This window comes from Tunturiibacter gelidiferens (assembly GCF_051013345.1).
Taxonomy (GTDB): Bacteria; Acidobacteriota; Terriglobia; order Terriglobales; family Acidobacteriaceae; genus Edaphobacter; species Edaphobacter gelidiferens_A.
Genome location: NZ_CP132939.1, coordinates 805,273 through 862,943, shown reverse-complemented (window position 1 = coordinate 862,943; position 57,671 = coordinate 805,273). Strand labels below are relative to the sequence as shown.

The following is a 57,671-nucleotide window of genomic DNA, read 5'->3' as shown; positions in this document are numbered from 1 at the left end:
GCAGACGAGAGTGGCAGGCGATCTTGAGTATCTGAGTTCGTATGCCTATCGCGAGGCATTTGCCGAGAACTTCAGCGTGGCCGTGTCGAGCGACATCCTTTCGGTCCTGTATGGCGTGCATGAGTGGGACGGATATGCGGCCTCGGCGCGCGTGGATCGCTACCAGGGGTTGAAACAGACGGCTGTGGCAGCGACCTCGACGACTCCAGCGATTCCAGAAGAACAGGTGAAGATCTTTCATGCGCCATCGGTGGACTTCAGCAGTACCGAGCATGAGATCGGCAGGACCGGATTGCTGTGGAGTGTCGATGCCTCCGAGGCCGGGCTGTCGCGGGTGGAGCCAAACTTTTCCACTGGCGGTTTGACGCAGCGCTTCGATGTGCATCCGGAGCTCTCATATCGGATGGGCTTTGATGGATGGCGCGTGTTGTCGTCGGTTGGGGTGCGCGAGACGGCGTACAGCAGAAGCAGGCAGGTTCCCTACTCTGAAACGTTTGTGCCGGTCGAGCTTCCGAGTCCGTTGAATCGGTCGGATGTAGAGATCGAGGCTGACCTGCGCGCTCCTGTGGTGGAGCGGACCTTCGATTCGCCGCGCGTGGAGAAGCTGTTCGACGGAAACGACGTGAAGCACACGATCGAGCCGGAGCTGACCTACAGGTATGTGACCGGCGTGAATAACTTTTTGAGCGTGCTGCGCTTCGACGATGTCGATATTGTGAGCGATACGAATGAGCTGGAGTATGGGGTGACGCAGCGGCTGTTTTTGCGGCCCGTGAAGGATCGGCCCTGCAAGGAGAGGCCGGTGAGCACGGCGCAGACACAGTACTGGGACGACGACAGCGGTAAGGTTCAGACCAGGGGAGCAAGTGTTGAGGCAAACGATAAGCTGCCCAGCTGCGGCAGTCATCCGCTGATCAGCTGGCGGTTGACGCAGAAGTATTTCTTCAACGAGAACTTTGGCGGTGCCGTAATCAATGGTCGCCGAAATATCTTCGACACCACGTTGAACTTCTCCGGAATTGCGTTTCTGACCGAGCCGCGGGCGATCTCGCCGCTGATCTCGCGTCTGCGTCTGCGGACCTCGTCGCATATGGATGTGGAGTGGGACTTCGACCTCGATACCGGAGCGAAGAAGTTTACGTCTAACAACGTGTTCGTGGACGTGCATCAGAACAACGTCTTTGCCGGGTTGAGCTACGCGCGGCTGAACGCTCCGGGGCGTTTCTACACGGAGGGCGTGAGCTCTCCCGTCTCGAACTTCGATCAATTGCGGCTGCTGCTGGGGTACGGGTCGCCGACCAAGCCTGGGCTGGGCGTTGCAGGCAATGTGGGACTGGATCTGAACTCGAACAACACCGGCCTGGTGCAGTATGGGGCAGTGCAGGGGTCGTACAACTGGGACTGCTGCGGGTTCAGCGTGGAGGTTCGGAAGTACGAGCTGGGCTCGGTGCGAAATGAGACCACGGAGAGATTCAACTTTACGCTGTTGAACATCGGGACTGCGGGCAATCTGCGGCGGGCGGCGAGTCTGTTCTGAGGCTTGGCCGTGCGGGTGTTTCTGGAGTCGCTCAGAGAGGTCCGCGACCTTGTAAAACGCCTCTGCGTGAGATAATCGAGGTATTGTGCTGATTGCTGTGAAGCCGTTCCGAACCCTGATCTTTGCCCTCACGCTGGCTGCCCTTGGTTGCCATGCCCAGACACCGACCCCAACGGCGAGTGACACTTCGGGGAAGCTCTCTCCCGAACTCGTGCGACGGGTGGAGGTGCTGATCCGTTCACGTGCGTCGATTCCAGCCGGTTACGTGATTCAGGTTGGACCACGCACCAGGAGCGAGGTGCCGGGCTTCGATAAGATCAGCGTCTCGTTTCTTGCGGATGGCAAGTCGAGCAAACCGTCGGATTTTCTGATCTCGATGGATGGCAAGACGCTGGCGCAGTTCAGCAAGTTCGATATCAGCAAGGACCCGAAGCTGCTGGTCAGTGGCGATGGAAGGCCGTCGCGGGGCGGTCCGGCGAATGCGCCGGTGCTGATCGTCGGGTTCGACGACCTGGAGTGCCCATACTGCGCGAAGATGCATGAACAACTGTTTCCTGCGCTGACGGAGCGTTACAAGAACCAGGTTCACATCGTCTATCGCGACTTCCCGTTGGATCAGCATCCATGGGCGATGCGCGCGGCGATCGATACGAACTGCGTGGGCGCCCACAGCCCGGTGGGCTACTGGAATCTGGTGGATTACATCCATGCTCACGCCGGAGACCTGGGCGGTACGGAGAAGAGTCTCGCAAAGGCCAACGAGACCCTCGATGGGCTGGCGCGCGATGAGGGCAAGAAGCAGAATCTTAACGCGGACGCGTTGAACGCGTGCCTCGCCAAGCAGGATGACACGGCGATCAAGGAGTCGATCAAGCTGGGCGAAAGCCTCGGTGTGGACTCGACCCCGGCGCTATTCATTAATGGAGAAAAGGTGGAGGGGGCGCAGCCGTTGGAGGATGTATATCGTATGATCGATAGCGCGCTGATTGCCTCCGGGCAGACGCCGCCACCGCCACCGACACCAATTCAGGCCCAGCCTCAAACCCCGCCGGCGACCAAACCCGGCAACTAGCAGAAGAATGCAGGAGATTTGGATGCCGAACACGGACGTGCCGAGCTTGTCGACCGATACCGAACGTACCTTTACTACGCGCTCCTTTCGTACCGTCTCTCTTCCGGCAGTGCTGATTCTGGCTTCTGGTCTGTTGCCTGTTGCCGGATGCAATCGCGGGCATAGCGCGGATGTCGTCGCGACGGTGAATGGCCATGCCATTATGCAGGCTGATCTGGACAAGGCCTACAAGTCGCAGCTCGGAGATGCCGGCCAGCAGCAACAGCAGCCGTCACAGGAGCAGGTCGACTCGATGCGTTTGAATGTTCTGCGCGAGCTGATCGACGAAGAGATTGTCGAGCAGCGCGCCACGAAGATGAATCTGACAGCCACCAACGAAGAGGTCGATGCGAAGCTCGCCGAGATGAAGGCTCCCTATACCGAGGAGCAGTTTCAGCAGCGGTTGAAGGCGAGCAATCAGACTGTCGATGATCTGAAGCACGCGCTGCGGCGAAATCTCACGATCAATAAGCTGCTGAACAAAGAGATCAACTCGAAGATCACCGTGACCGACGCGGATGTAGCGAACTACTACAACCAGCACAAGGCCGAGTTCAACCTGCTTGAGACGAAGTACCACCTGGCGACGATTCAAGTAACCGCCATGCCGTCGCCTCAGCCCGGAAATCTGCAAGGTAGCAAAGCGACCAACGACGTCGAGGCGAAGAAGAAGATTCAGGCGTTGAAGAACCGGCTGGACAGCGGTGAGGACTTCGGCACCATCGCGAGCAACTGGTCGGAGCAGCCGGAGACCGCTCCCAATGGGGGAGATATGGGCTTCGTCGGCGAATCCCAGCTGCATTCAGATCCGTCGGTCTTCACCTCGGTGATGAAGCTGAAGGCCGGGCAGATCACCGAGATCCTTCCACTGCTCGATGCACAGACCAAGCGGCCGGCCGGGTATGCGATCTACAAGCTGATCTCGCGCGACCCGGCAGGGCAGCGCGATGTGAACGATCCCCGGGTGCAGCAGGCCATCCGCCAGCAGTTGCGCGATGTACGCTCGCAGCTGTTGAAGAGCGCCTACCTGGAGATGGTGCACGATCAGGCCAAGGTGGAGAACTTCTTCGCCGAGCAGATCTTCAAGACGGACGCTCACTAACTCTTCAACTGAATATCGCCAATCATCTCTCTCTGGGAGGTCTCATGACGCAGTCGCCTGTGCGGTACGCGATTCTTGGCTTTGGTCACCATGCGGTGCGGCGATTGTTGCCGGCGTTTCCGACGTGCGAGCATTCGACCTTGAGCGGGATGTGGCGGAGGGACCACGCTGCTGCACTCACGAACTGCGCGGAGTACAAGATTCCCCACTGCTTTGCCACGCGGGAGGAACTCTGCTCTTCGCCCGACGTGGATGTTGTGTTCATCACATCGCCGGACGCGATGCACCGGGACGATACGCTGCTGGCGCTGAAACACGGCAAAGCGGTGCTGTGCGAGAAGCCACTGGCGATGAGCGCGGCGGAGGCTGAGGAGATGAACGCCGCGGCTCTGGCCGCTGGGTTGTTGTTTGGGGTGGCACAAAACTTTCGCTATAACCGGAGCCTGGAGTGGATGCGAGATCAGATCGTCGCGGGCACGATCGGGAAGCCACAGCTTGCGCGCGCGGAGTACTGCTACCCGGCTACGAACTCTGCGAGAAAGTGGATTATCGACGCGAAGCTCGCTTACGGCGGCCCGATCGGGGATGTTGGCGTGCACTGCATCGATGCGCTGCGCTTCGTCCTCGGCGAGGATGTGGTGAGTGTCGACACTTTGGCTCGGAAGGATGCTTCGTCAGGTGAGGTCGAGGCTGTCGCTTCGCTGCAGATGGAGATGACGGGCGACGTCTTTGCCACTGTGACAACGAGTGCGCGTGCGCCCTATCGATCGCTGGTTGAGGTGAACGGCAGCAACGGGGTGATGACCTCTGAAGGAGGTCTGACGGTTGACCGGCCCGTCCAGATCGTAGTGCGTCGGGCGGGCGAGGTGGTGGAGACCGTCACTGTCGACAACGGGGACGGCTACACACGGATGCTGGATAGCTTTGCCGTGGCGCTGCGCGGTGGTGGCAACTTCGCGGCTACTGGGGGAGATGGCGTTCACAACATGCAGGCGCTCGACGCGGCGATCAAGAGTTGGCGAAGCGGAACTCGCGAGAGCTTGTAGTCCTCTTCTTATGGACGAACTGCGCCACTCTGTCCTGCCGGACGGGCCTCCTGCGCGGAGGGCGGCTATTCCATGGCTTTTCTCCCTGATTGCCCGATCGCTCGGCTGCGGTCCTCCCGTTGGTCGGAAAGTGCACTCTAGCGCAGGGCCGTAGCCAGGGCGGACGTTCCGCCGTGATGCAGGATGGCGAGGTCGCGCTCAGGCGCAGGCGGCAGATACTTTTTGTACACGCTGACGTGGAAGCAGGACTGTTGGAACTCCTCTTCGACATCAACTTTTCCCTCTTGTACAAGTGGGAGAAGATATCCACGGAGCCACGCAATCTCCGCCAGCGAGAGGCCGTGTTTCGCAATGTCGATCGCCTGCCCGGTAAGGTGGGGGACGCGGTGTCGCCTTCCGCGGGAGCGGCGTTGCCGTTGATGTGCATCAGGTGCTGCTGAAATTCGACCGTGCGTACGGCGGAGTTGACCTGCAGTGGCGTGTGGAAACGAGCGTAGTGTGCACGCGCCAAAGTCGCGAGAAACTGCGCAGTCCAGGGACGGCAGTACCGCCGGTTTGTGGGCAGACGGTCGTCCACCTGGAGACCTTCGTTATCGGGGAGCGCTACAAGGAGCTTCTTGTAGCGCATGTCGAGAAGGTCCCCGTCATCCTGAATGCGAGAGAGTCCATCGCGATCCGCCACCTCGTTCTGGTGGATGAGGATCTCGTGAGAGCCCTTCAGCGGCGGCGGGACGATGAGGCGCCCACGCTTGTTGTAGAGATTGGGCAGGATGACCGGAGTCGAGGCGACCTCTTCGACGCTGGCCAGCTGTGGACTCTCTGCAGCCGGGCGGACGACGCTGATGACAGGAACTGGCTTGGCCACGGAGACCGGCTTGGAGGTGGGTTTGCGCGAAGGCGCCACCGGAGCATCCCGCATCTCGTTGAGCTCTTCAGGGCGAGAGGTTCCGTGGATCGCCACGGCAGCCTGCGTCTCCACCTGGGTGGACGCGGCGGCTTTGAGGAAGTCCTCCGACGTCGCCTTCTGCGGTGCGGCTGCGGAGGCTGTCAGCTCAGGCTGCGTGCTCCTCGGCACCGGGGCGCTGACGACGTGGCGCAGGCGGCGGTGCGCCGTCGAGGCCCGCGCATGAACGCGCGCAGTCACGGGAGGATCGACTTTCGGCGTGCTGTGATGTTTGGAGCCGTGGGCCCGCGTCGGCTTGGCAGCGGCCTTGCGCTTGTCTTCATGCTTTGCAGCCGCAGCGGCAACGGTCTTTTTATGGGCCGAGGGGTGATGCGTCGGTTTGGCGAGGCTGCTTGCAGAAGAAAAAGACAGGGCTGCAAGCGCCAGAAGGGCCGGTATGGGGGCGTTCAAACGCATCATGTTTTCGGAGGCGCGAAGACGCCAGAGCAATTTCTAAGTTAATCCTCGATGAGAAAGCATGTAAGTGACGAGGTGGGTTCCGTATACTTGTCGATTAACAGGGAGGAATGGATGAAGAGAAGGTCGGCGGGCTTGGGGCTGGTCGCTATCGGGTTGCTGGGGTGGGGGGCACGAGTCGGCGCGGTACAGGCTGCGGGGCCCGATGAGGCAGCAAAGCCCGAGTTCTACACCACGAAGGTCCACCCGATCCTTCAGGCAAACTGCTACCGGTGTCATGGCGGAATGAACCATCGCGGCGGGTTGAGTCTTCAGACGCGGGCGGGGATGTTGAAGGGTGGACATGAAGGGCCGGTGCTGATTCCGGGAGATCCGGCAAACAGTTTGCTTGTGCGGCTGATCCGTCATGAGGGCCCAGCGAAGGATCCGATGCCGATGCCGCCGAAGCAGCCAAAGCTCTCCGATGCGGATATCGCGACCGTGGAGCGATGGGTGAAGGCAGGGGCGATTATGTCGGAAGATCCGCAGCAATAAGTCTTCGTCGGACTATTCCACTACGAGGTGAACGGTGTTGTTCCGGGCTCCGACTTTGGGTGCGCTTTCACGAAGAGGTTCTTGAGGCGGCGGCGAAAGTAGAAGAGAGCTCCTGAGATCGCCGCGCTGATGCCTTGAAAAAGAAGCAGGCCTGATCCGGGATCGACGTAGGCATGTGCCTGGCGCTCGAAGGTAAAGCTGAGCGCTATAAGAAGCATCAGCGTAATCGCAAACCGCTTAAAACCGTGAGTCATTCTTGTTTCCTCTGTGGAAGTGTGCCTCGAGGGGCGCAATCTCACTTGTAGTGAAGACGCAAAACGCAAACAAAAGTTTCGATGCGATGAATACTTTCGCTTCTTGAAGATTAGAGCTTCTTTTGCCTTGCGTTTCATCCTGAAGCTCTATACAGAATTCTAGTTCGCGGTCTTGACTACGAGCTGTTTTTTACCAAATAAAGCCGTCGATAAATCCGGGCTCGTACCATATCGGGATATCCGCAGTCTGTTCCGACGGGACTGATAAGCACGACGAAGAAAGGCAGTTTGCCTCGCGAGGAGAAACTCGCACCGCAATCCAACATGCGCCTTCGTTGTCCGGACTATCCCAGGAGGCGAAACCGCTATTCGGTCTTTGTTGCGACGCTACACCGACACGCCGGCCGCAGTGACCACGGACTTGGCCGCCGCTGCAATCTGGCCCATGTCCTTCGTGGAGATGGCCATCGCCAGAACGATCACAGAAGAGGCTATCTTGACTGCTTTGTCGATATCCTGAAGCTTATCGAGCGCTTTGTCCGCCGCTTGCGTGGCCAGGGAGATCTCGCTGACTGCCTGATCGGCGTTCGCGAGAGTCAGGTTAGCGGCCTGAAGAGCGAAGTTCCCGGCGGTCATCATCAGGGTATAAACGTTGCCTTGCATTTGAACGATCGCGGCATCGGTAAGCTTGCTGCCTGCGCTGATCGCGTTCAGGCGAACCTGTCCTATCTCCATGGCGATGTCGTGAAAAGACTGGGCAAGCGCCTGCATCTGATCGTCACTCAAGGTTGTAGCGGACGCCGCAGGGACCGCCTTTGGGGTGATGTTTGCCGCTGCTTTAGCAGATTTCTTCATGGCTGATTCGACCTCGACTGGATATCTGAGAGTGCTGTCTTGAGCGATTCGACGACAGGCGCGACTTGTTTCGAAACCTCCACCATGTTTGCCCTCTTGCCCGCCTCCTGCTTCAGCTTTGTGTGCAAGGCGGCTAAGTCGTCCATTACTTTGCCGTAGCTGACAATGCCGGCCTTGCGAGATTGCAGTGCAGTCTTATCGTGGGCATACTGCCTCTGCACAAGGATGAGAGCAAGTCGCTCATTCGGCCGAGCGCTGGCCATCGGACCCTGGTAAAAGGTGTCGAGGCTGAGCTCTTCGTTGGCCAGAAGCACAGCATAATCGGCGGTGATGACTTTCTTGAGCGACTGTGTGAGAGATTGAACAGCCGCATCGTTGGCGCTGATAAGTTGTCCAAGCTGCTTTTCGCGATAGCCGCTGGTGGCTGCGTCCGCCAAAGACTTCAAAATGTTTTGTGCGTCGTTGCCTGCGGTTATCGCGCTGGCAGAGAAGGCTGTGTTTGTGCCGGAGATGGTTACATTCTGATCAATGTCCGCATCGTACCCCATTGGCTTGTTCGAGGAGAGCTTGCCGAGCGCGTCAAAGTAGGCGATCAGGACGTTCTGATCCTTCGCCAGATGATCGGCCAGCTCCTGATACGGCTTGCAGTCCTGCGCCTGTCCCTCCTTAGGGCGCTCTGCGGCCGGAGTGTTCTCAAAGAGTGTGTTCTGCCGTGCACAGGTTGCCGCGACATCGTTAGAGACCTTAGGGAGAGCGACTCGTGCTTCGTCGGAGAGTTTTGAAAGACCCGCTGCGTCATCAAGGTTGACGCACCCATTCAACGACGCGCACAACACTGCAACGGCGAACATCTGAAAGCAGAAATTGCGACTACTCCTGAATACGGGCACGAACACCTCTTTTCTCAGGCAGATCGAATGTATGCCAAGTCTCCAGTTTTTGCATCCCGGTTCATCAGACCAGACGCTGCCGCGACCGACCAACGGGAGGACCCTGGTCCTTACCCAATCAAGACCGGTACACAAGTCACGAAGTGACCGCATCCCGCGCAGGGAGCCCGTCCGGCAGGACACACCCGTGCTTATCCCGCTCACAGTTAGGGTTTCGCAGGTGTCTCCGTGTGGACCTGGGCAAGCCATCTCCCGTTCTTAGGCTGTCGAACCCAGACGGTGACGGAGTTATTGTCATTGTTCATCAGAGAGGGTTTGTCTGCGGTGCCACAGTTGAACGCATTTACCACGTGATAAGCGGTGAGCGCAGAGTCGGGGCTCAGAATGCGAACCTGGAGATCGCGTAGTTCGTAGAACTCCAGTTTGCAGTGCTTCAGGGTGATCAGAAGTGTGTCCAGAGCCTGAATATGTTCGTCGACCTGGATGAAGTCCGGCGTAAAAAGGCTGTGGACGGACGCGAAGTCGCCTTCAGCCATGGTGGTCCAGAGATTCTGTTCCAGCTTGACGATATCGACAGGAGCAGGAAGCGGCGACGGAGCTGAAGGTGTCTGAGCAAGTGCTCTGGACGCAAGGAGCGAAGCGGTAACCAGCAGGAGAAGACGCATGAATCATCTTAGCGTCCGCCTCCCCTTGTTGAAGCTGAGGTCAAAGCCGAAGTTAGTTCGCCGGAGGGGTTGAAGGCCTGGTGCCTACCCGTCGAACGGAGGCGTCGACGATGGCATAGAGGAGCTGCCGATGATCGGACTTAGCCTTTGCCTTGATATACTCGCCGGCGCGCCTGCCAGCCTCGGCGTTATCTGGAAGGGTCAGGCCCCGAGCCTGCGCGGAGATCGCGGCAAGCTGCTGGATGATGTCGAAGAATGTGGCTTCGTTCTTGCCTGCGAGCTGCCAGCAATCGGACACGGGGCAGGTCAGGATCTGCTCGGTCGTCCAGTTGTGGGCAGCGGTGGAGTCCGCCGAAGGTGTGATGGTAACGGCTGAGGGTTGCTGAGCCGAAGCACTGAGGGCTACGGTGGCGAGAGCGAAGCAGAGTGCGAGGCGATGGATGGGGCGCATGGGATCGTTCCTTTACGTTCGTTGGTTAGAAAGCGCTAGTAGTAGCGGCGATCGTCGCGTTTGTTCTGGGCGGCCTGGCCTACTACGGCTCCGATCCCCGCGCCGGCTGCTCCGCCAATAAGGGTACCCTTGAGGCCGCCACCGAAGACTGCTCCGAGGACCGCCCCGCCGCCTGCACCGATCAGCGCGCCCTTGCCGGGTCCGATGCCGCCCTGGTCCCGGCGATGATCGTCGTGGTAGCGCCGATCGCGATCGTTATAGTAGTCGCCGCCACGTCCGCCGCTACGCATGCCACTGTAATAGGCACTGTCGTTATCGTGACGTTGCGCGAACGCCGGAGTTAGTCCGGTCGCGATGAGGAGAGGAGTAAGAAGGACCGCGTTTCGTAGCTTGGTCATTCCCGGTTAGATGCGGGATTTCCGTCCGGCGCGGAGTCAAATCGAGTGTGGTCTTAGCTCCAACATAATCTAAGGTACCGAACGGCCTCTTTCGAAAGGGGTTATGCAACTGATGGCAGCCAAAAATCGTCATCATCCGTGCGGCCCTGGCGGGAATTCGTCCATCTATTCAGAAGTACGGCCCCGGTCGCGTAGACGATAAACAGGCCGATTTCGTCTATTTGGCGTGCAGTATCGTCTCTTCTTGCAGTAGCTTTCAAAGAAGGGGATTGGAGGGTCTGTGAAGGATCTGATTTATGGCATCTCTGGTGGGCTGGTCGTGGGGCTCATGGGGCTGGCGATTGCCGGTTCCATCGCGATGGCGCAAACGGCTCCATCGCCTGCTCCCCACAAGCCCAGGACTTCGGCCAAGGCAGCCATGGCAGTCTGGTCGCCGGACGTGCAGAAGACACTCGGCATCTCTTCAGACGACTTCAAGGCTGACGGGCTCAACAAGTTGACGCAGGCCCAGCTGGCCAGCCTGATGAGTTCGGCCAAGCCCGATCCGAAGAAGCACTGGCTCGTATGTCCCGCGAGCGGAACCGCACCTTCCGGGCAGATTCACGTCCTCCTCACCGTGGCGGGCGATGATTCCACAGGCGCAATCGCGGGCCAGATTCACCAGGCCGTCAGTTCGCTCACCGGCGTCACAGTAGTCGACAGCGCCGCCAACGCAGACCGCACGCTCCACGTCGTCATCCAGGAGCAGACAACGGCCAAGCGCACCATCGGCTTCACCGCCTCCTACCTCACCGGAACTCCCTGCACCGAAGACGTTGCCGGCAAGATGACGGACGTGGAGTTGAAGGGCACACTAGGCACCTACACCGACGCGAAGGGTTCCGGCCTGGCGATGGATCTAGCCGGAATGCTAGATCAGGATCTGCAGCCGCTCCGTAGCGCCGCATCAACACGCTAAGCCCCATAGACGCCGCGTTGCCCCACACATTTGCCCGCGACGGCAAGGTGCGCGCCAGAGAAGTTTCGTCTTCCCGACGATTCCCCGAAACGCCAAAACTGCATCCTACACAGTGGAGGTTTTGCTATGAGGGTTCCCTGGATCCTTGCCGGTATCGGAGTCGGCGTCGCAGTAACGTACCTGCTTTTCGTCAACGAATTAGAGCCGGCCTACGACACCAGTCACGACGGATTCACAGATGCAGCCCGGAGAACCTTCGCCTGGGGCAGCAAGAAACAGGCCGAGGGAAAGCTGGGTTCAGTCGCCGGCGCCATCAAAGAAGGCGTAGGCAATCTCACCGGCAACCAAAACCTGGCCGATGAGGGCACCGCGGATCGCGTCGTTGGAGATGTGAAGGATGCCGCAGGGCGCGTAGGACAGGCCGTGGGGCAGACCATTCACGATTTGAACAAATAGAAACAAACCTGATGTATTAGCAGGGCCCGTTTGGTTCTCATGCAACAAAAAGCTGCCCATCTTCGCAAAGTTTCAACCTGCGAAGATGGGCAGTTTTCTATGCGCCATCAGAACGCCAGCAGCCGATCAAAGAACGAACGATACCGCCGCAGAGCCTGTCGCAGGTCTTCGGTCGACACGTTATCCCCGCGATCCCACTGATGTTCCATCTCCGACCGCTCCGCCGCGAACTGCTCCGAGATCCGCTTCACCACGGTCGCAACCAGCTCGTCGGCCTGTTTCACAGCGGTCCTCGGCTCATCCACAAACCCGATCTGAGCCTTGTCCCAGCGCGCGCGAAGATCGTTCAACTCGTTGCTCGGAAACAGTTGTCCAGGTTGATCGGATCCAGGCGATGGATCCACTCTCTGATCCGCAACCGCCCTGCCGTCTACTCTTCGCTCATCCCCTGCTCTCTGCTCCACCGCCCTCTGCGCCGAACTCTCGCGATCGACATCCACATCCCGCACAACATCGCGCGAGCCGTTCCGCGGATCATCGATCATCTCCGTGCTTGTTGGATAGTTCGTACGTTCATACTGAGATCCCGGTACTCGATTTGCGATCGAGTCTGCAGTCAGTCGTGCGTCATCGCGAACTTCGCCTATCATGCTACCTCCTTGTGGGTCGTGGCTGTCACACCAAGCAATTCGTCAAACAGGGAACGGAAGTGCACCATCGCTTTGCGAAGTTCTTCCGTCGTGGACTGTCCCTTGGCATGGCGCAGAACAATATCGTGCGCCGCCCTGTAGTTGCCCACCGTCTCGGGATAGTGAACCGAGATGTCATCGGCCCGCTGGGCAAACTCACTCATCGGATAGCCGCGCGAGTTCATCACATCGGTCACCAGCCGGTCCGCTTCATTCACGGCACCCCGAGGATCGTCCACAAACTGCTTCTGGACGAAGGTCCACTGATGCATATAACGATCACGCTCCGGCGCAGGCAGCGTGCGCAGCTTCAGGTTGGAGACGCGCCGTTCCCTTTCAGCCAGAACGTTTTCGGCGAGCTTCGGATCTCCGTGTTGACTCACAACCCGGTCATACTCCGGGCCGAACTTCTGTTTCAGCTGCGCCGATCGGTTGCCTCTGGTATATAAAATCACCCCGACAATAATCAGCACAGCAGCTGCAATCACAATAGCGGTTACGATCTTTGGGTCCATAGCCTACCCCCTTGCATCCCTTGATGCCGCCCACAAGCCGCCGCGTTGTGCAAAAAGCAGAGAGAGCAGCCACAACGATTTCAATCCCGCGAAAGCGATCCCCACTGCCACGCAAACACCGTTGATAACACACGTCGCATAAGCACGCCGCATAACGCAAGACGAGCGACCCACGGCCCAGCCGCAAAGTCGCTCGTCTTCCCGTGCCAACATCTCTATCTGCCCAAACGTCTCTCTCCGCCGAAACGTGTCCATCGTGCGAAGTCTCTATCCGCGCGAAAGTCTTCCCCCGCGAACGCCTGTGCAAACACCGCCTGCCTAGCCTTTGTGATGATTCAACACAGCGCGAACCTTATCGACATGCGTCCCATGCACGCGAATCGCCTCATGCAGCGCGTCGCCGGTCACCCCAAACTCCTTCGCCCAGTAGTGAATATCGGACGACATCTTCGGATTAATCTCTTTCGGGTCATGCGGGCCTTTCTCTGGCTCAACATGCTCCGCATGAGGCGTACGAGCTTTGGACTTCTCAACTTCTTCGTGTTCGTGCGGCCTTGCCGGATCTGGATGAGACATCGATTCATTCCTCTTTTCGCCTTCACCCAGTTAGATGCAAATCCCAGCCATCCGCCCGCTGCGTAATCGCTGCGTAATCGTAGACACGGCGCAAACTCGGAATCCCCGCCGTGCCCCAGTCTCATAAACGAGTTCCTTTGCATCAGCAGACAGGGCAACCCCGCCGGTACAGACAGAGTCGTACTTTTCAGGTGAGTAGTGCTCTAATGCTGCCCGTCTGGAGGGTTCCTATGATTTTTCGCAAAGACACTTGGGCCTGCGTAGCGCTTGCGTGTGCGCTCTCTTTCAGCGTTGTACCGGCTGGCCTGGCACAAGCGCCGCAAGACAACGATGCTGCTAGCTGGTCTGCGCCCCGCGGCTACGATATGGCTTATCCCGAGAACGGCACTCCCAACATGGTAGCTCGTCAAGGCTATGCTGCAGGCTACAACCAGGGCCAGGCCGACCTGGCGCGTGGTCAGGCGTTCAAACCTACCGAGAACAAGGCCTACGCTCACGCGAAGATCCCCAAGGGAATGGACAAAGACACGTTCAAGACCGAGTTTCGTGAGTCATTCGTAAAGGGCTACACAAACGCATACAAGGGCCAGTAGCAATCGCGAAACAACGACAACTCAGAGAAACAAAACAATGCCCGCTTCTCGTGACTCGCAGCAGTCACGAAAGCGGGCTTCTCTCTACTAGCTACTATTTGTGATGACTCACGTCCACACCCACGGGAATCGTCTGCCACTTTCGTAGCAAAGTTACGAATGTGACTTGTCTAATGGATAAAGACAAGATACCTTTCGTCTTGACTTCAAAACTTGTTGAGATCAGGTCGTACGAAAAAACATGCGTTACCCTCTTGCTTCACTTTTCTTGGTTCTCTCTGGATTCGGCAATCTCGCCCAAGCGCAACAAGCTCTGACCAGTACACCCGCTCCTGCATCATCCCCACTTGCTGCCGCAACCGCCCCCACAGCTCCTACCAACCCCGATGCTCCCGACGCCTCAGGCAGGTACATGCTGCGTGACGGCACGGACGTAAATCTCCAGTTCGCGCAGGATCTCAGCTCAAAGACCGCATCCGAAGGCGATCCAGTAACGTTGACGCTGGTCGATGACCTGAAGGTCGGAAACATCGTAGTCGCGAAAGCAGGAGACAAGGCAATCGGCGAGGTCACCAAGGCCGAGAAGTCAGGAATGATGGGCAAAGCTGGCGAGCTGAACATCCGCCTCAACTACCTCAAGGCAGGCGACACCAAGATCAAGCTACGCGGCACAAAAGGCAAAGAGGGCGAAAGCGGAACCACCGGCGCCGTAGTCCTGACAGTGCTGTTCGGACCCATCGGCCTGATCAAACACGGCAAAAACGTAGAGATCAAACAAGGCCAATCCCTCCACGCCTTCGTCGGCGACGATATCGCGCTAGTGCCTGCGACTTAGCCTTAACCTATTGATTAGGTGAAGAACGTCACCGTGCCCTTGACTGTTCTCCTTGCCAAATAGGTGAGTTAGACTTTACCAAGGAAATTGATGGGGTACTGGAGCAAAAGTGAAAGTTTCTTCCGTTTTGTATGACGGTCGTATAAAGGCACATAACGTTCTTTTGGACTTTACAGTCGGTGAATATCTCGATTCTGTTCGAGATGTTATAGATAGAAATCAATATCAACGTAAGAGAGTGTCTTCATCAAAGACCATCTATTCGCTTTTGCGTCAAGATATTTTGCGGGGCTGCGTCATTCCACCTATAGTGCTGGCACTTGGAAGTATCGATGTCAAGGACGAGCTTTTCGAAAATCATCATGATCAAATCCTCGATCTGATCAAAAATAATTCGTCTCGCCTTCTCATCCTGGATGGCTTACAGAGGACGTATACACTCCTTGATCTTGAGGGAGAGGCCGATCGTTTCGAGCACCAAAAACTAAGAGACAAGCAATTGCGAGTCGAGGTCTACATCGGCATTGATCGCCTCGGTATCCTTTATCGCATGCTGACCCTCAACACAGGTCAGACTCCCATGTCGCTTCGGCAACAGATTGAAATGCTCTACTTGGATTATCTTGATGACGGTTTGCCCGGCGTACGTTTCGTAAGGGAAGTAAGCCAGGAACGAGCCACTGATAAATTAGAGCTAAATTTCAAGGACACAATAGAAGGCTTCAATTCGTACATCGACCGTGATGAAGCTCCCCTTGAAAGGGGAGATCTTCTTGAGAATATTAAGAGTTTGCAAAATCTTTCGCATGAGAACTCTTCTCGCGATCTTTTCAAAGAATACGTCCTCGCGTGGGTAGCATTTCTTACTTGCGTAACTGGATTGTGTGGGGAATCGCAGGTCAGTCAGGAAGACTACCCTGAGAACGAATCTGTTTGGGGACGAACGGCGTCACAAGTTTTTAAGAAAAGTCAGGCTATGACGGGGTTTGGTGCAGCGCTAGGTAAGCTCAAGGATTTTGGCCTCGTGCTAGAGCTTAGTGACGTCGAAGGTCTAGCTAAAAAAATTAGGCTCGGGTCGGGGGATGCGAATGATTTTTTACTCTCGATCAATAAGTCTCTGGCGTGGATAAAGCTCAACACAAAGAAAATCGGAAGCGCGCAGCGGGCATTTTTCTTTATTTCTTTAGGGAACTTCTCAATTCACAGACCGATTCATATCTGGATTTGAATGCGAGTGCAGTCACCGCCCTCCATAAGGTAAAGACACAAATCTAATGGACTTGTTGATCAACGACGAGATTAGACATGTAGATGGGATTAGGTTGGATGACGACGCCACAGCCTTCGCCCTTTTTTCACGGGATGATTCGAATTTCATCGAGTTAGCGAAGGTCGTTAACTATCTCGACATTCCTAGTGACGACTGGGAAATCGCAAATTACAAGGTGGCATTGTTCATCCACTCGTCTTGGCCCGAATCTCAGACGTTGGTGTTAAGGGAGAATGACACTAGAATCGGATTTTTATTTTCGCTGGAAGCACTTGCATCTGAAGAGTCCATCTTAAAGAGAAAAAACAACACAACGCGTTTGGCTTTATCGCATTACAAAAGCTTTGTCTGGGACAACAAATCACTGGAGTACGATCAGCCGAAATTGAACAAGGGATTACAGTCAGAATCACAGAGCTTTTTCCGCCAGATACGGTCGTAGCTGTGTTCAACGAGAAGATTTTCTATGATGCGACGGGTTGGACAGTGAACTCCGATTTCGTAGAAGATAGGCTGGCGACGTTCGCGAAACATGGGCTCTACTTGCTCGGGTCAGGTTCTGTAAACGGAAGACTACATGACTTTAAAGCTATTGGAATCGCATTGGCAAGCGACAGAAGTAACCTAGAACTGCGTCGCTTTAGCTCGTCGCTCCCACGCAGTTCGAGAGATTTTCTCATTTCGATCTTCCTCACGACAGCTCCCCATGAGCGAAACGCTGGGTTTCGTTTTTTCTTGCTTATCAGGTTTTTGAATCGCTTATCCAAGATTTATATGCCGAGATCCTCAAGGTGTTTGTGGAACAAGCGCAAGGTAAGAATTCGAATGATCTGAAAAATCTCGTCAGTAAGTTCGAGTCGTCCCTCAGAGAAAAACATAGGCTTAAGGAAATCATCAATGCAAATCTGGGTATCAAAGACGATTGCAAGCAACTGATGATTGCTTGCAATGGTCTACTTACCAAAACGGGCGCAAAAAAAGAGGTTGCAGTAGACGAAGCGCTCTATGGAGTGAGAAATATTCTTTTTCATCGGTTTGGAGACACCCAAAAATTAGCCGCCGAGCTTGATGAAGTATCTCAGGCGCTATTTGTTACCGTTTGTGAACTCGCTATTTGTTATCAATCGCCGACCGTTTCCCTTTGAAATGGGTTGGCTCACTTAGTATCCCAAAATGGGAATCAGCAAAAAAATAAATCCGGATTTGTGGCGCATTTTTCGAGTCCCACAAACTGACTGTCCAGAAACCAACGTTTGCCACGCGTCCCACCACACCTACACCACCAAAACATCAGGTAGAAACGCCCGTTTTTTGCCCAAAAATCCCAGCAAAAATGGGCTTCACCACGTTAGATCGCCTACGCCATTCTGCGCTCAGCAACAGCTAGCGGCCGACAGGAGACTCCGGAGCGTCGGCGACCCCTCGCCCGCGCAACAGGGCGTAGAGCTTCTCCTGGCCCAGCACCCGGCGAAGTTCCCTGAACGCAAACAGCGGAATAAACGCGCAGAAGATGACGAGCGCCCGCCCCACCAGATCCTCCACATGCAGATTGTGCCAGACCGTCCCAAACGGCTTCCCCGCAATCACCCGCTTCACGGTCTCTTCGAGGATATGGAACACCAGAACAAGCACCGCGAAGACAATCGACTTCAACAGGACAGACTGGTACAGCGGCCTCTTCTCGTAGCCTCTGCCCACGCGCATCATCTCCCCTATCAGAATCACCTTGCCGATCACCAGCGCATTCACCACCGCAAAGCCGTAGTTCAGCGCGTCGTCGTTGACGTCATACTTCTTCAGCAACAGCGTCGTATACGCCACCAGCGCACAGAAGAAGAACATCAGGTAAAAGGCGATGATCCAGAACTCAATAAGCTCGTGCTTGACCTTCTGCGCGAAGCTGCCCTGCTTCTTCTCATTGCTGCTCATGGTCGGTTCTCCTACGCAGCCAGCCCGATCACTCCAGGTCGCTGACAGGGAAGCCAGAAAAGAATAGCAGCCTCCAACCCACCCGCATTCCCAAAACGGGAAACCTCAAAAATAAACCCCAAAAACGTGGCGCATCTTCCAAGCCCAAAAAACACGCTGCTAAAACACCACGTCTACCACGCATCCCACCACGTTCCCACCACCAATTCACCACGCGAAAACGCCCGTTTTTGCCAAAACCCCAGCAAAAACGGGCGTCACCACGTCCGAAAAAATTACTGCAACAAAGTTCCTTCTTCAGGCTGTGTCTTGGCCTCATCGGGCGGTATGACGACGGCCGCGGCTACCTTGTCCTGATCCTCCAGGTCCAGCAGCTTCACCCCTGGGTACTCCGCCCAGCCGACCTAACACTCTTCGTATCAATGCGAATGATCTTCCCAAACTGGCTGATCACCATCATCTCGGTCGTGTCATCCACCAACTGAATGCTCGTAACCTTGCCAATCTTAGGCGTAGTCTTCATGTTGATCACGCCTTTACCGCCACGCGATTGCAGGCGATATTGATCCACATCCGTGCGCTTGCCAAACCCATTCTCACTCACCGTAAGCACCAGGCAAGGCGTCAAACCCAGCTGTTTATCAAGCTTTTCAAGCTTCGCCGCAACCTCCGCCGAAGCCACCGGTGCTGCAAGTTCCCCAGGCTCAGCAAGTTCCAGCGGCTGCGCCTCAGACGACTCGGTAGCCTCGTCAATCGCCGCTTCCACCTGATCCGTAAGCCCTTTCTGAGCAGCACGTTCCAGCCGTTGCTTGTTGCGCGCCTCGTTGGAAGGCGTCACCGCCGCCCCGATCACATAGTCGCCCTTCTTCAACGTAATGCCGCGATTTCCCGTAGCCGGCCGCCCCATCGGGCGTAAGTCCTGCTCATTGAAGCGGATAGCCATCCCATCATGCGTAGCCAGGAAGATCACCTGCTGCCCATCCGTGATCCGCGCAATAATCAGCTCATCATCCTTGTCAATATTGATAGCGATAATCCCACGCGCCATCACATTCGAGAAGTCCTTCAGCGCCGTCTTCTTCACCGTTCCATTGCGCGTAGCAAACAGAATGTACTTCGAATCCTCTTCAAGATCGCGAACCGGGAGAATCGTAACCACCTTCTCGCCAGGCTGCAGCGCGACCAGCGAGGCCATCGCCTTGCCTTTCCCAGCCGCGCCGACATCGGGAACCTCATACACCTTGAGCCAGTAGACGCGGCCCGTATTCGTGAAGCAGAGAAGATACGCATGGGTCGAGTCGATGATGAGCTGCGCGACAAAGTCCTCTTCGCGAGTCTTCATGCCGAGCCGCCCAGTGCCGCCGCGACGCTGCTGCCGGTAGATCGAGATAGGCGTGCGCTTGAGATAACCAGTGTTCGACACCGTGACCGCCACCTGCTCATCGGTGATCAGATCTTCCAGCTGCAGCTCAGCCGTCTCATCAATGATGGTCGTGCGGCGAGCATCGCCATACTTGTCGCGAATCTCGGTAAGCTCCTTGACGATGACCTTGCGCAACTTCGCCGGCGAAGCGAGGATCGACTCGAACTCCGTGATGTTGTCGCGAACCTCAGCCAGTTCCTTGAGCAGCTCATCGATAGAAAGCTGCGTGAGGCGGTATAACTGCAGTTCGAGAATCGCGTCGATCTGCTTGTAGGAGAGAATCAACGTACCAGTCGTGCTGAACGTCATATCGACGCCATATTTAGCGGGGTCCAACGTGACGCCGCTGAGCTCCGTGCCACGCAGGTTGATGCGTTTGTTTGAGAAGTAGGAGAAGAGGTTCTCGCGGGCATCGGCGCGGCTGGACGACTGTCGGATGATCTTGATTACGTTGTCCAGATGATCTAGCGCAATCTGGTATCCAAGCAGAATGTGTTCGCGGTCGCGAGCCTTCGCGAGGAGGAAGGCGGTGCGACGGCGAACCACTTCCGTGCGGTGATCGAGGAACGCTCGGATGGCTTGGTCGAGCGGAAGCTCCTTCGGCTGACCATTGTGGACGGCCAGGAAGATCATCGAGAACGACTCCTGCATCTGGGTGTGCTTATGGAGTTGGTTGAGAACGATCTGGTGCTCGGCGCCGCGCTTCAGTCCGATGACGATGCGCATGCCATCGCGATCGGACTCGTCGCGAAACTCATCGCGGGCGATGTCGGTGATGACGCCCTCATTGACAAGTTCGGCGATACGCTCAATCAGCTTGGATTTGTTGACTTGGTAAGGAATCTCGGTGACGATGATGGCCTGACGCCCGCCGGAGATATTCTCAATGGATGCCTTGGCGCGCATCATGAAGCGACCCCGGCCAGTGCGATAGGCCTGGGGGATATTCGTCTTGCCGAAGAGATAGCCGCCCGTCGGGAAGTCCGGTCCGAGCACATGCTCGAGAACGAGGTCGAGGTCTGGTCGATGATCCTGCGGGGACTTCTGCAGCAGCGAGATGCACGCGTTCACGATCTCGGTCAGATTGTGAGGCGGGATGTTGGTCGCCATCCCGACGGCGATACCCGAACTGCCGTTCACGATAAGGTTCGGAATTCGCGCCGGAAGAACAGTAGGCTCGAGCGAGGACTCGTCGTAGTTAGGCGAAAAGTCGACAGTATCGTAGTCGATGTCCGCCAGCATCTCACCGGCAAGCCGGGTGAGGCGGGATTCGGTGTACCGCATGGCCGCGGCAGAGTCACCGTCGACGGAGCCGAAGTTTCCCTGGCCATCTACTAATAGATAGCGGAGAGAAAACGGCTGGGCGAGCCGGACCATGGTGTCGTAAATGGCCGAGTCGCCGTGGGGATGGTAGTTGCCCATGACGTGGCCGACGACCTTGGCGGACTTGGTGTACTTCTTGTTGAACTGGAGGCCCATCTCCTGCATGCCGTAGAGGATACGGCGATGAACAGGCTTGAGGCCGTCGCGGACATCGGGCAGAGCTCGGCCGATGATGACCGACATGGAGTAGTCGAGATACGACCTCCGCATCTCCTCCTCAATATTGATGGAGAGCATAAACGCAGCCCCGCGACCCTGGACGGTCGAGCCGTCTGGAGGAGATCCTGCGGGGGAGGGTTGTTGGAGTTCGCGTCCTGCGGGGAGGGTGCGTTAGGGTTCTTCGGGTCTTGCGGAAACAGATCGTCAGCCATGGTGTACTTCCATGATAAATGCTTGATTTGGCGGGGTAAAGGCGCGCACTAAGGGCAATTCTGACCGGAAGAAGTATTTACAGAAAACGCGGCACTTACAAGGAATCAAGCGAGGAACAGGTCGCGCAAAAAGAAAGGGACAGGCTTTCGGCCCGTCCCTCAAGAAATGTACTGCAGGTTGGTTAGAAGTTGATCTTGCCGGCAAACTGCAGGAAGCGACGCTCGTCGTTGGCTCCACCGGTCACACCGCCCTTGGACGCTTTGATCGGATAGGTCGTTCCTGCGGCGTATGGGTCCCCGTCCGTGCCTGACTGGGCCACGTCGAGGGTCGCACCTTGAATGTACAGGTTGTGGTGGTTCGTCACGTCGTAGCCCTCAGCCCTGAGCTCAAAATTGATGCCCTCGCGGATGGGGAACTGCTTCGAGATCGAAACGTTGACGTTATAGGCGCCGGGTCCACGGAAGGCGTTACGGGCCGTCATCTCTGCGGGGTAGGGGCCGAAGTCCGAGATTCCGGTAAGGGCCGCGTTAGAGATTGGAACGGCCGTCGGAAGCGCGCCGATCACATAGTTGTCTGCTCCACCGCCGGTTACGCCGTTCGGAATCGACTTGAAGGTGTGTTGGGTGAGAGGTGTGCTCGGGACGTAGCGAGGAATGCTGTAGCCCGAGGCGTCGTTAGTGGAGTCGTAAAGGGTAAACGGGGTTCCGGTCCGAACGGTATAGATACCGGTCAGCTCGTAGCCTCCGAGGAGTTCGCCGAGAAGAGTGGTCTTCTTGGCGAAGTAGGGAGTGCGCCAGATCGGTGCGATCACAAGGCGATGACGAATGTCGAAGTCGCTGTTGCCGTGATCGAGCGCTGGATTGTAAGGGTTGGTGTACCCCAGCGAGAAGTTGCCGGCAGAGGTCTCAGAGAACGTTGTACTCAAATCGTCCGTGGCGTGTGCGATGGTGTAATTCGCAATCAGAGACAAACCGGTGCGATGGATGTTCTGTGTCGAGAATTGAAGGTTGACTGCCTGATAGTAGGAGTCGCCGTTCGATCCGCGGTTGTTATCGTTCGTGAAATGCGGATTGGCGTAGGTGAGCGAGGAGTTGCCGCTGACAGGATCCACAATAGGATCGCCGAGATAGAAGTTTCCACTGCCCTGAATGTTGTAGTTCTTGATGTCGTAGAGGTGAAGTCCACGAGCACCGTTGTAGGTCAGTTCGACGACGCTTCCGTGACCAACCTGCTGATCGACCGAGAGCGAGTAGAACTGAGTCTGCGCAGTGCGGATGTTCTGGTCCACATGCCGCAGACTGGTTGGGGGCAGAGGAACGGAGGCTCCAGAACCTGCGAGCGGACCAGCGTTGGAGTTGGTGACCACAGGGTTCAGCCCGTTCCCCTGCTTGATCACAACAACGGCGTAGTTGGGTGGGTTCTGAATCACGTTGAAGGTGACGTTGCCGAAGTTGCGCTCATAAGAGATACCGTAACCGCCTCGAACCGAAGTCTTGCCGTCGCCGAAGACGTCGTAGGCGAAGCCGATGCGTGGAGATGCAGTACCGTACTGTGGATTCCAGAGTCCGCCAATGGGGCTGTTAGGCGTTGTGAGAACGGATCCATTGCGGACCTGCTCCGGAATGCTGCTGCCGGCGCCGTAGTAGAAGTTCGCGTCCAGGTTTCTGTTGTTGTTGTGCTGAACCCCGTAGTACTCGTACCGCAGACCGTAGTTGAAGGTGAACTTGGGAGTTACCTTCCACTGATCCTGAACGTAGGCTGCCCAGTCGTGGAAACGGTCAGAGCGTGCAAACTGGGGTTGAGTGGTTGGGAGGTTGATGGTGCAGCTCGGATTTTGCGAAAGCTGGCCGGTGTAAGCGTTGCGAGCGCAGGGAGTGGCTCCCTGAGGGTTGACTGCCGCCTGAAACTGGAACAGGTCACCGGTCAAAAAGTTGGCGAGCCCGACCGTCGTGTTCTTTCCAAGTTGCTCGCTGGCCTGAGCATAGGCGCCGTAAGCACTGTTCTCCTGGATGTAGAGAATCTGAGCGCCGCCCTGAATCTGGTGGCGTCCCTTGGTTAGGTTCATATCCTGATTGATCTGAACGGTGTTCTGCGGTCCGCCAAAAGGCAAGCCTCCGTTAGCGGGGTTGGTGTCGTAAAAGCCAGGGAACTGAAATGGCTTGCCCGTGAACGGATCCTGCGCGTTCGGCGCGACGATCAGGGTGGGTGTCTGTTGCAGTGATGTGTCGTAGGCATTGCTTACGTTGAGGCGCGCGAAGCTGGCCTTGGTAATGCTGGAGAGGGAAGGGTTGAACTCATGCGCAACGCTGAGCAGGTAAGCCTGACCAATGTTCGACTGACCTACGTTGTACGCCGCATAAGGAGTGGAAGATCCAACCGCAGAGCCGGGCGCATCCACTTCGTGGTAGTTGGCGTAGCGGAAGAATGCCTGTGTCTTCTCGCCCAGGTTGTAGTCCAGACGACCTGTGACATTGTAGGTGTTCTGAGGAACTCCACCGCCAGCATCGTTCGGTGTCGCGTATCCAATGTTGTTGAAGATAGGCAAGCTCGGATCGAGAGTGCTATAGAGAGGAGTAGTACCCCCGCCGGCCTGAAGGTTCGTCGTGGTGCTCAACACGTTGAACTTCTGATTGCCGCCGTAGGTGGAGAAGAAGCTCTGAACGTTCGCTGGGGCAGCAGCGAGAAGCTGCGCGCTCGGAACAACCGCAATCTGATTCGCCGAACTGCGAACCCGGGTAAGCTCGGTCGATGCGAAGAAGAAGAGCTTGTCCTTGAGGATGGGTCCACCGACCGCGCCGCCGAATTGGTTACGCGTGTAGTTGCCCTTCGCCAAGCCAGCCTGGGCGTTCGCTACCGTGTTGGCCGTCGTTGCGCCCAGACGGTTGAACTCCCATGCAGAACCGTGAAAAGAGTTTGTGCCGCTCTTGGTCGCCACAGCAACGACACCGCCAGAGGCGCGTCCATATTCCGCGCCAAAGTTATTGGTGATGACGCGGTACTCCTGAACGGAGTCGATTGGCACGATGATGCCGACAGAATCGCCAAAGACAGTGATGTTTTCGACACCGTCGAGAAGGATCTCGGTGCCTGAGTTGCGCTGACCGTTAAGGGAGTAGTTGACGCCGCGGTTTGCGCCATTCTGGACGCCCCCCGCCGCCGTGTTGTCACCGGAGGAGATGTTCCCCGACAGAGCGACGAAGTCGTAGGGGTTGCGGGTGAGCGAGGGGAGCTGCGAGATCTGCTGCTGGTCTATGACCTGCGATACTTCAGGGGTTTGGGTGTTGACCTGGGCGCCTTGGGACGCGGAGACCTCGACGGTGACGGAGCTATTGCTCACCTGCAACTTTTCGTCGGCGGAGACATGGCCGCCGATTGCAACTACGATGTCGGTCTTTGTCGTCCCAAAACCAGAGCTGGACGCAGTAACGGTGTACTGGGCAGGCTGAACATTGGTAAACGCATAAATTCCAGCCGAGTCGGTCTTAACCACGCGCTCAGCATTGGTGCCCAGATTCTTGAGCGTGACCGTTGCACCGGCGATGATTGCGCCGGTCGAATCCGAAATAGTGCCCGAGACCTCGCCGGAAGACTGGGCGATGGCTGTGGGTACGGCTAAAAATAGAGCGAAAAGTGCCACTGCGAGGATACCAATCCACTTCGCAGACGAGTGCGACTTACTAAATTCTCTTGTTCTCAAGTTAACAGCTCCGTTTAATAGTTCATTTGGGATGGGTCGATAAAGCTATGCAAAAGACGGGGATAGCTGGTAACAGGCAAATAGGTGACCAAACGCGAAACCTATTGATCTTTGTGAATATCAATAGTTTATGTCGGGAACATGAAGAGTTGGTTATATGAAAATCCGTATATTATTATGGGATGTCACGATCTCTCCACGCGACAGTGCCTTCAAATTGGAAATCCAATACTTGAGTCGGCGGCCCGAGGCCGATCAAATGTGATCTAAGACTAAATGTGTCGCCTATTCACTTGATATCAGACCGATCCCGTCGTATATTCAACTTATCGCAGTTCACCACTGGACTCAGGAGCTTGATTGGGAGTTGGAGTCTTTGACCAGATCCCCGCGGGATATCTCTTGGCGGAGACCGCGAGGACCTGGAAGCTACAGCCGAGTGACCGCAGATTATCTGCATTATAAGGTTCGATCTGCGGATCGTTCTCCTTCGGCTCAAAACTCCATTGCATATCAGTACGCCCCTCAAAACTTCTCCGGCGATTCAGGTCTCGCCGGGACTTTGAGGACTAGCGGTCGACGATGAGGTGCGCCGCTTTTTTGCCCTCAGCCTTCGATCTCACAGATGGGCATGAAGATCGACGCCGTTCTGAAAAGAAGAGAACGCGATCGGTCTCACGGAGCACGGAACTCTATCCGGGATAAGAATGAAGCAAACGACGCGTAAGACGACCAGCGAGAGAGAGCCGGGCACGGATTGGCGGCGGTCGCGGTTGGATCGCGGCAGGAACGCTGGCGGCTTATGCGGCGATGGGTGGAACCAAGGCGGCGATAGCCTCGGTGGAGAAGTCAGATCCGGCGGCGAGTGGAGCGGCCGAGGCAACGATGCCGCTAAAGAAGTTTGATATTCCGGCAGGCCCGTTGGACGCGGCGGTGAAGGCTTTTGAGAAGGCCACCGGTCTGACCGTGAAGATCGTGCTGCCGGCTGGAACAGTGGCAGGGTTCAATTCGCAGGGTGTCGTTGGGCTGTATCGAGAGGATGAGGCGCTCCGTCTGCTGCTGGATGGCACCGGGCTGAACTACCGCGTGGAGGATGCCACGACGATCCTGGTAGGGGTGCAGGCGAAGGACACTGTTTCTGTAACTGAATCGGTCACTAATTCGGTTTCGCTCTCGAAGTTCACTGAGCCGCTGATCGATACTCCACAGAGCATCAGCGTGGTACCGCAGTTTGTCCTGAAGGATGAAGGCGTTTCAACCCTGCGCGATGCTCTGCGCAACGTGCCGGGCATCAGTCTGGCGGCAGGCGAGGCGGGCGCACAGGGAGACAATCTGACGATTCGCGGCTTTACGGCACGCAACGATATCTTTCTCGATGGTATCCGCGACTTCGGAAGCTACTACCGCGACTCGTTCAACTACGAGCAGGTGGAGGCACTGGAAGGTCCGGCCGGAATTCAGTTCGGGCGCGGTTCGACTGGAGGCGTGATCAACCAGGAGAGCAAGGTTCCGGTTGTGCAGCAGTTCGTGAATGTCCAGACGCAGTTCGGAACCGACAAGACCCGCAGGATCACGGCAGACGTAAACGAACCGGAACTGGATGTGCTGGGCGGTACAGCCTATCGCGTCAACCTGATGGGACAGGAGGGCGGGGTCGCCGGACGAGACTACGCGGAGATACGAAGGTTCGGTATTGCGCCATCAATTTCAGTCGGATTAAACACGAAGACACGCGCGACGCTGAGCTATCTGCACATGACCGAAAGCGACACTCCGGACTATGGGCTGCCATGGTTCAATAACGCGGTGGCACCCGGGTCCATTCGGCATGACTACTACGGCTTCCCCGATGAGAACTACCTGAAGACGAACGACGACATTTTAACCTTGAAGGTCGAACACGAATTTTCGCCTGACCTGAATTTGCATACGATTGCACGTGCTGCAAATTATCCTCGGCACGCGCAGATCACGGAGCCGCAGATCTGTTCCAACGCGCCGGCGAGCGTGCCGGTTGGTGGATTCGTGTCGTCGCTGCCCACCTCTGCCGTGAACACGGCATTGCCTTGCGCGTACACCGCTGCGAGCGATCCGAGCACGATCGTCGTGAACCGGAATCAGATCCAGGTAAAGAGCGTCGAAGGCGACCTGTGGGACCAGGCCGAAGTCACGGCTCGCTTCAAAGCCTTCGGCATAAAGCACGCGCTGGTGGCTGGAGTTGAGGGCGGGCAGGAGATCTCGAACCCGATCAGGACAAGCTACACCATCAACAAGATCAACACCGTGCCGACGGCGACCCTGATCGACCCCAATGCGCAGCAGTCATTCGGCGGAACGGGGTACATCACCTCGATTGTGCACACCAAGTCGCAGAGCGTCGGACTCTACTTTGTTGACACGATCAAGCTTGGGCGGCTGTTTGAGGCGAGCGGCGGCGTGAGACGGGATAGGTTCGATACTGGTTACAATTTGTATCAACCCACTCCACCCGCAGGTGGAACTGTCACGGCTCCAGTGGCTCCAATCCATCGCATCGATGAGCAGCCAAGTTACCGTGCGGCGTTCGTCTTCAAGCCTTCGAGCCGAGGAAGCGTCTACTTCGACTACGGAACAAGCTTCAATCCCGCAGCCGAATCGTTGAGCTTGAGCATCGGCCTCGCGAACAGCTCAGCAGCCCCCGAGGAGAACCAGACCTACGAGGTCGGCGCGAAGTGGAGCTTCCTCAATGAGCGCCTTCTGGCCGAAGCTTCGTGGTTCAGAACCGAGAAGGACAACGCACGCGAGACCGACCCGACGAACTCGAATAATATTGTTGCAGCCGGAAATCAACTCGTGAAGGGCGTGCAGTTCTCGCTGGTTGGAAGGCTGCCGGAGGGACTCGATATCGTCGCCGGCTATGCGTATCTCGATAGCGACGTCATCTTCTCGAAGTTCTTTCCAACCTCCGTCGGCTACCCCTTGGCGAACGTGCCAAAGCAGACCTTCAATCTCTTCGTGACGCATCGCCTGCCGCTGCGGCTCAACGTAGGATTGGGCGGAAACTATGTGGCCAGCCGCACCGCCAGCTCCACCGTCCCCTATGTCCCAACCGCCTACTCCCGGCCGATCAGCTATCTCACCGCAACCGGCGCACCGGCCGTTCACTACCAGGTACTTGCGACCGAGATGAAGCAGGTCCCGGGCTACTGGATCTTCAACGCAATGGTGCGACGGCCTTTGACCGATCGCCTGGAGCTGCAAGCGAACGTCAATAATCTTCTCAATCGCTACTACATCGATCTCCCCCATCCGAGCCATCTGGTGCCAGGCGCCGGAGCCAACGCACAGATCGGAATCAACTTCAAATTCTAAGTTGAGCGAAGCAAATCAGAGTCAGTCTCAAGACTGGCCGCCCCTCTCTTTTGGTGACCGTAAGCGAAGGAGCAAGACGATGTTAATTACGATTCCGGATGTATTGACTGCCAGCGAGCTGAAGCAGGCAAGGGCGGCGCTCGACGCAGCAGAGTGGGTCGACGGAAGGGTCACAGCTGGATACCAGGCCCAGAGCGTGAAGGAGAACCTTCAACTGCCGGAGGACCATCCCGTAGCGGCCAGGTTGGGCGAGATGGTTCTGGCAGCACTGGCACGCTCGCCGCTGTTTATGTCGGCGGCGCTGCCCCTCCGGGTATTTCCGCCGATGTTCAACCGCTACACCGGCGGCGGCCACTTCGGCACGCACGTCGACACTGCGATTCGAGCCAACGCCTCGACCGGACAGAGGATCAGGACCGATGTTTCGGCGACGCTCTTTCTTTCAGAGCCGCATGAGTATGACGGCGGCGAACTGGCCGTCGAGGACACCTACGGCGTTCATTCCGTAAAGCTGCCCGCCGGACACATGGTGCTCTATCCGGCGACCAGCCTGCATCGCGTCACTTCGGTAACACGGGGCGAGCGCGTCGCATCTTTCTTCTGGGTCCAGAGCATGATCCGGAACGATGGCGACAGAACGCTGCTCTACGACCTCGACACTGCGATTCAGCGGTTGGCGATCGAAAGCCCCGGAAACCCTGCGGGTGTCCAACTAACCGGGGTCTATCACAATCTGTTGCGTCGCTGGGCGGAGATGTAGATCCCCGCAAGTCAGATTATCTTCGTCTAGCCCTCAAGATCGTCTCGACAGGCTGTGCCTTGCATTTAGCTCGGCGGGTCTACGAATAGTCAGCAACTTATTCATTCGTTACGTGTCCCTAGACCTCCTCGCATGTTCTCCAATTCAGATTTCGTGAAGATCCAGTTTTCTGGATAAAAAATCTCTTATTCCATAAAGGAAACCTCCAGAAAAGTCGATCCCCTATCCGCGGGTCGGTAAAAACCCTTGTTCTAACTAAAAATCCGAGACGGAAAAAGTTCTGTTTGCAATGGCCCTAAAGGTGCATGTCACTAAGAATCGGCCGCCCAGATCTACCCCGCCGCTCGGAATTTTCCGGACCCGAATCAGGAGCAGAAAAAGATGAAAAAGCTTTTTGCGCTAATTACGTTGCTATTCGCCACCGCGGTGCTGAGCCACGGGCAAGCCACCTCGGTAAACGGCGGATCGATCCAGGGAACAATCACGGATCCCTCTGGGGCTATCGTGCCAAACGCCACGGTCACGATCCTTGCGGTTGATACCGGCTCTACAAAGACGATCAGCACGGATAGCGCGGGATTGTATAGTGTTGGGCCGCTAAATCCCGGCAACTATACCGTTACTGTCAGCGCTTCGGGGTTTCAAAAGCTCTCAGTTACGACGGTGGTTCGAACAGGAACAGCGACGCCAGGAAGCTTTAAGCTTACCCTCGGCTCTTCTGCTGAAACCGTAGAGGTGAACGCAGGCGCCCTCCAGGTAAATACAGAGCAGATCGGCGTCTCGGGCGTCATTACCCGCGAACAGATTGATTCTCTCCCGGTAAACGGTCGAAACATTCTGGACTATGCGCAGCTTCAGCCAGGTGTCATCCTCCAGTCCGGCCAGTCCTTCGACCCGACCAAAGCAGGTTACTCTGCCATCTCTGTTAGCGGCGTAGGCGGACGTACCACCCGCATCCTGCTCGACGGTCAGGACATCACCGACGAGACCGTCGGAACAACGATTTACAACGTTCCGGCAGGCGCTATTCAAGAGTTTCAGCTCAATCGCTCCACCCAGGACGTCTCTGGCGAAGTCACCTCGACGGGCCAGGTTCTCGTCTCCACTCAGTCCGGAACCAACGGCTTCCACGGCAACGCCTTCTACAACTTCCAGGACGCCCGCGCAGGTGCGGCAGATGTCGGCGGATCAACGGCTCCCTTCCAGCGCAATCAGTTCGGCGGTTATGTCGGCGGCCCCATCATTAAGGATAAGCTCTTCTTCTTCGGTGGCGTGGAACGTATCAAGCAGTCCGAGTTGGACGCCGCCCTCGGCGCCAGCCCGGTCTTTCAACCGATCCTCAACCAATTTCCCTTCGTGCCCGCTCCCTTTACGGACACCTTCAGCCTGGTTCGTCTCGACTACAACGGCCCTCGCGGAATTCACTTCTTCGTGCGCGGAGCCTATAGCGTCAACGCCGCCGATGCCACCTTCGGTCTAACCCCGTACCAGGTCTATCAGAATAGAGACAACGTCCCGGGAATCGTAGGCGGAGCCGACTTCACCACCGGTCACTTCACCCACTCCTTCCGCGGCGGGTATGAGAAGTTCCATAACCTCCTCGAGGATGGAACCGCTGGGCTCGGCAAATCAATCTATAACCCCTCCGGACCCGCCGTGGGCGGCAACGTCACCCTCAGAGGCAGCATAAACGCCGGGCCAAACTACCTGGCGCCACAGGGCACCTTCCAGACCGACAAGCAGTTCCGCTATGACGGCACCTGGACCAAGGGAGCTCACACCTTTAAATTCGGCTTCGACCTCAACCGCCTGGCCAGCGGCGGATTTGCCGAATTCTATGGCGAGAGTCTCTACACCAGAATCTCGGCCACCCCGGGCAATCTTGTGGGGCCCGATGCAGCTAACCCGCTCGACTATGTCGCTTCCCTGTACGCCATCGGCAACGGCAACGGCTTGTTCTCCGAGCGGCCCGGCTTTGGACTCCTTGGCGGTCTGGCTCCGAGCTGGCGCTTCGGAGCCTATGCGGCCGACACCTGGAAGGCTTCACCGTCCCTCACCCTTACCGCAGGTCTCCGCTGGAGCGTCGACACCGACCGCGCCAATCAGGATCTGGCAACCCCGCTTTGCTCCAGCGTAGATCCCTCGCTTCAATTTCCCGGCTGCACCGGAAACACCCCGCTCTTCGACCAGTTCCAGCAAGGCCTTGGAGTCCGGACCCATCAACCCTACGCCAACTTCGGACCGCAGGCAGGATTCAACTTCAGCCCTGGGGACCACAAGACCTCCTTCCGTGGCGGTATCGGTATCTTCTACGAGAGCAGCGTCTTCAACAACACAGGCAACGCGCGTACTGAGTCGGTTCAGAGCAACTTCCCGGCCTTCAACTTCGGCGTGGCCTCCAAGGGTGGAACAAAGATCGTTCTCCCAGGCTTCGGCACGGTTACCGCCGCACCGGACGGAACGCCCGTCTCCACCATCCTGAGCGAGCCAATCGGCCAGGCTGCCTTCGAAGTCAACGCCATCAAAGCCGAGTACCAGGCAAAGGTGAAGAACGTCGCTGGAGTGAACCCTTCCTATATTGGTAGCGGGAACGGACTCTATGCCAACAGCATCTACGCTGGCCCCTACAAGAGCCCCTACTCCATCCAGTTCAACGGCGGAATTCAGCGTGAGATCGGCAAGGGTCTGGTGATCAGCGCCGATTACGTCCACAACGCGACACTCAAGATTCCTATCTCGCAAGACGTCAACCATAGCGGCGCAGCGCGCACGTTGAATGTCAATGCGGCCAAAAACGCCATTGCGGCTACCACATCAAGCTTTGGTTGCGCTGGAGGCTCCACATCCGCGGCCATCACTTGCGCCATCGCTGCTGGAGCTCAGATCACAGACTTTGCGGGCAATGGCCTGGATTCAGGCACCACCTACCTTGGTGGTGTATCGGCTTCCGCTGCAGGTCTCACCCCGGACACCGGCGCAGCGTTTGGAGGCACCAACCCCAACGTTGGAACCGGCCTCTTCATCCTGCCCATCGGTCGTTCTGGGTATGACGCACTCCAGGCAGTTCTCCAGGGCCAGAGATCGCACCCTGCTCCAGGCATCATGAGCACTAACTTCCAGGTATCCTACAGCCTCTCCCGCATCGTTACCTCAAACGGAGGAACCTCTCCCACCGACCAGTTCTTCGCCGGTGGTCAGGCCTTCAACAACGATGATCCTAACCGCTACATTGGCCGCAGTCCGCTAGACCACTCGAACGAGCTGAGCTTCGGAGGCAGTCTCGCTATCAAATACGGCCTGAATGTCTCCGCAATCGGCCACTTCTTCTCCGCACCTGCGTCTTCGCTTACCCTCGACGTTACCAACGGGACAACTGGAGAGCTCTTCCGGACGGACGTCGATGGCGATGGAACCACAGGCGACCTGGTCCCGGGCACCATTCCTGGCGCCTACGAGCACGAGGTCAAGGGTGCGGGTCTCAATAAGCTGATCAACAACTATAACGCCACCCAGGCGGGTACCCTGACTCCGGCTGGCCAGGCGGTTGTTGCCGCTGGCCTCTTCACACCGGGACAGTTGACTGCATTGAACGGTGTTCAACAAGCACTTGCTGTGGGGCCCAACAAACCCCTGAACAATGCAGCTCTCCGTACCTTCGATCTCAGCGCCAACTATCCGATCCACATCCGCAAACTCGGCGAAAGTTTCAGCCTGGTCCCCGGAGTTGCGATGTACAACGTCTTCAACATGAGCAACTTCAACGACATTCCTTCTATCCCTGGCGATGCAACGGGTCAGTTGATCAACCAGGCTGATGCTGCTAACGGTGTTCCGGGTGGATACTTCAACGGCCCATCCGATCAGGCGACGGCCAACTCTGCTCGTGTGGTGCGTAACTCCGGTACCTTCGACCAGGGCGGACCTCGTACCACAGAGTTCCAGCTCAAGCTCAACTTCTAACCCATAAAAAGCAGTCCTGACAAAGAAGGGTGGAGACCTTAGTCTCCACCCTTCTTCTTGCGGTCCGATGTCACTGTCACTTAGGCTCCCCCTTTGTCGCAACATCCGGGGAGGTTTGGGAAAATAGATTTCAGGGTCTCGTAGGTTCAGGTCTCATTAAACCGAAAAAGATGGCCGGTCCCTGGGGACAGAGCGACCGAAGCTCCGAACGGAGTCCTCCATCCTGGACGGGTCGAAAATAAAGTTGAGATTGGTGGCGTATTTTTCAACCGTGCAGGAGAGACAGTTTTTACTCCACGTTTACCATGCATTTCACCACGATTACACCACCAGAAAACCACATCTACGAACCAGATTTCCGTAAAAGACCCGTGAAAAATCCAGCAAAAATGCAAAACCCCGGCCAGGCCGAGGTCTTACATTTTTTCGCAGCAGGTTGACTCCCGCTACTCTGCTTTGCCAAGAGTCTTGTCTTTGTAAGCCTTTTGGAGGACAAAGAAAGCCTGCTTTTTAACGCCCTGATCGGAGATTAGGCCCTTGCGGTTGAAGTTGTCCTGCAGGCCAGGGTTGACACGCCGGGCGGAGCGGAAGTCCATCAAAATCCAGGGGCTGGTGCCGCGAAGCTGAGGGATTTTGTTAAGCATCGCGATCTGGTGATGGTAGATCTCGGCCTGATACTCCTCGGTCCACAACGCAGGGTGAGTATCGCCAGAGGGCGCGTGGTTGCCTGCTTTTGCGTCTCCACCCCACTCAGACATGATCAGAGGCTTGTCATAGCGAATGTCCCACGTGGTGGTGTCGGCCCCCTCTGCGTGTTGTTCGTACCAGCCGATGTATTCGTTAGTGCCGATAACATCGAGTGCTTTGCCAAGCGGGTCGTCGACGATCTTGTTGGAGCCGGCTGCGGTCTTCTCGGTGCGGACAAGAAGAGCCGCAGTGACGAGACGAGTGGGATCGAGTTCATGCGCGAGATCGACCATGGCGTTGAGATATTTCGTGCGGGCCTCGGTGTTTGGCGTCTCGTTGGCAACGGACCATAGCACGACGGAAGCCTTGTCGCGATCGCGCCGAATCATCTCGGAGAGTTGTTGTTTGGATTTTGCGAGCACAGCTGGGTTGTCGAACTGGAGCGCCCAATAGTCCGGAATTTCAGACCAGACCATGAGGCCCAGACGGTCGGCGGTGCGGGTCATGCGCTCGTCGTGCGGGTAGTGAGCGAGCCGAACGTAGTTGCAGCCAAGTTCTTTGGCCCAGCCGAGAAGCGTGTCCGCATCCTTTTGTGTGTAAGCGCGCCCAGTGCGGTAGGGGGCTTCGGCGTGGATGGAGATGCCACGGAGAAAGACGGGCCGGCCATTGAGGAGGATATGCGTGCCGCGGGTTTCGATGGTGCGGAAGCCCATGGTATCTTCGATCTTGTCAGAACCCGAGGAGATCTCGACCTGGTAGAGCTTGGGATTTTCGGGCGACCAGAGGCTGAGGTACTTCGTGGGAATCCTGATGGCGGCGCGTGAGTTCGCGTCTACCGTTGATTCGACCTTCGCATGCAATTCGGCAATGGTGATGGTAACCGGGGTGCCTGCCGGTGCACTCAGCACGTGGACGTAGCCTTCGATAACGGATCGGTCCGTGCGGCTGAGGTGAAGATCGTAGTCATCGATGAACTGATCTGGAACCTCTACCAGGGATACGTCACGGGTAAGGCCGCCATAGTTCCACCAATCGGTCTGGAGTGTGGGAACTCCGTCTGCGATGCGGGTGCTATCCACCGAGAGAACGACGAAGTTGCTGCCATCGTGGAGGGCAGCGGTGATGTCGCAATCGAAGGGGTGAAGCCACCCTCGTGTTCGCAGATTTTCTTAGTGTTGACCCAGACGAAGGTGCGGTAGTTGGCCGCGCCGATGTGGAGGAAGGTACGAGTGTTCGGAGCGGTGGTGTGTTGGAAGTCCTTCTCGTACCATATGGGACCCTCGTAGTAGAAGAGTTCGGGACGCTGCGTGTTCCAGTCGCCGGGAACGCGAAGGGTGGGAGCGTCGGCGAAGTTGTAGTCCTGCGGATGGCCGTTTGGGTCAAAGGGAGCGTTCATGAAGAAGCCGTCTTTCCGGAGCTCCTGATGAAGGGTGTAGATGCCGGTCGAATACTGGTCGACGATGGTGTGCCAGTCGCCGTCGAGAGAGGTGGCAGGGCGGTGGTCGATGTCAACGAGAAGGGTGGTGTTGGCCTGGGGATTTGTCTGGGGATTTGTCTGGGGATTCGTTTGGGAGAAAGCGGGCGCGGCGAGAAGGAGGGCGGCGGTCACGATGCTACGGGTTGCGAACTTCTGCATAAGGGTGTTCTCCGGTCATGGTCCATGCTTCGGTGCGGTGTGCGTCGAAAAAGCTATCGAGTCATAATACTTCGGTCTTTGAACAATCGCGTGATCGCGGGCATTGCGGGTCGAGAAGATGGTCGATTGTTCAACCGGCTAAAAAGCGGTCACATTGGCGGAATTCGTCGACAGTAATGAAAGCAATGGGCTAGGCGGGGATGGTCGCATCGACCTCTGCCAAGGGAAGAAAGAGAGAAGATGGTGCCGTGGTGGAGGGGGTGCTCGCTGCTGCGGTAGGTGAGTTTGCCTTGGTGGCGTGTGACGATGCCAGCCGAAATCCATAGGCCGAGCCCTGTGCCGTTGAGGTCTTTGGTGGTGTAGAAGGGCTCAAAAAGACGAGCCTTTACGGTGGGGGACATGCCATGGCCGGTGTCGGCGATGGTGATGCGAATGCCTCGGCGCGGCTGCTGCGAGCCGGAGGGGCAGTCGATGGCGTCGTGGGCCCGGACGATGAGACGTCCGCCGTTGCCGCGCATGGCGTCAATCGCATTGGCGATCAGGTTATTGAGGACCTGCCGGATGTCGTTTTCGAAGCAAAGTACGGTGGTGCTGGTCTCGTAGGAGGCCTCCACCTTGATGTGCGAGTTGGCGAGGCGGCCCTGATAGAGATTGAGGACGGCGTTGACGAGATCGGCTGCACTGACGTGGGTGGCTCGGACGGCCTGACGATGGAAGCGTAGGGTTTGCGTGGCGATCTGACAGACGCGGGAGAGTTCGCTCTGTGCTGTGTGGAGGTACTCGCGTGTGTTTTCGGGCAGATCGGCAGCGAGGTTGATGAGGTAGAGCAGGTTGGTGATCGCCTCCAGCGGATTATTGATCTCGTGGGAGATCGAGCTGGCGAGACGGCCGACGGCGGCCAGTTTTTCGCTCTGAATGAGGGCAGCCTCAGCCTTTTTCTGAAGAGTGACCTCGAGGACCACAGCGGCGATCGCTTCGACCGAACCATCTGCCGCGAAGACGGGAGAGTAGTTGACGTTGAAAGAACGTTGTTCGCCGGGACGTCCCGGAAGTTCGCCATGGAGAAGATGACTGCGCACGGGACGGCCGGAAGCGGCTGTCTGGAGAAGTTCTTTGAGCCCTGGAATTGCGACAACGTCGGTGATGACCTGGCCGAGGATCTTCTCCCTGGGTAGACCGATGATCTCCACCTGACGATCGTTGATGCGGAGATAGCGCAGGGTGGCGGCATCGAAGAGAGCGAGCCCTACGGGGGCGGTCTGGTAGATGGATTCGAGTTCTGATCGTTGGCGTTCGGTCTCCTCCTGGCGCAACTGAAGGGTTTCCGCGAACCTCTTGCGGTCGTCGATGTCGATGGCGACCCCAAGCCAGTGGAGAATTTGGCCGGACTCGTCGCGCACCGCCTGGGCGCGAAGCCACCACCAGCGGGGAGACCCGTCTTTGGCACGTAGAAGGCGTGCCTCGATATCGTACTCAGTTCCGGTGGCGACGGAATGAGTCCAGGCTTCGGTGACGCGCGGCCGATCTTCGGGGTCGAAGGCATCAAGCCAATGGTGGCCGCCGAGGGTTTCGATGGTGAGTCCGAGGTAGTCGAGGAACCCTTGGTTGGCATAGGTAATGCTGCCGTCCGGTGCGCCCATCCAGATGGCCTGCGGATTGAGATCGGCCAGGACACGGTACCGGGCTTCGCTGGTGATCAAAGCTTCTTCGCTCTTCTTGCGATCGGTAATGTCGATGGAGAGGCCCCGAAGGCTGACCGGTTTGCCAGCAACTGAGACGATCTGGCCTCGGTTCTCGATCCAAAGAATGCGTCCATCGGCAGCTTCTATCTGGCACTCCACAACGATCATCTGGCCCGTCTCGGCTGCGGCTTGAACGGCCGAAGCAATCGTAGGGAGATACTTGGGGAGAAGGAATTTCTTGAAGGAGCGAGCGTCGGGGATGTCGGCGAGGGGATGTCCAAACACCGGATAAGAGCCGGCTCCGTAGGTGGCCTTGCCGGTTGCGTAATCCACGTCCCAGGTGGCGGCGCGAGCGGTCTGCTGGACGGAGGCGAGAAGATCCTGCTGCCGCTTAAGAACCTGATCGGATTGATGTCGTGCGGTGACGTCGCGGAAGAAGAGAACCATGCCGTCGTCGTAAGGCCGGCATTGAATTGAGAGCCAGAGGTTGAAGGGTTCCGGGTAATAGGCCTCGAACTCGCCGGGAATTCCTTCCTCCATCGCTCGGTAGTAGTGATAGCGGAAGTCGCTGTTCGGTTCGGCAGCGGCGGGAAAAGCTTTCCAGAGGTTTTTTCCAAGCAGTTCGCCTATGGGGCTGAGAAGCTCCCTGGCCCTGCGATTGAGAAAGGTGAAGTTCCAATCCCGGTTCAGGCTTACGACCGCGTCGGTGGTTGTTTCGAGAACCTGACGGAGCTGGCGCGCGGCGGCATCACGAAGCAGCTCTGCGCCCTTGCGGTCGGTGATATCGCTGGAAAAGATAATGATGCCGTCTTCGAACGGTCGCGCGGAGACGCGGAACCAGATGTCGAGCGGCGCAGGGTAGTAGGCTTCGAACTCGGTCGCGATGCGTCGTTCCATCGTGGTGCGGTAGTGAGAGCGGAAAGGCTCCTTCTGGTTCGACGGGAAGCGCTCCCACAGGTTCTCTCCGATGAGGCCGTCGGTTTTGAGAATTTCAAGGGCTGCACGATTGGCGAAGGTGCAGTTCCAGTTGCGGTCGATGCAGACGATGGAGTCGGGAGAGGCGTCGAAGATCTGTCGGAGCTGGCGGACCGCTGAGTCGCGAAGACCCTCGGCGCGTTTGCGGTCGGTGACGTCGCGGTAGTAGAGAGCGACGCCTTCTTCTGTGGGCAGGATGTGCACGTCGACCCAGACGTCGAACGGAGCATAGAAGTGTTCGAGGTGTTGAGCGATCCGAGTTTGCATTGCAGCGCGGTAGGTGCGTTCCAAAGCCGTGCCAACGGTTTCGGGAAAGAGTTCCCAGTGGGTCTTCGAGTTGAGATCGGAGGGTTTGATTCGGCTGACTCGAACGGCTTCCGCATTGGCGTAGGTGAGGACCCAGTTGCGGTTGAAACAGAGAATCGCCTCCGGCAGTTGCCCCACCAGGCGCGAGAGATTGTCATTCTCAGCATCGCTCTCGCGCCGGAACTGAGCACGGCGATTGAGAGTGACGGGCGCTTTGGAGAGGATGGAATCAGGCATGGCAGGGAAATTACGGATGAAAATTCATTTTACAGAGGAATCATCGTGAGACACAGGCACTTCTGCCTGTGCTCCGAGACGAACTTCGAGGCGATCAACGCGTTCCTGGAAGGCCTTCATAGCGGTGGAAAGCGTAGCGACTTCGGCTTCTAAGTGAGCGATGCGTTGGGCGGTTGAGCCGGTGGGTTCGGCTCGTTCGGCAGGTTGGGAGGTAAGGTCCGGGGGCGCTCCAAGGAGATGAGCGTAGCGGACTTCGCGGGAGCCGGGCTGGCGAGGGAGGATGATGACGAGAGGACCGGTGTGTTCAGGCGTTGATTCGTCCGTCGCTGGGCGAGTCGCGAGGCGTTCGAGAGTGGACTGAATGGCAGCAAGATCATCGAAGGTGTAGAGGCGGTCGGCGCGGCTGCGAAGCTCGCCGGGTGTCTGGGGGCCGCGCAGCAGCAGCAGGCAAAGGACAGCGGTCTCGTCGCGGCGGAGGTTGAGGACGGTCCGGATACGATGCTCGTACTTGGGGACCCGGGCGTCCCGGACCGCGTTAGTGAGGGCAAGATCTTCAAGCGTGTGGAGCGCCTGCCGAACCTCCTCTTCCGTAAGCTCGAGGACGGGCTCCCGGCTGGAGCGCTGATTGCAGGCATTGATCAGTGCGTTGAGCGAGAGCGGATAGTTCTCAGGAGTAGTGATCTCTTTTTCGATGAGCGAGCCGAGGACGCGAAGCTGGATGGGGTCGAGCTGCATGTCTACTAGGGTGCCACACGCAAGGTTGCCTTGGCTCGTCTGATCATGAGAACGGTGAAAGGAGTGGCGAATTGTTATTGATCGATGAAGAACAGGTGAAGGCGTCGCTCTCATATGACGAGCTGATTGCCGCCATGCGGCAGGCCCTGATGGATTTTTCTGCCGGACGCATGGTGCAACCGCTCCGAATGGTAGTGCCGGTGGCCGCACATTCCGGATGGTTTGCCGTGATGACCGCCGTCCATGAAGATGTGATGGGCGCGAAGATGGTCACGTTTTACCCAGGGAACGCCGATAGAGAGAAGCATACGCATCAGGCAGTGATTCATCTGTTTCGTGCGGATACGGGCGAGCCACAGGCAATGATGGACGGCCGGCTGATCACGGAGATGAGGACGGCGGCAGTGTCGGCCGTGGCCGTCGACCTGCTTGCACGGCCAGCGGCGAAGGTGCTGGGCATTCTGGGAAGCGGGGTCCAGGCCCGGTCTCATGGGCGGGCCCTGTCGAGGATTCGAAAGTGTGAAGAGATTCGCGTTTGGATCCGTACGGAGCGCAAAGCAAAGAAGTTCGCTGACGAGGGTCTCGGCGAATCTGGTGTTGGATAGGATGATCGGCGCGGATCGAAGCTAATTATTGATATACATGTGGTTACGATCTTTGACGAGAAGCGGTTGAAGCAGTTCGAGAGCCGATCCGAATATGACACTAAAGTTACAGAAGCGCTATCGGGATTTGAAGATGAGTCCGATAAACTAGAAGAAGGAAATGACGAATCGCGGACCGCATTTGGGTACTCGCATTCGAACACTGGGACCAGGAGAGTTTGGATGCAGAGATTGCGCGCGAATGGTTTTACGGTGGGGGCGGCCATCACGTTGTTGATGTTTGGAGTACCCGGTCTTTCGTGGGCCAAGATCGTTCGTACCCGAGTACACGCCGGGCTGCACACCACTCTCCATTCCTCCGCTCGGAGCAAAACGCAATCAGCGGCGATCACGGGAGAAGAGGTTGTGCCTGGTGTGATGCCCGATGATATCTCCTCCGGGGCGGTCTCGGGCGAGCTGCCGGACGACGGAAAGCCGTATCAGCTGCGAATGACGAATTTGCATACGGGCGAGAGTCTGGACGTAATCTACCGGATCGGCGACACCTATATTCCCGAGGCACTCGAGAAGCTGAACTACTTCTTGCGCGATCACAATACGCAGGACGTAGTCCACTACGAGCCAAAGGAGTTCGATGTGTTGCACGCGCTGATGTCGCGGCTGGGACAGGCGAGTGGTGTCATCAATGTCGTCTGTGGGTACAGGACGCCGGAGACGAATGCAGCGCTGCGCCATGGATCCCCAAAGACCGGGGTCGCCGAGCACAGCCAGCATATGGAAGGTCATGCGATCGACCTTCGCGTACCGGGAGTTTCGACCGAGCAGCTTAGAAATACGGCGCTTTCTCTGCACGCCGGCGGGGTCGGATATTACCCTATATCGCAGTTCGTTCACGTTGATGTAGGTCCGGTGCGGGAGTGGGCATTTGGCGCAACTCCGCATCGTCCGGGACGCAGAACTCATGGCGGCCGCGCGACCGGGATGTAGCTTTCTTGACTTGATTGTCATCCTCCCCCTCCCGGACGAAATTGTGCAAAGTATTCAAAACAGATACCTTAGTTCCGGACTGACAGGGGGCCGGTGTTGAATCAAAAAGGCCCGGCATTATGCCGGGCCTTCTGCTGTTCCTGACTTAATTGTAGCAGCGGTGTCAAGATTGTTTGGCTAGTCGATGTGCTCGCCGCTAGCCGGTGAGCGGTCGACTATACTTCGCCGCATGGAGTCTCTGGGGCAACGGCTCAGGGTCAAGCGATGGGGTCTGCCGATGGCGCACGACCTGGCTGCGGAGATTTTTGCCGACAAATCTGCGATTCGTTCCCTGGTGCGGGAGCTCTTCGACGACGATATCGAAGTACGCAAGCGGGCGGCGGATGTTGCCCGGCGGATCACAGAGAAGGACGGCAGACTGCTGGAGCCTTACGCCGATGAACTCGCAGGGTTGCTTGAGACGCTCCCGGTGGAAGAGTCGCGAACGCGGTGGCATCTCGGTCTCGTTGTGCCGAGGATTGCGCATACTCGAATGCAGCGGCTGCGGGCGGCTCGGACGATGTCGTTACTGGCTCAGGATGAGAGCAACGTGGTGCGGTGTTCCGCAGTGGAGGGGCTTGGACTCCTCGCGACGCGGGAGGTTTCGCTACGGGATGAGGCGGAGGAGATGATTGAGAGTTTTTGCGCGAGGGCACGGTGGCGATGAAGTGCCGTGCGCGTCATGCGAAGCGCAAGTTAGACAAACCTACAAAAGCTTAGCTCCTTTTTGTATGTTGTGTTTCATACATAAAAGTTGGATATTCTCTTCGGAATTCGAGGTACCTCCCTTGGAATAAGGTAGGACATGATCGAAATGGAGATTTTGTTTCGAGCCACATTGGATGCATGCACCGCCATCTCGCTTCCAAACGGCTAACTTTATGTGTGAAGGGATAATTCGACGTTGTTCAATTATCTGCTGTTCCATAGACAGAAGGCTCGTTTCGTCTGGAATTGAATGAAGCTTGAATTTGAAGACGCGTCGATAGCCACTCGTTTGTATCCAACTATCTACCAATTTAAACAAACCGTTATAGGACCAGATACCATCCTTTATCTTTTCATATACTCGAACGCGGGCGGGGGTGGCTCCAGCGCGAACATAAGCCTGAGCTGCATCATGAAAGTAGCCATTCTGGGTAAGTCTTCCTGACCTGGTGCTTAGGGAGAGTCTGCACAAGTTCTGCATCGCTTGCCTGATTGATTAATCTGATAGCTGCGAGGAGATTGCGATGAAGCAGCAGAGTCTGTCGAGTCAGGGTGTGTTTGAGAAGTACGGGCGGAAGAGTCGGCGGGAGTTGTTTCTGGACGAGATGGAGCAGGTGGTTCCATGGTCTGCGCTGGAAGCCCTGGTACGACCGCACTATGCGAAGGCGGGCAAGGGACGGCAGCCGGTAGGGTTGGCGATCATGCTGCGGACTTACTTTGTGCAGCAGTGGTTCAATCTGTCGGACCCTGGGGTGGAAGAGGCGTTGTACGAGTCTGCGGCGCTGCGGCGGTTCGTTGGCGTGGACCTTGGGATTGCGCCTGCGCCGGATGAGACGACCATCCTGCGGTTCCGTCATCTGCTGGAGAGGCACGAGCTGGGCGGGTTGATGCTGGATGCGGTGAACGTGCATCTGGATGCCAGGGGCATCCAGATCGCGACGGGCACGATTGTCGATGCGACCATCCTGCATGCGCCTTCGTCGACCCAGAACGCGAGTGGCGAGCGCGACCCGGCGATGCACCAGACCAGGAAGGGCAACCAGTGGTACTTCGGCCTGAAGGCGCATATCGGCGTGGACGCGAGGGAGGGCATCGTCCACTCTGTGGCGACGAGCGCAGCCAGCGTGGCGGACTGCCACATGTTACCGGAACTGCTGCACGGCCAAGAGCGTAAGGTGTGGGGCGACGGCGGCTATCAGGGCCAGACCGACGCCATCCAAGAGGCCGCTCCGAAGGCACAGGACATGACCTGCAAGCGGACGAAGTTCAAAAACTATGTCGACGAGTTACAGAAAAAGAAGAACCGGAGTAAGTCGAGGGTGCGGGCCAAGGTAGAACATCCGTTCCGGATCCTGAAGCGCATCTTCGGCTTCGACAAAGTGAGATACAGAGGCATCGCGAAGAACCATCACCGCCTGTGCGCGAACTTCGCGCTGGTGAACCTGTACCTGCACCGCAAACGTCTGGCAGTCCTTGGGCAGTAGTGCGCCTGGAAGCCCCGGAAAACGGGCGGATGCGCGTTCCAATTAGCCCTCCAACAGCATCAAACCAACCAAAACCCGCGCATCTTCCATGCCCACTCCCTGACCCCAGAAAGTCAGACGCCTACGCAGAGGTTCCTTAGAGGTTGATCGACTTGCTTAGGATATGGGTTCTCTTTTGTCCTTGGCTCGTCGTGTCCCTCGTAGATAAGCACTGTCCCATCCTCTTCAAGCACGTCATCGTATGGGGATCCTGGTCGATGTGAAGACAGTACAACCGAATGCGCTTTTGTTGCACTGAAATTCATCCCCGCTGGAGGGATAAACCTTCGCGATTACACATCTCGATATACGAGATAACTTCATTTGACTGCATGTGAGTATTATTGCCATAAAAAGGGGCCGCCATTGCTGGCGGCCCCTTTGTGCTGTTAGTGGATATGGTGCTTAGTCGCCGGAGACGGTCTCTTCGACCTTCGGTGCCGGAGCGGCTTTGATCTCGCCGAGGGAGATGAAGCCTGCGGGAGCGTCGGGCTCCTGGAGGATCTCCTTGCGGTAGAGCTTGGCCATGCGGGCGTTTTCGGCGTCCTGCTTGATCTTTGCATCGCGTGCGCGGATCTTTTCTTCGCGAGAGTTCTTCGCGATGCCGGACTTGTCGAAGGTGTCGTTGGCGGCGGCTTTGACATGCTCGTCGTTGAGGACCAGGTCGTACTTCATCTCGGCTTCGAGACCGACCTTCTTGCCACCGGCGAAGATCTCGTGACGGCCATGCTCCTCGTACCACTTGGTGAGGGTGGAGGTCATGTGCATCTTCTCGATGATGTTGCGCCAGCCTACGCCGGTGTTGTACGCGCAGAAGCTGATCTCACCCTCTTGCGTGGCGTAGGGGATGATGCACTGCTCGGTGCGGCGGAAGTCATAGTTGAAGAGGTCCTGGAACCACATGCCGGCGATGAAGAGGAAGTTCCACCGGTCGCCGCGGCGCTTCTCGATGTCGGCCATGGTGCGGTCTGCAGTGACCTTGCCGTAGCTGCGACCAGTTGCGCCGAAGCTCTTGTCGAACTTCTGCAGCAGGTCCTTGATCTTGAAGTGGGTCGGTGCAGCCTCGGGCTTATAGTTGCGAAGCAGAGCGAGCGTGACGCCGATGATGGAGAGCCACTTGCCGCGAGCCGCGTCGTTAATGCGGGCGACGTCCTTCGCAAGGCGGTCTGCATTGATGAAAGCGGTGACGGGAACTGCTTCCTTGGTCTCCTTGTCGATCATCAGGGCCATCGAGATGCCGCAGTTCGGGTGGCAGCCGCAGGAGAGCTGGCCCCAGTCGCGGTCGGGTCCGTGGACAAGGTCGGCCCAGTCAGAGAAGGTCGACATAAAACTGATGGGGAACCAATCGCGGGTCGGCTCGCCGAGGCCGGTTTGATTCTTCACATCGTGAGCAAGGTGCGACAGGGTGTAGCGCTGGGCCTGGCGACGCTCGTCGGAGATGTCTTCGTCGCGGCCGGTGAAGCTGACTGGTTGGAAGGAGAGGAAGTTGATCTTCTTCGGGTTGTCGAGGGCGAACTCGATGATGCGTCCAACCTGCTCGTTGTTGATGCCGTTGACGATGGTGGTGACGGGAACGATGTCTACGCCAGCCTCATGCAGATTATGGATTGCCTGGAGCTTCACATCGAACGCATTACCGACCTTGCGGTGCGAGTTGGCAGCGTTGCCGATTCCGTCGAACTGCAGGTAGGCATAGCGGAGACCGGCCTCAGCAGCGGCCTTCGCAAACTCCTTCGACTTGGCGAACTCGATACCGTTGGTCGCAGCCTGCACGGAGGTGTAACCGACTTTGCGGGCGTACGAGACGGCGTCAAGGAAGTACGGGGAGAGCGTGGGCTCGCCGCCAGAGAACTGAACCGACATCTGACGCTTCGGCTTGATGGTGACCGCGTTGTCGAGCATGGTCTTGATCTCGTCCCAGGTGAGTTCGTGGACGAAGCCGACCTGGTTGGCGTCCATGAAGCAGGGATCGCACATCATGTTGCAGCGATTGGTGAGGTCGATGGTGAGAACCGAACCGCGGCCGTGGGTGACGGTAGAGGTGCCGTGGTTGTGCAGCTTCTCGTCATTGTGGGCGCGGATGTCGCGGCCGGGGAAGACCTCCTCGAGGTGCTTGAAGAAGGCGGTGTCGATCGACATCAAGTCTTCAAAGTGGCCGTGGATGGGGCAGTCCTTGACCATCAGGATCTCGCCGTTGCGCTCGATGATCTGCGCCTTGATCTCGCCGACCTTCTCATTGAGCAGAATCTCATGAGGCAGCTTGCCATCGACGATCTGCTGACGGATCTCCGGAATGCACTTTGGACAGAGGGAGTCGGTAGTGCGGGGCCAGCCGAGGGGTGGCTTCTCTTTCTGATAGCTCTTGAGGAGGGGCTTGTCGCTCCACTTGGGGGTGAAGCTGGCGTTCGGGCTGAACGAGTTCAGCTTATTGAATACTGCCCAACCTGCTTTGGCTCCATACGTGAGAGCTTTTTCGGCTAATTTGGCCTTCGGCATTTACTTTGTCTCCTGAATGTCCGTCTGATGTCTTATATCTTCTGGATTTGTAACCTGATTTTATCTATCAGGATCGACTTTCCAGCCTCTGATCTGATGCTTCGCGCCTTGAGAGGTATGCATCTTGATTCGAGCTATCTATTGCTTTTCCTGTCAGATGCAGCGTCAATCCCGTTCGACTCACCCTTAACAGTACCCAGCCAAAGGGCCATACCGAAGCATGTGGTATCGAATGGCGATAATCTGCATTGAATGGCGACTTGAGGCGGTAGACGGGACCTGGTTTTAGCGATAAATAAATCACTGCAAGCTAACACCGCTGGTTCCGTTAGCGACGTTGTTCAGGATTCGTTGCACGAAGATGATGCGGACGTGGACGTGACTGGCCACATCGGGGAGGAACTCGTTGAGCAGATTGTTGGCCGGGTCGAGAGCGTATCCAGTGACGACGCGAATCACGGTAGAGGAGGCGTCGCTATGGATGCCAGGAACGTACTGATTGGAGAGAATCGCGCCGACGGGGTAGTTGAGGAGGACAGAGTAGTTCGGCATGGACCTGCCGTCGTCGTGGCGCGATATCACCGTACGGGAGACCGAGTAGAGGATGCGCTTGGTCAATGGAGCGTGGGGCATGCGGAAGTAGCGCGGATCCTGATGGAAGAGAACAGGGAAGGTGAAGGCTCCAAAGAACTGGCCGGTGACGTCCTGTAGATAACTGACGCCGACAGATTTGCCGAACCCCTTTAGACCTGGGCCGTAGGCGGAGTGAGGGTCGGCGGCGATTGAGATCGCGGAGATGCCGACGATGGTGCCAAAGTTAGCGGGGTCGGCGAGGTCGTGTAGGGCGAGGTAGCCTTTCTCCTGCCAGGTCATTGGAATGATGATGTTCGTGCCGAGAAACTTTTGATACGGATAGATGAGGTTGCTGCAGGGTTTGGGGATCTCATCGAGACGATTGGGGTTGTAGTAGACGACCTTCATGGCGCGAAAGGCGTTGCAGGGCTTCACCCCGTCGCCAGTCTGTTGGAAGGACGCCTGGGCTACGGCGACGACGTTGCCCTGAGGTCTATCGACTGCGCTTGGGGCGTCGGGAAGATTGTTCGCGGTGGCTTCGGAGGAGGCGGGAAGTGTCTTCGGGTTTATCGGGGACAGTGCCTGCGGGTGTGCCTTCGCCACAACTAGCAGCAACGTCATGGTCAGCAAACAACGCATACTTACGCGATCCCAATCAGTGTCTTCATCCGACCATCCCATGCAAGTAAGATCAGTCAGCCTTTCGAAGGTGAGCGGCTGCGAGGGCATCGTTAAGGAACTCGTTAAGGACGTAACCCAGGGCGGATCCACCCATCGAGGCACCGAAGGTCTCAAGGTCTGGCCTGCGCTCCGGTTGCGTTCAGGATAGTAGGCGTTTGTAAGAGCCGATCCGACGAGATTACCGGCAATAAGCGAGAAGTTGGCCGTAGGGCGCCCATCGTCAGACCTTGTAATGAGGGGCGTTTCTACTCCGTGCAGAAAACGCTTGAAGAAGCTATGGCCGGCACCGAGCTCGTAGTAGCGTGGATCTTCGTGCAGGAGCGGAGCAAAGAGGGCAACGCTGAAGAGGTTGTCCGTTACGCTGCGCAGAGCAGCTGCACCTAGCCGTTCGCCGAAAGCCGCCTTGTCGGCCCCATAGTTGGGGCTACTGTCGATTAGGTGGCTGTATCCAGCCGATGCAGACCATCCGACGATAGAAAACAGAGATACAGACTCCTTGAGGCCAAGAAGCACCTTCTCTTGAGAAGTAAGGGGTGAGCTGTCTCCGCGGGAAGAATCGTCATGTCGCGGCGAGTCGGCAGCTTGAGATGCTCTTCCGGAGCGGGAACAAAATTACCTGCGTACCCTGTTGGCTCTCCGTCCAATCCGGATTCGTCAACCGTCACGCCGCTGGTCGAAGTAATAGGACTCTCCGGCAATGCAGGAGAGTCTGGCCATAAAAGCCTCGCTTCCGCATCAGGTGTCTGAGGCGGGTCAGTTTGAGCCGTGACTAAGGTCGCAGCAAATGCCAGAAACGCCGGGACAGCCAGAGATTGGATCAGTTTGGAGGATGTTCTCGAAATCAAACGTACCTTTGCGATCGTCAAAAGAACTCCCTTGTAGATTCTGATTTAAGAACAGGGGCTGGTCCATGGCGTGAAAGACGTGATATGAGTTTGCCTATGTATAACGGACGCAGGAACGTCGCGGCAAGTTGCATTTGCCGGGCGGGTCGACCCGGACCTTCGTTACCATCCCGGCACGTGAACGCGATGGGCGTTGACCTCGCGTTTTCGGCGTCATCTAATCAAGAGGAAGAGGTGCGCGTATGTCAACCGAAGACCCGAAGCGACCGTGGGAGCAGCAGTTGCGGGATGCGGCGACACATCTGGAGACAGATCTGAAGAACGTCGTGAAGTACATCAATGACCAGGTGGTCCCGGACGTGCGTCGCAATAGTTCGGAGGCGCTGCGAACTGCTGCGGCAGAGTTGCATAAGCTCGCGTCGCGAATGGATGATCATGCGCGAAGATCCTCTACTCCTCCCCCGCCACCACCGAAAGACGCGCCGAAGCCGTGATGAGGGGCCGGATTGGCACTGCCGCAGTGCTGTCTGCGTTCGCGCTGATGGTCATCGGCTGCCATAAAGAGACAACGCGGGCCTACCGGCCACCTCCTCCACCGACGGCAACGACTGCTTCAAGTCACGGCAAAAACTCTCGCTCCGCGCGATCCAGCCCAACTACAGATGCCACTACGGCCCAGGGGCATCCCCACCCGCTCCTGCCCCGGTCCCAGGCAATTTCGGGAAGCCCATCTCGAGCGAGGTGGGGATGGCCAGTTGGTACGGGCCTCCCTACGCCGGGCGAAAGGGCGCCGACGGAAAGGTGTATGACCAGAACGCGATGACCGCCGCGCACCTCACCCTGCCAATGGGGACGATGGTTCGTGTGACGAACCTGACCAACAACGAATCTGTCGTGGTCAAGATCACGGATCGCGGGCCCTTCGTACATGGCCGCATCATCGATCTCTCGCTGGCCGCCGCGAAGGCGACAGGGGTATATCGCGCCGGAGTCGCCAAAGTGAAGGTAGAGGCATTCGGCGCACCGGTCCGTGCCAACGCTGATCCGGGCGGCCATTGGTGCGTGCAGGTAGGTGCATTCGCGCGAGAGTCGGACGCGGTCAAGCTGAAAGAAGAGATGATCCGGCGCTACTCCACCGCCAAGGTGATTGAGTTCCCCGGACCGACAGGGCACTGGGTCAGGATCAGTCCAAAGCTGCCGAACAAAAGCAACGCCAGCGAGGTAGCCGACAGCATTCATCCCAAGGATCCGGCTGCTGCACCCTATCTGATTCGAACCGACTAGCGAATGGGCGCTTACAGCACGACGCGTTTGCCGGTGCGGCGCTCGATCTCCTGTTGAAACTCCATCGCGGCACAATGGTTCGACGTGTGTGTGATCGTGACGCGGTTGTCACCGGCAACGCGCGTCATGCGACCTCCCTGCATCGCCTGAATCGCCATCACCTGGCTGTATTGAATCGTCTTCGAAGGCTGAAACCAGAATCGTTGCTTAATGGCGGTGGGGGTCAGCGTGATGGTTCCCGGCATCTGCATCACGCCGAGCGCGATGGCTGCAAGGAGCAACACCGCCATCCACCACGGCACCTGCTGTTTCTGCGTCGCAGCCATATAGAAAAAGAAGAGGATGTAGGCCGGAAGGGCGATGGCGCGAGACCAGGCAAATAGCGGCTTGACGCGGAAGGCGAGACCATCCGGGGTCTGGCTGACGGTGCCCTTTGTCAGACGGCTGCCGTAGAGCAGCACGATGGCGAGGCCGACCGCAACGGCACGGAGTATGTCGGTATCAAGATGCATCAAGTCTTTCTGAATCATCTCTAGTGATGCGAGTTCTACTTGCCAGGGAGCGCGGGTGGCGCATAGTAGGGAAGCTTCTGTTGCTCCAACGTCGCACGCTTCACGCCGATGTCGTCAAAGAGCATGCTCGGGGCGATGGTGGTCTGGGGAACGGTGCCAAGAGAGTTCGAAACATAGGGGTCATTGCCGGCTGCGACGATATCGGAGCGCAGGCTCCGGTTGTCGAGCTCGTCGAAGATCGCGCCGCGGACGAGTTTGCGCGTCCCGTCAGAATGCACCAGGTAAAGCAGACGCGGGAGAAGTTCGCCGCCGAGGGTTTCGACAGAGTAGACGTCGCGGCCCTGCTCCTTCGCCATAGTGAGGAGGCGCTTGTTGAGCTCCCCTCGCGACAGAGGCTGGCTGGATTTGACCAAAATGACACCGGCGCGTGAGTGAGGGGCCTGCGCAGGAGCGGCGCGTCCATGACCATTCGAAATGTCGAAGTCTTTGACCGGCTCGCGGCCGATGAGAAAGTTTTCAAGCTTCCCGTTGACGATGACATCGACTGACTGCGCAGGAACACCCTCATCGTCGATGGTGTAGGCACCAAGAAGAGCTTTGCCCTCGAACTTCGCCTGCAGCGGATCGTCGGTAACGCTGAGCATCTCGGGTAGAACACGTGCCTTGAAGCTCGAGGAGTAGGCGCCGTTGGTGCGTGCGGTAGTTCCCATCTCTGGCCGATCGGCTTCGATGTTAGGCACGAGCAGGCGATCGACGACGTCTGCCGCAGCGTCTCCGCTGAAGAGCACAGGCCCATGATAATCATCGGCTGAAACTACCGGAGCGTTGCGAAGCTCTTCAAAGCTCTTGAGATCTTCGAGTGCACGCTTGCGAAAAGCCCCGGCGCTCTCGAGCTCCTTGGCATTTGCAGCAACGGTGCCATTGTCGCGACTCAGGCGCATGCCATCCGCCGCCTGGCCACCAACGCTGATGGCTCCGTCGTAGCCTGTATAGCCCTGGCGCAACACAGTTCCTTCGGTGTTGACCAGGTAACGGTTGAGTGCGATGCCGCGGATGTTCGCGGTGGAATACTGGACGTGCTCAGCGAAGGAACGAAGCTGAGGGTCCGAAACGAAGAGGCCACTGGCTTCGACGATGCGGTGCTTCCACTCGGCGCGATCAAGGTCGAGAGTGACGACGGGTGAAATTTGGACGATCGCCTTGGCCTGCGCAAAGTCAGGTTGGGCCTGCGGGGATTGAAACTGCTTCAAAGCGGCTTGCTTGGCAGAGTAAGCGCGGAGTGCGTTCTTATAAGCGGTGTCGGTGGCTGTCCAGAGGGCGTACCGTAGCGCTTCGGGATTGTCGTCCGTGGGCGCAAGCTCCAGGGTCCCGTCGCCGCGGCTGGTGCTGCTGTCCACGGCATAATCTCCAATGCGCACGGTAACGCGGACGATGCGTTGACGGTTCTCTTCTTCACGGGTCAGCGCGCCATAGTTGGCGACGGCCTCGTAGGAGGCCAGGTCGTCCAGCCGGTACTCTACAAAGTAGGGGCGTTGCATATTCGGAAGCAGTAGCGCCTTCTCGCGGTCGAGCTCTACCTGCATCGCGCGGAGCAAGGGATCGTTCCCGGTAGAAGGAGTTTGTGCAACAAGGCTATTTGTAACTGCAATCGTGCCGAATAAAAATATTGGCCAGAGAGCCGCGGAGCAAAATCCGCTAATTTGTAACCTGCGAAGTAAATTCATTTCTGGCCATCCTTCCCGCTCGCCGAAGTAGAAGCTGCTCCAGGCGGCGGAAGAATAGGTGGGCGCGCCGTACCCTGAGCCTGACGCTGAGTCTCAATCTCGCTGACCAGCATGGCCGGTGCGACGGCGCTTACGGGAATGCTCCCCGACTCGGCTCCGCAGATACCATTGAAGATGTCCTGCTTATCGTTGGTGGCGAGGATGCGGTTCAGTGCAGCCTGCGGTGTGCCCACAATGCTGACGCCACGGACGAGTTCATCAGGGCGGCCATCAACGTAGACGCGATAGACAACCAGTGGAATCACCTGAAAGGCCTGTGGCGACCGGCGCGTGGTAACAGCAAAGCCCGAAGAGATGTCTTCAAAGTAGAGACCGTAGGCTTTACCTTGCTTCTTCGCCTCAGCCCTCAACATCTCGCGCAGCTCCGTATCGCTGACAGTCTTCGAGGAAGTGACGATGAGGTTTCCCTGGCGGCCCGTAGGCATGTGACCAGTCTCAGCGCGGCCGTGTCCGTTTGAGGTGGAGAAGCTCGCGATAGGAAGGCGCGACATCAGAAAGGTGTCGAGAACGCCGTCTTTGATGAGGTCCACGCGGCGCGCCTGCTGGCCTTCGTCGTCGTAGCTATAGTGGCCGCTAAGCGGCATGCCATGAAAGTCAGCAAGCGTCGGATCGTCGGAGACGCTGAGAAACGGTGGCAGGATCTGTTTGCCGAGCAGCTTGGTGAAGGTCTGTCCTTCGTCGTCCCCACGTTGGCGCTGGCCTTCGAGGCGGTGTCCAAGCACTTCGTGAAAGAAGACGGCGGATGCGCGTCCGCTCAGGATCGCAGGACCGTTGAACGGTTCGGTAACGGGCGCTTGGCGCAAGGCTTCGAGATTTTTGGCCATGGCGACGGTCTTGTCGATCAGCGTCTTCTGATCGGGTAGATGCCCGACTTCGTCAGCTTCGAAGGTCTCGGCGCGGAACAGATCCATGCCGTCGGCAGCGCGTGTCCGGGCAACGATGACAAGGCGCGCAACTTGGTTTGGTGTCGCGACCTTAGCGCCTTCCGAGGAGACGAAGTAGTCAGTCTCGGTCGATGCCTCGAGCGCAACATTGTTGTAGAAGACGTCGGAGTACTGTTTGAAGAGCCCAGAGAGTTCACGCAGGCGAATCTGCCATGCTGCCGTGTCGACGACTAGCGCTGGCGACGGTGGAAGGATCGCTGCAGCTGGCTTCTCGCTCGAAAAATCGGCGGAGGCGTCCTCTTCTTTTGCGCGGACCTGCTGCTCAGTCTTCACCTTCAGGTAGCCGTCGAGCGCCTTTCCATAGCCGCGGTTGGTTGCGAACCAGAGCGTGCGGGCGATGGCGTCGCTGTCGTTGGCGAGCGGCAAGGGGATGGTTGTAAGAGCACTATTCCGGTGGTCGCCGTGAGTATTGTCTTCAGCGGCGGTCCCAAGGCGCACCTGCACATCGGCTACGCGGCGGCGGTTTTCGTGAGAGCCGGTGATGGCGCCAAACTGCGCCGAGAGGCTCATGCTGTCACTGTCGGAGACGGCGTAGCTAAGGAAATAGGGCTTCGGCTGCTGGGTGGCGTCCGTCGCATTGTTGCCCAGCGAGTTCATCGCGCGATGCAACTCCGACTCCATGGTGTCGATCAGCACCAACGCCGGCGCAGGTTCAGGACTTCTGGTCTCCGCTACCGCCCTGTGCCCAACAGAGGATATCGCCACAACTACCAGACCGGCAAAACCAACGCCAGCCACTGCCATTCTTTGTCTCTTCATGGAAAAAGGAACTCGTTTCGCCTGCAAAATACGCCTGTTGCCGAGTGTATCGGAAGTGCCGCCGCAGCGCGTAATCCCTTGCAACTCGCGCAGCATCGGCAGTTTTACGCAGACGACTGAGGGTTGGACGAAGCGGCGCGAATTTCGTCGACAGGCCGCTTACCTGACGCCGTGGTACCGGACGCTCAGCCAGACCGTCAACGCCAGGAACTGGGTAAGCAGGAGAGACTCTGCCAGTCCGAAGGTGGCGTGCCTGCCATTGTGAAGCGTGAGAGCGATCAGTATTACCAGAGTCAGGATCATGCCCAGAAACACCGCACTCTGGCCGTAGTGGGTAGCGGTAAGCGACGCGGGGCGACGAGCCGGAAGCTGTCGGACAACACGCGCAACGAAGTCGGCGGGGACGTCGATCCTGGGAGCGGTTTCGAGAGCATGGAGAACGCGCCGGTCCATCTCGGCGTCTGCAATTCTGTTTGCGGCTTGGGGATTCATCGATTCGTCTGACACGCCGTTCTCCTTTCATTCGTTTGACGTTGCTGAATGGCTTCGCGGAGCTTTTTGCGTCCACGGTGAAGGTGAGTCCGGACTGTGCCGATCGGCATCCCCAACGCGTACGAGATCTGCTCGTAGCTACGTTCTTCCTGATGATAGAGGATTAGAATCGTCCGCTCAACATGGCTCAGAAGAAGCTGGAGCTCTTCCTCGACAGCTTGCTGGAACTCGCGTTCCTCAATCTGCTGTTCAGCGTTCCTGTCCGGATGCGGGAGACGCTCCTCCCACGCCGAGGTTTCGTCCGAGAGAGAGACATGCGAGCGGTCATCGCGGCGGCGGCGCTTCCACTCATCTTGCGCCACATTCACGGCGATCCGGTAAAGATAGGTGGTGATCAGGGCTTCGCCACGAAAGCTGGGCAGCGCGCGGTAGAGGCGGAGAAAGACATCCTGGGCAAGATCATCGATGTGCTCCCGGCTACCCGTCAGGCGCAGAAGGGTGCGGAAGACCATGGCCTGATGATCGCGTACCAGCTGCTCGAAGGTGAGATCGACGTCCAAGCGAAGTTAGACAATAGAGTGCTCCGAAAGTTTCATTCCGGCGAGTGAAACTTTGCGGGCGCCTTCCGGTCTAACGCGGGCAGAAAGAGGAGGTAGCGTATGGATTTTCTGACAAGTCCGTTTATTGTTCCGGTGGCCGGTTGCGCCGTCGGGGCCATCGCCATTGTTTCGGGCATCTGGTTCGAGGCTCAGCAGCGCCGAAACAAAGCAGAACAACGCATGGCCATGATTGCGCGAGGGATTCCAATCGCCGAGATCGAGAAGCTGTTAGGCAGTGGCGACGAGGAAAAGCGCGTTAGAGACCCATTGCGTAGTCTCGGCAACGCACGCCGTACAGGAATCATTTTGGTTTCAGTTGGGATAGGGTTGATCCTGTTCTTTGTGGCCCTCAGCGTCATTGTGCAGGAGCGTGATGTATTGGCAGGATCAGCCGTAGGGATCATCCCACTGGCTATCGGAATAGGGTTTTTCATCGACTACAACCTGCAGAAGCGCGAGCTATCGCGCTTCGGGTTGGAGATCGGCGCCGACTCACCGGGGATTGGATCCGATCGGTAAGCTCCACACCGCTGTTCCTCTTTGCGCTGCGTAGGCGAATCATGCACACTGACTTCATCAGGACAGGAGTCAATGATTGATGAACGTACGTGCAGCCTTGCTTCTGCTGATCAGTTTTTTTGCAGTCACGATTCCTTCAGCGAAAGCCCTGGCAACGACTCCGCGGAGGCACAAGCTCTGAGAGCCGCTGCGCAGAATCAAACGGCTTATACGCTGCCGCCGGAGAAGCTCAAATTGGCGAAGCAGTTGTTTCGCAGTCGCACTGAGCTGCATTTCGTGGGTGAGGGTGGGGAATCCTGCAACTTGTTCTGCTGCTTGCGCTCGGTGTGCCGGCACGCATGCGTGACGTCGCCGAGAGAATGACTAAGCGCCGATGGGGGCAATGCTTCGTGTTCGTCTTTCTCGTCCTGCTTCTCACTGCGCTGCTGAACGCACCTCTGCGACTCTACGGACACCACGTTGCGCTCGCGTATGGACTATCAGTGCAGCGTTGGGGGAGTTGGTTCGCCGACGTTGGTAAAAGCTTCTTGCTGGAATGGATTGTCGCTGGCCTTCTGGTGATGGTGCTGTTCTGGGTCATCCAAAAGTCGCCGAAGCACTGGTGGTTCTGGTTCTGGATCCCGACAATGGTCGCGGTGTTGTTCGGCGTCTTTCTCTCCCCGATCCTGGTTGACCCGCTCTTCAACAAATTTGAGCCTTTGCAACAACGCAACCCAGCGCTGGTAGCGCAGTTGGAAAAGGTGGTGGCTCGCAGTGGCGTAACTCTGCCGCCGGACAGAATGTTTTTCATGCGTGCCAGCAGCAAGGTGACAAGCATGAATGCCTACGTCACAGGCTTCGGACCCTCGAAGCGTCTGGTGCTCTGGGACACGACGATTGCGGCAGCGACTCCCGACGAACTTGCCGGTGTCTTCGCGCACGAACTCGGCCACTACGCGCTGCATCACATCGTGCAGGGAGTGTTGTTCAGCGCGGTGTTCCTGCTGGTCGGGTTTTTCGTGGGGCAGCGAATGACGTGGTGGCTGCTCGCAAGGTTCGGGGCACGCTGGCAAATCCGCTCGCAGAACGACTGGGCTTGTCTGGCGGTGCTGATGCTCGTGCTGAATGTGCTGAACTTCTTCGCCGAGCCGACCGAAAACAGCTTTAGTCGCTCGATCGAACACGCTGCCGACGTGTACGGGCAGGAGGCGATCCATGGCATTGTCGCCGACCCGCAAACCACCACCCAGCAAGGGTTTCAGAAGCTTGGCGAGAACTCGCTCGACGACCCCACGCCGCATCCCCTCATCGATTTTTGGTCTGACGGCCACCCTTCAACTGCGAGCCGCGCCGCATTCGCCTTAGCCTATGACCCCTGGACAGCAGGGCAGCATCCAAAGTACTTTCAACCATGATGAAGATCCCGCCGGGTAATCTCGCATCTTCCGAGTGCCTCTTCTGCAAGATCGTCGCTGGAGACATTCCGGCAAACCGCGTCTACGAGGACGAGTTCTGCATTGGTTTCCCCGACATTAATCCTCAGGCCCCAACCCATCTGTTGATCGTCCCGAAGCACCATATCACTTCAATCGCGAAAGCAGAGGCGGGACACGCCGCGCTGTTAGGTTCCCTGATGTCAGCAGCCGCCGAGATTGCGCGCGGAGAAAAGCTGAGCAAAGGCTACCGAATCGTCGTCAACACCGGCGATGATGGCGGCCAGACCGTGAACCATCTGCATCTTCATCTGCTCGGCGGCAGACACATGAACTGGCCCCCTGGCTAGCAAGTCGCCACGCGGCACACTTAACACGCGGCACTCTTAAAAGAGAGAGCCCGAAAAGATCTCTCTCGGGCTCTTCACTAAGTTTCGCCAACGCTGTGCGGCAAAGCCATCGCGCCAGCATCGTTTTACTGGTTGAAGTTCGGCTCTTCTTCCTCTTCCATACCGTACCGGCGCAGCAGATTCGGCAGATTCTGCGAGAAGGCTGCACGTGGCATCACCGTATCGCAACCCGCTTCGACGGCCTTCGCCTTCAGATCTCCCTGTAGATGCGACAGGAATCCAATGATGGAGGTGCTGCGCTTCAGCTTGGTCTTCAGCTTGGGAATCAGAGTCAGCGGCTTCGCGTTTGCATTGTTGAGATCGAAGACGATCAGCCCAGGCCGGTCCTCCTCTTCGCCGCCGACCAGCGACGCAATCGACTCCTTGTCGTTTTTGACGAAGGCGACCTTGACCCCGAGCTTACGCGCCGTCTCAGAGATCTTGGCGATGAAGAACAGATCTTCTATGAAGAAGAAAATCTTCGTAGGCGCGTCCTCTGCGATCGGAATGGCGCGGCCCTGCGAGTAATCGATGGGCTGAGAGTCGCTCTGATAGCTGCGTCCACCGCCATGGCCGTTGCTGCGACCCTGGTAGTTGCCGTTGCGCGAATCCATCGTGGAGGGCGGAGTGTCGGCGAAGTTGCCGTTTACGGACCGATAGCTATGGTCCATCGGACCCACAAAGCTGCGGGGACCGCGCTGCTGCTGCTTGCCGCCGCCACCTTTGCGTTTGAAGCCGCCGCTGTTGTTCCCGGGCTGATGGGTATCGCGATCGCGATAGCCGCCGCCGCTGCTGAATCCCCCGCCGTTGCTGCCGCTGGCGGCGTTGCCCGGATTCTCCGGGGAGCGTTGACGGTCACGATCACGGAACTTCTTCTTCCAGCGCTTGCCACTGGAAGAGCTGTTCTGCTGCTGGCCGGCGTTTGCTTGAAAGCCTTGGCCGCCCTGCGGTTGAGTGGTCTGAGCAGCAGCCGAGCCCTGAATGGAGCCGATGGGTTGACCTGCGCTCTGCTCGCCGGATTGCGCACCCTGCGCGTTGTCCGACCCCTTGCTCTTCCGCTTGCGGCGGCGGCGACGGCTGCTCTTGGACTGACCCATGCCGTGCGGGACGTTCTGCCCCGCAAATTGTGCCTCCCCGTCCTGTTGGTCGGGAGACATTGTCGAACCCTGGTGAGAATCTACCTCGGGTACATTCTGCTCTGAAGTCATGCTTCCACTTCCTATTGCTTTAGATCGCAATTAGCGTTCTCTCCCACGCAAACGGCCTCTCCTTCCCCGTGAGACTCACGGAGG

The 57,671-nt window shown here is 57.5% G+C and carries 49 protein-coding genes and 1 pseudogene (1 of these 50 running past the window's edge); 24 read left to right on the top strand and 26 right to left on the bottom strand.

Annotated elements, in window-relative coordinates; genetic code table 11:
- The 4 genes from RBB80_RS04050 to RBB80_RS04035 all read left to right on the top strand — a co-directional run.
- Window positions 1-1,537: the 3' portion of an LPS-assembly protein LptD gene (locus RBB80_RS04050; protein ID WP_433967027.1), read on the top strand. Its footprint begins 1,109 nt before the window's first position; only the last 1,537 of its 2,646 coding nucleotides appear in the window; its start codon lies beyond the left edge, outside the window; it ends in the stop codon at window positions 1,535-1,537.
- A gap of 85 nt (window positions 1,538-1,622) precedes the next feature.
- Window positions 1,623-2,609, top strand: coding sequence for a DsbA family protein (locus RBB80_RS04045; protein WP_433967026.1), 987 nt, complete (start codon window positions 1,623-1,625; stop codon window positions 2,607-2,609).
- 22 nt (window positions 2,610-2,631) lie between these two features.
- A complete protein-coding gene (locus tag RBB80_RS04040) occupies window positions 2,632-3,750 on the top strand; it encodes a SurA N-terminal domain-containing protein (RefSeq protein ID WP_433967025.1) in 1,119 nt (372 codons plus the stop codon).
- A gap of 44 nt (window positions 3,751-3,794) precedes the next feature.
- Window positions 3,795-4,796, top strand: coding sequence for a Gfo/Idh/MocA family protein (locus RBB80_RS04035; RefSeq protein WP_433967024.1), 1,002 nt, complete (start codon window positions 3,795-3,797; stop codon window positions 4,794-4,796).
- Here the strand turns inward: RBB80_RS04035 and RBB80_RS04030 are convergent.
- Window positions 4,759-6,189, bottom strand: coding sequence for a DUF5715 family protein (locus RBB80_RS04030; protein WP_433967023.1), 1,431 nt, complete (start codon window positions 6,187-6,189; stop codon window positions 4,759-4,761). The genes RBB80_RS04035 and RBB80_RS04030 overlap by 38 nt on opposite strands.
- 81 nt (window positions 6,190-6,270) lie before the next feature.
- Between RBB80_RS04030 and RBB80_RS04025 the strand changes: the two genes are divergently transcribed.
- Window positions 6,271-6,690, top strand: coding sequence for a c-type cytochrome domain-containing protein (locus tag RBB80_RS04025; RefSeq protein ID WP_433967022.1), 420 nt, complete (start codon window positions 6,271-6,273; stop codon window positions 6,688-6,690).
- A 20-nt stretch (window positions 6,691-6,710) separates the two neighbouring features.
- Here RBB80_RS04025 and RBB80_RS04020 read toward each other — a convergent pair whose 3' ends face one another.
- From RBB80_RS04020 to RBB80_RS03995, 6 genes are all read right to left on the bottom strand, one after another.
- Window positions 6,711-6,944, bottom strand: coding sequence for a hypothetical protein (locus tag RBB80_RS04020; RefSeq protein ID WP_433967021.1), 234 nt, complete (start codon window positions 6,942-6,944; stop codon window positions 6,711-6,713).
- Window positions 6,945-7,331: 387 nt separating this feature from the next.
- Window positions 7,332-7,799 (bottom strand): hypothetical protein, encoded by a 468-nt coding sequence (locus RBB80_RS04015; RefSeq protein ID WP_433967020.1) that lies wholly within the window; start codon window positions 7,797-7,799, stop codon window positions 7,332-7,334.
- Complete coding sequence (locus tag RBB80_RS04010) at window positions 7,796-8,689, bottom strand: hypothetical protein (protein WP_433967019.1); 894 nt, start codon at window positions 8,687-8,689, stop codon at window positions 7,796-7,798. Before RBB80_RS04010 ends, RBB80_RS04015 begins: the two co-directional genes overlap by 4 nt.
- Before the next feature lie 206 nt (window positions 8,690-8,895).
- Window positions 8,896-9,354, bottom strand: a complete 459-nt coding sequence (locus tag RBB80_RS04005) for a nuclear transport factor 2 family protein (protein WP_433967018.1) — start codon at window positions 9,352-9,354, stop codon at window positions 8,896-8,898.
- Between the two features lie 52 nt (window positions 9,355-9,406).
- Window positions 9,407-9,805 (bottom strand): hypothetical protein, encoded by a 399-nt coding sequence (locus tag RBB80_RS04000; protein ID WP_433967017.1) that lies wholly within the window; start codon window positions 9,803-9,805, stop codon window positions 9,407-9,409.
- 35 nt (window positions 9,806-9,840) lie between these two features.
- Entirely contained in the window at window positions 9,841-10,203 is a 363-nt protein-coding gene (locus tag RBB80_RS03995) for a hypothetical protein (RefSeq protein WP_433967016.1), read from the bottom strand.
- Window positions 10,204-10,483: 280 nt separating this feature from the next.
- Between RBB80_RS03995 and RBB80_RS03990 the strand changes: the two genes are divergently transcribed.
- The gene (locus RBB80_RS03990) at window positions 10,484-11,161 is read left to right on the top strand and encodes a hypothetical protein (protein WP_433967015.1); all 678 of its coding nucleotides are present in this window, start codon (window positions 10,484-10,486) and stop codon (window positions 11,159-11,161) included.
- Window positions 11,162-11,287: 126 nt separating this feature from the next.
- The gene (locus RBB80_RS03985) at window positions 11,288-11,617 is read left to right on the top strand and encodes a CsbD family protein (protein ID WP_433967014.1); all 330 of its coding nucleotides are present in this window, start codon (window positions 11,288-11,290) and stop codon (window positions 11,615-11,617) included.
- Window positions 11,618-11,724: 107 nt separating this feature from the next.
- On the opposite strand, the gene RBB80_RS03980 is transcribed toward RBB80_RS03985, so the two are convergent.
- From RBB80_RS03980 to RBB80_RS03970, 3 genes are all read right to left on the bottom strand, one after another.
- Window positions 11,725-12,267, bottom strand: coding sequence for a hypothetical protein (locus RBB80_RS03980; protein WP_433967013.1), 543 nt, complete (start codon window positions 12,265-12,267; stop codon window positions 11,725-11,727).
- Complete coding sequence (locus RBB80_RS03975; protein ID WP_433967012.1) at window positions 12,264-12,821, bottom strand: hypothetical protein; 558 nt, start codon at window positions 12,819-12,821, stop codon at window positions 12,264-12,266. The genes RBB80_RS03980 and RBB80_RS03975 overlap by 4 nt, the downstream gene beginning before the upstream one ends.
- Before the next feature lie 318 nt (window positions 12,822-13,139).
- On the bottom strand, window positions 13,140-13,397 hold the full coding sequence (locus RBB80_RS03970; protein ID WP_433967011.1) for a DUF3606 domain-containing protein: 258 nt from the start codon (window positions 13,395-13,397) through the stop codon (window positions 13,140-13,142).
- 230 nt (window positions 13,398-13,627) lie between these two features.
- Between RBB80_RS03970 and RBB80_RS03965 the strand changes: the two genes are divergently transcribed.
- From RBB80_RS03965 to RBB80_RS03945, 5 genes are all read left to right on the top strand, one after another.
- Window positions 13,628-13,990 carry a hypothetical protein gene (locus tag RBB80_RS03965; protein WP_433967010.1) on the top strand — a complete coding sequence of 121 codons (363 nt, stop codon included), beginning with the start codon at window positions 13,628-13,630 and terminating at the stop codon, window positions 13,988-13,990.
- A 241-nt stretch (window positions 13,991-14,231) separates the two neighbouring features.
- Window positions 14,232-14,825: a hypothetical protein gene (locus RBB80_RS03960; protein WP_433967009.1), complete on the top strand. Its 594-nt coding sequence runs from the start codon at window positions 14,232-14,234 to the stop codon at window positions 14,823-14,825.
- Between the two features lie 109 nt (window positions 14,826-14,934).
- Window positions 14,935-16,053 carry a hypothetical protein gene (locus RBB80_RS03955; RefSeq protein WP_433967008.1) on the top strand — a complete coding sequence of 373 codons (1,119 nt, stop codon included), beginning with the start codon at window positions 14,935-14,937 and terminating at the stop codon, window positions 16,051-16,053.
- A gap of 94 nt (window positions 16,054-16,147) precedes the next feature.
- A complete protein-coding gene (locus tag RBB80_RS03950) occupies window positions 16,148-16,537 on the top strand; it encodes a hypothetical protein (protein WP_433967007.1) in 390 nt (129 codons plus the stop codon).
- 355 nt (window positions 16,538-16,892) lie between these two features.
- Window positions 16,893-17,240, top strand: a complete 348-nt coding sequence (locus tag RBB80_RS03945) for a hypothetical protein (protein ID WP_433967006.1) — start codon at window positions 16,893-16,895, stop codon at window positions 17,238-17,240.
- A 238-nt stretch (window positions 17,241-17,478) separates the two neighbouring features.
- Here RBB80_RS03945 and RBB80_RS03940 read toward each other — a convergent pair whose 3' ends face one another.
- The 3 genes and pseudogenes from RBB80_RS03940 to RBB80_RS03930 form a co-directional block, all read right to left on the bottom strand.
- Entirely contained in the window at window positions 17,479-18,024 is a 546-nt protein-coding gene (locus RBB80_RS03940) for a hypothetical protein (RefSeq protein ID WP_433967005.1), read from the bottom strand.
- Between the two features lie 275 nt (window positions 18,025-18,299).
- A pseudogene (gene gyrA / locus RBB80_RS03935) lies at window positions 18,300-21,067 on the bottom strand (DNA gyrase subunit A).
- A gap of 316 nt (window positions 21,068-21,383) precedes the next feature.
- On the bottom strand, window positions 21,384-24,899 hold the full coding sequence (locus tag RBB80_RS03930) for a carboxypeptidase regulatory-like domain-containing protein (RefSeq protein ID WP_433967004.1): 3,516 nt from the start codon (window positions 24,897-24,899) through the stop codon (window positions 21,384-21,386).
- An 810-nt stretch (window positions 24,900-25,709) separates the two neighbouring features.
- Between RBB80_RS03930 and RBB80_RS03925 the strand changes: the two genes are divergently transcribed.
- The 3 genes from RBB80_RS03925 (at window position 25,710) to RBB80_RS03915 (ending at window position 32,970) form a co-directional block, all read left to right on the top strand.
- On the top strand, window positions 25,710-28,250 hold the full coding sequence (locus RBB80_RS03925; protein ID WP_433967003.1) for a TonB-dependent siderophore receptor: 2,541 nt from the start codon (window positions 25,710-25,712) through the stop codon (window positions 28,248-28,250).
- A gap of 79 nt (window positions 28,251-28,329) precedes the next feature.
- The gene (locus RBB80_RS03920) at window positions 28,330-29,010 is read left to right on the top strand and encodes a Fe2+-dependent dioxygenase (protein ID WP_433967002.1); all 681 of its coding nucleotides are present in this window, start codon (window positions 28,330-28,332) and stop codon (window positions 29,008-29,010) included.
- Between the two features lie 381 nt (window positions 29,011-29,391).
- Window positions 29,392-32,970, top strand: coding sequence for a carboxypeptidase regulatory-like domain-containing protein (locus RBB80_RS03915; RefSeq protein ID WP_433967001.1), 3,579 nt, complete (start codon window positions 29,392-29,394; stop codon window positions 32,968-32,970).
- A 446-nt stretch (window positions 32,971-33,416) separates the two neighbouring features.
- On the opposite strand, the gene RBB80_RS03910 is transcribed toward RBB80_RS03915, so the two are convergent.
- From RBB80_RS03910 to RBB80_RS03895, 4 genes are all read right to left on the bottom strand, one after another.
- Window positions 33,417-34,736, bottom strand: a complete 1,320-nt coding sequence (locus RBB80_RS03910; RefSeq protein WP_433967000.1) for a glycoside hydrolase family 2 protein — start codon at window positions 34,734-34,736, stop codon at window positions 33,417-33,419.
- Complete coding sequence (locus RBB80_RS03905; protein ID WP_433966999.1) at window positions 34,646-35,293, bottom strand: hypothetical protein; 648 nt, start codon at window positions 35,291-35,293, stop codon at window positions 34,646-34,648. Before RBB80_RS03905 ends, RBB80_RS03910 begins: the two co-directional genes overlap by 91 nt.
- A gap of 149 nt (window positions 35,294-35,442) precedes the next feature.
- On the bottom strand, window positions 35,443-38,493 hold the full coding sequence (locus RBB80_RS03900) for a PAS domain-containing protein (RefSeq protein ID WP_433966998.1): 3,051 nt from the start codon (window positions 38,491-38,493) through the stop codon (window positions 35,443-35,445).
- Window positions 38,494-38,517: 24 nt separating this feature from the next.
- Window positions 38,518-39,228 (bottom strand): YceH family protein, encoded by a 711-nt coding sequence (locus tag RBB80_RS03895; RefSeq protein ID WP_433966997.1) that lies wholly within the window; start codon window positions 39,226-39,228, stop codon window positions 38,518-38,520.
- A 71-nt stretch (window positions 39,229-39,299) separates the two neighbouring features.
- Here RBB80_RS03895 and RBB80_RS03890 point away from each other — a divergent pair, with 71 nt between their 5' ends.
- The 3 genes from RBB80_RS03890 to RBB80_RS03880 all read left to right on the top strand — a co-directional run bounded on the left by RBB80_RS03890 (window position 39,300) and on the right by RBB80_RS03880 (window position 41,526).
- On the top strand, window positions 39,300-39,833 hold the full coding sequence (locus RBB80_RS03890) for an ornithine cyclodeaminase family protein (RefSeq protein ID WP_433966996.1): 534 nt from the start codon (window positions 39,300-39,302) through the stop codon (window positions 39,831-39,833).
- A 222-nt stretch (window positions 39,834-40,055) separates the two neighbouring features.
- Entirely contained in the window at window positions 40,056-40,820 is a 765-nt protein-coding gene (locus RBB80_RS03885; RefSeq protein ID WP_433966995.1) for a YcbK family protein, read from the top strand.
- Between the two features lie 277 nt (window positions 40,821-41,097).
- Window positions 41,098-41,526 carry a hypothetical protein gene (locus tag RBB80_RS03880; RefSeq protein WP_433966994.1) on the top strand — a complete coding sequence of 143 codons (429 nt, stop codon included), beginning with the start codon at window positions 41,098-41,100 and terminating at the stop codon, window positions 41,524-41,526.
- A 39-nt stretch (window positions 41,527-41,565) separates the two neighbouring features.
- Here RBB80_RS03880 and RBB80_RS03875 read toward each other — a convergent pair whose 3' ends face one another.
- Complete coding sequence (locus RBB80_RS03875; RefSeq protein WP_433966993.1) at window positions 41,566-41,787, bottom strand: HNH endonuclease; 222 nt, start codon at window positions 41,785-41,787, stop codon at window positions 41,566-41,568.
- 304 nt (window positions 41,788-42,091) lie between these two features.
- Here RBB80_RS03875 and RBB80_RS03870 point away from each other — a divergent pair, with 304 nt between their 5' ends.
- Window positions 42,092-43,051 carry an IS5 family transposase gene (locus RBB80_RS03870; protein WP_433966992.1) on the top strand — a complete coding sequence of 320 codons (960 nt, stop codon included), beginning with the start codon at window positions 42,092-42,094 and terminating at the stop codon, window positions 43,049-43,051.
- Between the two features lie 444 nt (window positions 43,052-43,495).
- Here RBB80_RS03870 and RBB80_RS03865 read toward each other — a convergent pair whose 3' ends face one another.
- The gene (locus tag RBB80_RS03865; RefSeq protein ID WP_433966991.1) at window positions 43,496-45,586 is read right to left on the bottom strand and encodes a radical SAM protein; all 2,091 of its coding nucleotides are present in this window, start codon (window positions 45,584-45,586) and stop codon (window positions 43,496-43,498) included.
- A 300-nt stretch (window positions 45,587-45,886) separates the two neighbouring features.
- Entirely contained in the window at window positions 45,887-47,353 is a 1,467-nt protein-coding gene (locus RBB80_RS03860; protein WP_433966990.1) for a hypothetical protein, read from the bottom strand.
- Window positions 47,354-47,927: 574 nt separating this feature from the next.
- Here RBB80_RS03860 and RBB80_RS03855 point away from each other — a divergent pair.
- Both RBB80_RS03855 and RBB80_RS03850 read left to right on the top strand, forming a co-directional pair.
- Window positions 47,928-48,179, top strand: coding sequence for a hypothetical protein (locus RBB80_RS03855; protein WP_433966989.1), 252 nt, complete (start codon window positions 47,928-47,930; stop codon window positions 48,177-48,179).
- A 253-nt stretch (window positions 48,180-48,432) separates the two neighbouring features.
- On the top strand, window positions 48,433-48,969 hold the full coding sequence (locus RBB80_RS03850; protein ID WP_433966988.1) for a septal ring lytic transglycosylase RlpA family protein: 537 nt from the start codon (window positions 48,433-48,435) through the stop codon (window positions 48,967-48,969).
- Window positions 48,970-48,980: 11 nt separating this feature from the next.
- Here the strand turns inward: RBB80_RS03850 and RBB80_RS03845 are convergent, their stop codons facing one another.
- The 5 genes from RBB80_RS03845 to RBB80_RS03825 all read right to left on the bottom strand — a co-directional run bounded on the left by RBB80_RS03845 (window position 48,981) and on the right by RBB80_RS03825 (window position 54,020).
- On the bottom strand, window positions 48,981-49,499 hold the full coding sequence (locus RBB80_RS03845) for a hypothetical protein (RefSeq protein ID WP_433966987.1): 519 nt from the start codon (window positions 49,497-49,499) through the stop codon (window positions 48,981-48,983).
- A gap of 17 nt (window positions 49,500-49,516) precedes the next feature.
- Complete coding sequence (locus RBB80_RS03840; RefSeq protein WP_433966986.1) at window positions 49,517-51,205, bottom strand: metallopeptidase TldD-related protein; 1,689 nt, start codon at window positions 51,203-51,205, stop codon at window positions 49,517-49,519.
- Window positions 51,202-52,953, bottom strand: a complete 1,752-nt coding sequence (locus tag RBB80_RS03835) for a metallopeptidase TldD-related protein (protein WP_433966985.1) — start codon at window positions 52,951-52,953, stop codon at window positions 51,202-51,204. Before RBB80_RS03835 ends, RBB80_RS03840 begins: the two co-directional genes overlap by 4 nt.
- Window positions 52,954-53,127: 174 nt before the next feature.
- Window positions 53,128-53,475 carry a hypothetical protein gene (locus RBB80_RS03830; RefSeq protein WP_433966984.1) on the bottom strand — a complete coding sequence of 116 codons (348 nt, stop codon included), beginning with the start codon at window positions 53,473-53,475 and terminating at the stop codon, window positions 53,128-53,130.
- Complete coding sequence (locus tag RBB80_RS03825) at window positions 53,457-54,020, bottom strand: RNA polymerase sigma factor (RefSeq protein WP_433966983.1); 564 nt, start codon at window positions 54,018-54,020, stop codon at window positions 53,457-53,459. The genes RBB80_RS03830 and RBB80_RS03825 overlap by 19 nt, the downstream gene beginning before the upstream one ends.
- Window positions 54,021-54,119: 99 nt before the next feature.
- Here RBB80_RS03825 and RBB80_RS03820 point away from each other — a divergent pair, with 99 nt between their 5' ends.
- The 3 genes from RBB80_RS03820 to RBB80_RS03810 all read left to right on the top strand — a co-directional run bounded on the left by RBB80_RS03820 (window position 54,120) and on the right by RBB80_RS03810 (window position 56,340).
- Window positions 54,120-54,578, top strand: coding sequence for a DUF6249 domain-containing protein (locus RBB80_RS03820; protein WP_433966982.1), 459 nt, complete (start codon window positions 54,120-54,122; stop codon window positions 54,576-54,578).
- A 338-nt stretch (window positions 54,579-54,916) separates the two neighbouring features.
- Complete coding sequence (locus RBB80_RS03815) at window positions 54,917-55,972, top strand: M48 family metallopeptidase (protein ID WP_433966981.1); 1,056 nt, start codon at window positions 54,917-54,919, stop codon at window positions 55,970-55,972.
- Window positions 55,969-56,340: a histidine triad nucleotide-binding protein gene (locus tag RBB80_RS03810; protein ID WP_433966980.1), complete on the top strand. Its 372-nt coding sequence runs from the start codon at window positions 55,969-55,971 to the stop codon at window positions 56,338-56,340. The genes RBB80_RS03815 and RBB80_RS03810 overlap by 4 nt, the downstream gene beginning before the upstream one ends.
- Before the next feature lie 125 nt (window positions 56,341-56,465).
- Here the strand turns inward: RBB80_RS03810 and RBB80_RS03805 are convergent, their stop codons facing one another.
- On the bottom strand, window positions 56,466-57,587 hold the full coding sequence (locus tag RBB80_RS03805) for a response regulator (protein ID WP_433966979.1): 1,122 nt from the start codon (window positions 57,585-57,587) through the stop codon (window positions 56,466-56,468).
- Window positions 57,588-57,671 lie beyond the last annotated feature (84 nt).

Bases quoted from the DNA above. Each gene is read 5' to 3' on its own strand.
- RBB80_RS04040 (WP_433967025.1), top strand. From the start codon at position 2,632: ATGCCGAACACGGACGTGCCGAGCTTGTCGACCGATACCGAACGTACC.
- RBB80_RS04035 (WP_433967024.1), top strand. From the start codon at position 3,795: ATGACGCAGTCGCCTGTGCGGTACGCGATTCTTGGCTTTGGTCACCAT.
- RBB80_RS04025 (WP_433967022.1), top strand. From the start codon at position 6,271: ATGAAGAGAAGGTCGGCGGGCTTGGGGCTGGTCGCTATCGGGTTGCTG.
- RBB80_RS04020 (WP_433967021.1), bottom strand. From the start codon at position 6,944: ATGACTCACGGTTTTAAGCGGTTTGCGATTACGCTGATGCTTCTTATA.
- RBB80_RS04015 (WP_433967020.1), bottom strand. From the start codon at position 7,799: ATGAAGAAATCTGCTAAAGCAGCGGCAAACATCACCCCAAAGGCGGTC.
- RBB80_RS04005 (WP_433967018.1), bottom strand. From the start codon at position 9,354: ATGCGTCTTCTCCTGCTGGTTACCGCTTCGCTCCTTGCGTCCAGAGCA.
- RBB80_RS04000 (WP_433967017.1), bottom strand. From the start codon at position 9,805: ATGCGCCCCATCCATCGCCTCGCACTCTGCTTCGCTCTCGCCACCGTA.
- RBB80_RS03995 (WP_433967016.1), bottom strand. From the start codon at position 10,203: ATGACCAAGCTACGAAACGCGGTCCTTCTTACTCCTCTCCTCATCGCG.
- RBB80_RS03985 (WP_433967014.1), top strand. From the start codon at position 11,288: ATGAGGGTTCCCTGGATCCTTGCCGGTATCGGAGTCGGCGTCGCAGTA.
- RBB80_RS03980 (WP_433967013.1), bottom strand. From the start codon at position 12,267: ATGATAGGCGAAGTTCGCGATGACGCACGACTGACTGCAGACTCGATC.
- RBB80_RS03975 (WP_433967012.1), bottom strand. From the start codon at position 12,821: ATGGACCCAAAGATCGTAACCGCTATTGTGATTGCAGCTGCTGTGCTG.
- RBB80_RS03970 (WP_433967011.1), bottom strand. From the start codon at position 13,397: ATGTCTCATCCAGATCCGGCAAGGCCGCACGAACACGAAGAAGTTGAG.
- RBB80_RS03965 (WP_433967010.1), top strand. From the start codon at position 13,628: ATGATTTTTCGCAAAGACACTTGGGCCTGCGTAGCGCTTGCGTGTGCG.
- RBB80_RS03960 (WP_433967009.1), top strand. From the start codon at position 14,232: ATGCGTTACCCTCTTGCTTCACTTTTCTTGGTTCTCTCTGGATTCGGC.
- RBB80_RS03940 (WP_433967005.1), bottom strand. From the start codon at position 18,024: ATGAGCAGCAATGAGAAGAAGCAGGGCAGCTTCGCGCAGAAGGTCAAG.
- RBB80_RS03925 (WP_433967003.1), top strand. From the start codon at position 25,710: ATGGGTGGAACCAAGGCGGCGATAGCCTCGGTGGAGAAGTCAGATCCG.
- RBB80_RS03920 (WP_433967002.1), top strand. From the start codon at position 28,330: ATGTTAATTACGATTCCGGATGTATTGACTGCCAGCGAGCTGAAGCAG.
- RBB80_RS03915 (WP_433967001.1), top strand. From the start codon at position 29,392: ATGAAAAAGCTTTTTGCGCTAATTACGTTGCTATTCGCCACCGCGGTG.
- RBB80_RS03905 (WP_433966999.1), bottom strand. From the start codon at position 35,293: ATGCAGAAGTTCGCAACCCGTAGCATCGTGACCGCCGCCCTCCTTCTC.
- RBB80_RS03900 (WP_433966998.1), bottom strand. From the start codon at position 38,493: ATGCCTGATTCCATCCTCTCCAAAGCGCCCGTCACTCTCAATCGCCGT.
- RBB80_RS03895 (WP_433966997.1), bottom strand. From the start codon at position 39,228: ATGCAGCTCGACCCCATCCAGCTTCGCGTCCTCGGCTCGCTCATCGAA.
- RBB80_RS03885 (WP_433966995.1), top strand. From the start codon at position 40,056: ATGCAGAGATTGCGCGCGAATGGTTTTACGGTGGGGGCGGCCATCACG.
- RBB80_RS03880 (WP_433966994.1), top strand. From the start codon at position 41,098: ATGGCGCACGACCTGGCTGCGGAGATTTTTGCCGACAAATCTGCGATT.
- RBB80_RS03875 (WP_433966993.1), bottom strand. From the start codon at position 41,787: ATGGAACAGCAGATAATTGAACAACGTCGAATTATCCCTTCACACATA.
- RBB80_RS03870 (WP_433966992.1), top strand. From the start codon at position 42,092: ATGAAGCAGCAGAGTCTGTCGAGTCAGGGTGTGTTTGAGAAGTACGGG.
- RBB80_RS03865 (WP_433966991.1), bottom strand. From the start codon at position 45,586: ATGCCGAAGGCCAAATTAGCCGAAAAAGCTCTCACGTATGGAGCCAAA.
- RBB80_RS03855 (WP_433966989.1), top strand. From the start codon at position 47,928: ATGTCAACCGAAGACCCGAAGCGACCGTGGGAGCAGCAGTTGCGGGAT.
- RBB80_RS03850 (WP_433966988.1), top strand. From the start codon at position 48,433: ATGGCCAGTTGGTACGGGCCTCCCTACGCCGGGCGAAAGGGCGCCGAC.
- RBB80_RS03845 (WP_433966987.1), bottom strand. From the start codon at position 49,499: ATGATTCAGAAAGACTTGATGCATCTTGATACCGACATACTCCGTGCC.
- RBB80_RS03840 (WP_433966986.1), bottom strand. From the start codon at position 51,205: ATGAATTTACTTCGCAGGTTACAAATTAGCGGATTTTGCTCCGCGGCT.
- RBB80_RS03835 (WP_433966985.1), bottom strand. From the start codon at position 52,953: ATGGCAGTGGCTGGCGTTGGTTTTGCCGGTCTGGTAGTTGTGGCGATA.
- RBB80_RS03820 (WP_433966982.1), top strand. From the start codon at position 54,120: ATGGATTTTCTGACAAGTCCGTTTATTGTTCCGGTGGCCGGTTGCGCC.
- RBB80_RS03815 (WP_433966981.1), top strand. From the start codon at position 54,917: ATGCGTGACGTCGCCGAGAGAATGACTAAGCGCCGATGGGGGCAATGC.
- RBB80_RS03810 (WP_433966980.1), top strand. From the start codon at position 55,969: ATGATGAAGATCCCGCCGGGTAATCTCGCATCTTCCGAGTGCCTCTTC.
- RBB80_RS03805 (WP_433966979.1), bottom strand. From the start codon at position 57,587: ATGACTTCAGAGCAGAATGTACCCGAGGTAGATTCTCACCAGGGTTCG.